We start from the raw sequence: 45,152 nt of genomic DNA on the forward strand, positions 1-45,152 counted from the left end.
GAGATCAAGAAGGCTCGGATCGAGGCCGGCATGACGATCGATGACGTGGCCGAGGCAACCGAGTGGTCGGTTGGCAAGATCAGCAACATCGAGACCGGCGTCCGTCTCCGGCCGACCGTCATGGAGATCAAGGGGCTGCTCGATGTCTACGGTGTCACCGACGAGCCCAAGCGACAGGCCCTGCTCTCGCTGACGCGCCAGGCCCGGGAGAAGGGCTGGTGGTCGAAGTACTCCGACATCTTCGTCAGCGAGTACCCCGCCTTCGAGTCAGAAGCTCGGGTCATCCACACCTACGAGCTGGCGATGATCCCTGGACTCCTCCAGACACCGGGGTATGTCGAGCTCCTTCAGCGCGCCACCCTGCGCAGGAACCCGCTTGACATCGACCGAGTCATCGAGACCCGCAAGCAGCGACAAGCCATCCTCGATGCGGCCGATGCGCCTGAGTACTGGGCAGTGATCGACGAAGGTGCACTGCGGCGCTTCGAGAGCGACGTGCCCGTGTTCCGCGAGCAGGTTCAGCGCCTGATCGAACTCGCCGAGGACGACAACACCGTGACGATTCAGGTTCTGCCGTTCAGCAGCGGCATGCACGCTGGCCTGAAGGGGAGCTTCGTCCTCCTCGACTTCGTCGAAGGGGTGAACCCCATCGTCTACACGGAGACCGACACCGATGGCCTGTACTTGGAGGACTCGGAGGAGATAGATAGGTATCGGCGCCTGTTCGACCACGTCAGGACATCGGCGCGCTATCCTGACGCGTCACTTCAGATCCTGAAAGACATGCTCAAGGACCACCGATGAACAAGCCATCAGACTTCACGCTCGCTTTCCGGAAGTCCAGCTACTCCGATCGCGACAACTGCGTCGAAGTCGCCAACGATCACAGCGCCACCGCCGTGCGCGACTCGCAGCACCCGGAGAGAGGCCACCTGCTCTTCAGCTCCGCCGAGTGGCACGCCTTCCTCCATCAGGCCAAGCATGACCGACTCTAGAAGCTTCCGAAAGTCGAGCTACACACAACAGCAGAACTGCGTCGAGGTCGCCGACTCCCCTTGCCACTCCGCCGTACGCGACACCAAGCACCGGTCGCACGCCACGCTCCACTTCCCCTCCGGGGAGTGGGCCGCCTTCGTCCGGTCGCTGCGCGCATCTCGGCCCAGGTAGCCCGACGGCCCCCGGCTCTCGCCGGGGGCCGCCAGCGGGGCACCGCGTTGATCTCGACGAAAGTGCTGTCAAATCCGCCGGAATGACAGCACTTTCGTCGAGATCAACGCGGGTCCGGCCGCCTCACGCCTCCTTGGCGGCCTCCACGGCCTTCTGGATGCGCTTCTCCGACACCGGGTACGCCGTCCCGAGCTGCTGCGCGAACAGGCTCACCCGGAACTCCTCCAGCATCCACCGCAGCTCGCGCACGTCCGGATCGTCCTCCCGACCCTCCGGCAGGACCGCCACGCCCTTCTCCACGGCCTGGCGCATCTGCTCCGCCTTCGCCATGCTCACCTGGTCCCGGCGCGGGTTCTCCGGCAGCTTCTCCAGCCGGTACTCGATCCCCTTCAGGTACGTCACCAGCCGCGGCAGCCGCGCGCGCCCCGCCTCGGTCACGAACCCCGGCCGGATCAGCCCCGCCAGCTGCCCCTGCGCGTCGTTCAACGACGGCAGCACGGCCATGCTGGTCGACCCCTTCAGCTTCTTCTGCAGCCGGTGCGACGCCGCCAATACCTGCGCCGTCGCGCGCACGACCTCGTCCAGCACGTCCCCTAGCTCGGCCCGCACGAACTCCTTCAACTCCTTGAACGAGTCCGGGTCCCACACACCGATCCAGCGCTCCCCCGCCGGCGCGTGCTTCGCCCCCCACTCGCCCATCAGCGCGTCCACCGACGCCGACATGCAGTCGTCCAGCAGCTTGTCGACACCGCCGTGCGGGTTGTGCCCCAGCGCCAGCTTCTGCTGGTTGTCCAGCCCCCGCCGGATCACCGCCGCCGGGGAGGGGACGCTGAGGAGGAGAAGTCGACGCAGCCCCTTCCAATGGGCCGCCCGCTGCTCGGCCCGGGTGTCGAAGATCTTCACCCCGGCCGTCCCGCCCTCGTCGACCAGCGCCGGGTACCCCTTCACCACCGGCCCCGCCGACTTGCGCTCGAACACCTGCTGCAGCGGCCCGAAGCCCCACTCCGTCAGCCCCGAGCGCTCGATGCCCTTGGCCTCCGCCGAGATCGCCTTCTGCAGCTTGGGCTTCAGCTTGCCCCGCAGCGCCGACAGGTCCTTGCCCTCGGCCAGCTTCCCGCCGGACTTGTCCACGGCCCGGTAGGTGATCCGCAAGTGGTCGGGCACCTTCGACAGGTCGAAGTCCTCCGGGGTGATGCGCTCCCCGCACATCCGCCCCAGCTCGTGCGCCAGCAGCTCCACCAGCGGCGTCTCATCGTCCTTCGGCAGCCGCCCCATCACCTGCTCGGCGTTGTCGGGCACCGGCACGAAGTTGCGCCGCAGCGGCTTAGGCAGCGACCGGATGAGCGCCGTCACCAGGTCCCGACGCAGCCCGGGGATCTGCCGGTCGAACCCCTCGTCGCCGACCTGGTTCAGCACCTCCAGCGGGATGTGCACGGTGACGCCGTCGGCGTCGCTGCCCGGCTCGAACTGGTAGGTCAGCGGGAAGGCGAACTGCCCGTGCGTCCAGGAGTCGGGGTAGTCCTCCTCGCTGACCTTCTCCGCGCCGTCGTTGATCAGCATCGACTTCTCGAAGTCGAGCAGGTTCGGGTCCTTGCGGCGCGCCTTCTTCCACCAGGTGTCGAAGTGCGCCGCCGACACCGCCTCGGCGCCCACGCGCTCGTCGTAGAAGGCGAACAGCGCCTCGTCGTCGACGAGGATGTCCCGTCGGCGCGCGCGGTGCTCCAGGTCCTCGACCTCTTCGAGGAGCTTGCGGTTGGAGTGGAAGAACTTGTGGTTGGTGTCCCAGTCGCCCTCGACCAGCGCGTGCCGGATGAACAGCTCCCGCGACACCACCGGGTCGACCTTGGCGTAGCCCGTCTTGCGCTCGGCCACCAGCGGAACCCCGTACAGGGTCACCCGCTCGTACGCCATGACGGCGCCGCGCTTCTTCTCCCAGTGCGGCTCGCTGTAGGTGCGCTTGACGACGTGCCCGGCCAGCTCCTCGGCCCACTCGGGCTCGATGCGCGCGCACATGCGCCCCCACAGGCGCGAGGTCTCCACCAGCTCGGCGGCCATGACGTACCGGGGCTGCTTCTTGAACAGCGACGAGCCGGGGAACACCCCGAAGCGCGCTCCGCGCCCGCCCAGGTACTCCTTCTTGTCCGGGTCCCTGAGGCCGACGTGCGACAGCAGGCCGGACAGCAGCGCGGTGTGCACCTGCTGCGGGTCGGGGTCGGACGAATTGAGCGTGACCCCCATGCCCTTCACGACCTGCTTGAGCTGGCTGTAGATGTCCTGCCACTCGCGCACCCGCAGGTAGTTCAGGAATTCGCTGCGGCACTGCTTGCGGAACTGGTTGCCCGACAGCGCGCGCTGCTGCTCCTTCAGGTACTTCCACAGGTTCAGGAACGCCAGGAAGTCCGAGTCCTTGTCGGCGAAGCGCGCGTGCTGCTCCTGGGCGGCCTGCTGGTGCTCGGCGGGGCGCTCGCGCGGGTCCTGGATGGACAGCGCGGCGGCGATGATCATCACCTCGCGCACGCACCCGCGCTTCTCCGCCTCCAGCACCATGCGGCCCAGGCGCGGGTCGACGGGGAGCTGGGCGAGGCTGCGGCCCATGCCGGTCAGGCGCTTGCGCTGGTCCTCGGCCTGCGGGTCCAGCGCCCCCAGCTCCTGCAGCAGGTGGACGCCGTCCTTGACCTGGCGGTGGTCGGGGCCCTCGACGAAGGGGAACGCGGAGATGTCGCCCAGCCCCAGCGACTCCATCTGGAGGATGACCGAGGCCAGGTTGGTGCGCAGGATCTCGGGGTCGGTGAACTCCGGGCGGGACAGGAAGTCCTCTTCGGAGTACAGCCGGATGCAGATGCCCTCGGCGACGCGGCCGCAGCGGCCCTTGCGCTGGTTGGCCGAGGCCTGGGACACCGGCTCGATGGGCAGCCGCTGCACCTTCGTGCGGTGGCTGTAGCGGGAGATCCGGGCGGTGCCCGGGTCGATGACGTAGCGGATGCCGGGGACGGTCAAGGACGTCTCGGCGACGTTGGTCGCCAGCACGATGCGGCGGCCGCGGTGGGGCTGGAACACCCGGTGCTGCTCGGCCGACGACAGCCGCGCGTACAGCGGCAGGACCTCGGTCTCGGGGAGCCGCCGCTTCTCCAGGGCGTCGGCGGTGTCGCGGATCTCCCGCTCGCCGGAGAGGAAGACGAGGATGTCGCCTGGCCCCTCGCGGCGCAGCTCGTCGACGGCGTCGCAGATGGCCTGCACCTGGTCGCGCTCGTCGGAGCCGCCCCGGCCGCCGTTCCCGCCGCCGCTGCCGCCGTTCCCGCCCGCGGAGTTCGCGGTGCCCGCGCCGCCGCCCGCGCCGTCCTCGTCGTCGATGGGCCGGTAGCGCACCTCCACGGGGTAGGTGCGCCCGGAGACCTCGACGATGGGGGCGTCGCCGAAGTGCCGCGAGAAGCGCTCGGGGTCGATGGTGGCCGAGGTGATGACCACCTTCAGCTCGGGGCGCTTGGGCAGCAGGCGTTTGAGGTAGCCGAGCAGGAAGTCGATGTTGAGGCTGCGCTCGTGGGCCTCGTCGATGATGATCGTGTCGTAGGCGCGCAGCATCCGGTCCTGCTGGATCTCGGCCAGCAGGATGCCGTCGGTCATGACCTTGACCAGGGTGTCGTCCGACGACTGGTCGGTGAAGCGGACCTTGTAGCCCACCGTGGCGCCCAGGTCGGTGCCGACCTCCTGGGCGATGCGCTCGGCCACGGTGCGCGCGGCGATGCGGCGCGGCTGGGTGTGGCCGACGGTGCCGTGGACGCCGCGGCCCAGCTCCATGCAGATCTTGGGGAGCTGGGTGGTCTTCCCGGACCCGGTCTCGCCGGCCACGATCACGACCTGGTTGTCGCGGATCGCCTCAGCGATGTCGTCCTTCTTGCGGCTGACCGGCAGCTCGTCGGGGTAGCTCGGCTCGGGCAGGGCGGAGCGGCGCTGCTCGACGCGCAGCTCGGCCAGGTCGATGTCGTCGGCGATCTTCCCGGCGACGTTCTCGCGCTTGCGGCGGTCACGGATCTTCTGCAGGCCGTCGATGCGGCGGCGCAACCGGTGGCGGTCGGCGAAGGTGAGGCCGGAGAGGCGGTCGCGGAGGGAGGTTCGCTCCGGGTCCGCGGACGTCGGTGTGTCCGAGGGCGAGGTCAACATATCGGACTCAAGGATAGAAGGCTGCGGCAACGGGTTTTCGCGGGTGGGCGGGGCGCTGGGCCCGCGGGGGCGGGCCGGGGCGGCCCGGCAGGCGGCCCCGGGCGGCCTCAGGGCACAACGCGGCGGGGGTACGGAGCATTCCCGGGCCGGGCGGGCGCGGCGGGCGCCGCGGGCCCGGCGGACGCCCGGAAGGTCCGGGAGGTCCGCCTTGTGATTTTCCTCCGTATTCGTAGGCCTTCGCCTGGCATTCGCCGGTGCGCCATTCACCGCCCCTCCCGAACCCCGCGCCCCGGCAAAGGTCCGGCGTTCATCCCCGGATCATCGGACGCTTGACTCCGATTCCGAACGGACGCCATCCGAAATTCGGGTTCGAAAAACCCCACGGGGGCATGTCGGAATTCACGAAACACGCCATCGACGTGTACAGTCCCGGAACCGCCCATAGGGCATCGCCGCGGCCGGAACGGAAGCGCAGCGAACCGCTCCGGGCCGTCGGCGGAATACGGGTGCACGCGATCGTGGGGGTTCCATGCTGGACAAGGTGAGCGACCGGTTGGGGCTGCGGACCGACCCGGTCATCTTCTGGGTGTCCACGGCGCTGGTCGCCGTTTTCGTGCTCGGCACGATCACCTTCACCGGCGCGGTCGACGCCATGTTCGGCGCCGCGTCCGACTGGGTGCTCACCCACCTCGGCTGGCTCTACATCTTCGGCGTCACCGTGTTCCTCGTCTTCCTCATCGTCATCGCGGTCAGCCGCTACGGACGGCTGAAACTGGGCGGTCCGGACTCCGAGCCCGATTACAGCAACTGGACCTGGTTCGCGATGCTGTTCGCGGCGGGGATCGGCACCATCCTGATGTTCTGGGGCGTGGCCGAGCCGATCAGCCACTTCGCGAATCCGCCGCGCGAGGACGTCCCGCCCGAGTCGGTGGCGGCCGCCAACGAGGCCATGGGCTTCACGCTGTACCACTTCGGCCTGCACACCTGGACGATCTTCACGCTCCCGGCGCTGGCCTTCGCCTACTTCGTCTACCGCCGCGGCCTGCCGTTCCGGGTCAGCTCCATCTTCCAGCCGTTCCTCGGCGACCGCATCCACGGCCCCATCGGCCGCACCATCGACATCGTCGCGGTGCTGGGCACCCTGTTCGGCGTGGCGGTCTCCATCGGCCTGGGCACGATGCAGATCAACAGCGGCCTGAACACCCTCTTCGGGATCGAGGAGGGGCGCCTGACGCAGGTCGTGCTGATCGCGGTGGTGACCGCCATCGCCGTCACCTCGGTGGCGCTGGGGCTGGACAAGGGCGTCAAGCGGCTCTCGACGCTCAACATCGCCATGGCGATCGGGCTGCTGCTGTTCATCTTCGTGTTCGGCGCGCCGGTGTTCCTCTCCCGCGGCATCATCGAGACGACCGGGACCTACCTGAGCTGGCTGGTGCCCCTGGCGTTCTGGAACGACACCTTCAACAACTCCGGGTGGCAGAAGAACTGGACGACCTTCTACTGGGCCTGGACCATCACCTGGTCGCCGTTCGTCGGAATCTTCATCGCCCGGATCTCCAAGGGCCGCAGCGTCCGCGAATTCATCGTCGGCGTGCTGGGGCTGCCCACCGCGTTCAGCGTCATCTGGTTCGCGGTGTTCGGCCTGTCGGCCATCGACATCGAGATGAACCGCGGCGGCGGGCTGGTGAACGAGGTCGTCGACCAAAAGGACATCCCCGGCGCGCTGTTCGTGTTCCTGGAGCACTTCCCGGCCACGGAGCTGGTGTCGGGGCTGGCGATCCTGATCGTGGTCATCTTCTTCACCACCTCCTCGGACTCGGCGTCCCTGGTGGTGGACATGCTGTGCACCGGGCACGCGGACGGCTCCCCCACCCGGCAGCGGGTGTTCTGGGGCGTGACCGAGGGCGTGGTGGCCGCGACGCTGCTCGCCGCCACGGGCAAGGGCGGGCTGGACGCCCTGCAACAGGTGATCACCGTGGTCGGGCTGCCGTTCTTCCTGATCGGCTTCCTGATGATGATCGCCCTGGTGCGCGCCATGCACGCCGACATGTCGGCGGGCGCGGGGCAGGTGGCCCAGCGCTCGGCCGATATCGCGGCGCGCGGACGCCGGATGAGGCGCAAGCGGCGCCGGGCCCACCCGCGTTGATCTCGACAGAAGTGCTGCCAAAACCGCTGAAATGGCAGCACTTTCGTCGAGATCATCGCCAGAGGGTGGGGCTACTCCTGGATCTTGCGGGCCGTGTAGGCGTCGCGCGCGGCCGCCACGACGGCGTCCAGGGACGCGCCGGTCGACGCCAGCACCCCGGCGGCCACGGCGCCCTCCACGAAGGGGGCGTCGACGACGACGGCGTCGTCGCGCGGCTCGTCCTCGAAGACCAGCCGGGCCGTCATCACCGCACTGCCGATGTCGGGCAGGACCATGACGCCCGCCCCCTGATCGACCCCGGCGACCGCCTCGGCGATGCGCTCATAGGAGGTGCCGATGCCCCCGTCGGGGTCGCCCCCGGCGGCCGCGACCGTCTCCGGCCGCGCCCCGAGCTGCTCCAGCAGTTCCTTCACTCCTGCGGCCAGTCTCTCGCTGTGCGACACGAGGACGATGCCGACCGTTGCACCCATGGGGGATTAGGGTACTTGACCGAGCGTCCGCGCTTCAGGATCGACACCGCCACCCCCCGGCGAACACTAGGGAGCCGCACCGTGAAGAAGTTCCTGAACACCCCGGAAAGCTATCTGTCCGACGCGCTCGCCGGCCTCGCCGCGGCCCATCCCGAGCTGCGGGTGGACGCCGAGAACGGCGTGGTGGCGCGGGCCCCGGGGCCCGTGGAGGGCAAGGTCGGCCTGGTCTCCGGCGGCGGCTCCGGGCACGAGCCCCTGCACAGCGGTTTCGTCGGCGAGGGGATGCTGGACGCCGCCTGCCCCGGCGAGGTGTTCACCTCACCGGTGCCCGACGGGTTCCTGGCGGGGGCCAAGGCGGCCGACTCCGGGCGCGGCACGGTCCTGATCGTCAAGAACTACACCGGCGACGTGATGAACGCGCAGATGGCCGCCGAGCTGGCCGAGGACGAGGGGCTGCGCGTCGAGCAGGTCCTGGTCAACGACGACGTCGCGGTGGAGGACTCCACGTTCACCGCCGGGCGGCGCGGCACCGGCGCCACCGTGTTCGTGGAGAAGATCTGCGGTGCGGCCGCCGCGCGCGGGGACGACGTGGAGGCCGTCGCCGAGCTGGGCCGCCGGGTGAACGCGGCGTCGCGCTCCTTCGCCGTGGCGCTGACCGCCTGCACGGTCCCCACGGCGGGGCGGCCCGGGTTCGACCTGCCGGAAGAGGAGATCGAGGTCGGCGTCGGCATCCACGGTGAGCCGGGGCGGCGCCGGGAGAAGCTGCGCAGCGCGCGCGACATCGTCGGAGAGATGATGGAGGCGATCCTCCAGGACTCGCCGCTGGAGTCGGGCGACGAGGCCGTCGTGATGGTCAACGGCATGGGCGGCACCCCGCTCAGCGAGCTGTACCTGGTGTTCGGCGAGGTCGCGCGGGTGTGCGGGGACAAGGGCATCACCATCGCCCGCAACCTGGTCGGCGACTACGTGACCAGTCTCGACATGGAGGGCTGCTCGATCACGCTGTGCCGGGTCGAAGAGGGCTTCCTGCCGCTGTGGGACGCCCCGGTGAACACCCCGGCCCTGCGCTGGGGCGTGTGAGCCGGGGACGAGAAGGAGTGGGGAACGTGCACGCCATGGACACCGCACTGGCCAAGGCCTGGGTGGCGGCGGCCGCCGACGCCGTCTCGGACGAGGCCGAGGGGCTGAGCAGACTCGACGCCGCCATCGGCGACGGCGACCACGGGACCAACATGGACCGGGGGCTGACGGCGGCGCGGGCCGCCGTGGACGGCCTGGAGGCCGACGGGCCGGGGCCGGTGCTGGTCAAGACCGGGATGACGATGATCTCGCGGGTCGGCGGGGCGTCGGGGCCGCTCTACGGGACACTGCTGCGCACGGCGGGCAAGCGCCTGGAGGGGCCCGAGGCGGGGGTGGCCGACCTGGCCGCCGCGCTGCGGGCGGGCCTGGAGGCGGTGCAGAAGATGGGCGCCGCCAAGCCGGGCGACAAGACGCTGGTGGACGCGCTGGCCCCGGCGGTCGAGGAGCTGGAGAAGGCGGCGGGGCAGGGCGCTCCGCTGTCCGAGGCCGCGGAGGCGGCGGCCACCGCGGCCGAGCAGGGCGCACAGGCGACCGTGCCGCTGCAGGCCCGCAAGGGACGGGCGTCCTACCTGGGCGAGCGGAGCATCGGCCACGAGGACCCCGGCGCGGCGTCGTCGGCCCTCCTGATGCGCGCCCTGGCCGGGGTGGCCCGGGCCTGAGGACCCGGCCTGCACGTCCTGGGACCCGTCCTGCGGACCGGGTCCCAGGACGTGAGGCCGACTCCCGGAGGGTCAGACGGGCCAGAGCGCGGTGGCGCCGTCGGCCGGCGGCTCGGTCACCCTCTGGTCCCCCTCCCTCCGGGTGCCCCCGATGGCGCGGGAGTTTCCCGGCGCGTCCGGGACGTAGACGGGCCAGCCGGGATCACCGGTGGCGGCGAAGGAGGCCCAGGCTCCTACGAGGGTGTCCCGCACGGCGAGGTGCTCGGGTGCGGCGGCGTCTGATCCTGCAGACCCGCGGCCGGATCTGCCATGTGGAACCCGCCGCGCGGCGGGTGGCCATGCCTGCTCGCCCTCGGCAAGGCGTACCGCCGCGCCGGGGTCGAGCCGCAGACCGAACACGTCCCATAGCGCTTCGGGGACCTCGTCGCGGCCGAGTTCGCGGCTGTCGGTAGTGCCATCGGGGCGTTCGGCGGACAGTGTCGTGTTCGTCAGCCGGTGGCCGACCCCGTCGCCGAGGCGCTGGGCCATGAGGCGCGCCCGGAACGGCGACCGGGGGTGCGTGCACAGGTAGTGATTGAAGATCGCGTAGTCGCTCCGGAAGCAGAGGGCGTCGGTGAAGGAGTAGAGGTCGGTCCACCGGCCGCCGGTGCGCGTGGTGAGGACCCTGGTCCTGGTCTCGCCGTCATCGCCCGGGGCGGTCACGGAGGCGGCGTCGGGGCCCAGATGAACGCCCTGTCGGACCGGGCCCTGCGCGGTTTCACGGAGGAGGAGCGGGAGTCCTTCAGAAGGATGCTGGACACGATGGCGGCCAACCTGCGCACGCCGGACGGGGGGACCGCCACTGACGACCAGGGGTGGCCCGCCCCGGGAGGCGGGTGTCGACCACGTGCCCCGAGCGGCGGCCGGTCCCCGTCGACCGGCTACATGTCGTGCTCCCCGACGAGGTCGTCCTTCGGGATTCGGCTCAAGACCCCGAAGACCAGCACGGCCGTGACGGCCAGGATGAGGGCTCCGCTCAAGGCGGCCGATTGCATCCCTTCGGTGAAGGCTCTGAAGGCGACCTCCCGCACTTGTTCACCGGCCTCTGCGGGAAGGTGCTCGGAAATCGCGACCGCGCCGGGCAGAGTCTCCTGAATCGCTTCCGCGACCTCGGGCGGCGCGTCCTCGGGGGCTTCCGCGCTCACCCCGCTCCGGTAGACCGCCATACCGATGCTGCCCAGGATCGCGATGCCGAGTGCGCCGCCGAGCTCGCCGGCCGCTTCCGACAGTGAGGCCGCGGACCCTGCACTCCGACGCGGGGCGCTCGCCACGACGAGATCCGTGCAGATCGAGGCGATCGCACCCATCCCGGCCCCCACCATTCCCATACCGACCAAGAGCAGTGCGATGCCCGTATCCGGGCCGACCCGGGTCAGCGTCAACATGCCGCCTGTCCCCAGCACCAGCGCGAGACCGACGACCCTGCCCGGGTGGATGCGCATCGACAGGGCAACGGACAACGCGGCCCCCGTCGCCGACATGGCCACCATCGGCAGCATCCACAGCCCTGCTGTGATCGGCCGCAGGCCCAGGACCAGCTGCAGGTACTGAGAAACGAAGTACATGAACCCGACCAGGGAGAACACCCCGAGCATCACGGTGAGCGCCCCGACGCTGAACGCAGGGTTGCGGAACAGCCGAACGTCGATCAGCGGATCCGACAGCCGGAGCTGGCGGAACACCAGCCACGCCCCGACAACGAGCCCGAGTACCACGGATCCGGCGGCCGTCCAGGTGAGACCGTTCTCAGAGAACTGCTTGATCCCGTAGACGACCGGAATGACCGCGGCCACGGAGAGCACCGCGCTCAGGAAGTCGAGCCGCCCCTTCTGGTCGCCCTTGGACTCCGGGAGCAGGAATGGTGCGGTGAGCAGGAGCACCACCATTACAGGGACGTTGACGAGGAACAGCGAGCCCCACCAGAAGAACTCCAGCAGGATGCCCCCGCCCAACGGGCCGATGGCCGTCCCGCCGATGAATCCTCCGGTCCACAGCCCGATGGCCATCTTCCGCTGGGCGGGATCGTCGAACAGGGTCCGGATCAAGGCCAATGTCGCCGGCATGAGCGTGGCACCGGCGACCCCGAGCACCGCGCGGGCCGCGATGAGCATGGCGGGAGAGGTCGCGAACGCCGAAGCGGCCGATGCGGCGCCGAACGCGGCGGCGCCCATGAGCAGCAGTCGGCGCCGACCGATGCGGTCACCGAGGCTTCCCATGGTCAGGAGCATCCCGGCCAGGAGGAACGTGTAGATGTCGATGATCCACAGCAGCTCGGTCCCACTCGGCTGGAGGTCGGCTCCAAGATGCGGGACCGCGAAGTTCATCACGGTGACGCTCATGGAGATCAGTAGCACGGGAAGGATCAGCACGGCGAGGCCGACCCATTCCCGCCGCCCCGCCCGTGTGGGAGGCGGAGCCGAAGGTTCCGTCGTATCCATGCCCCCACCCTGTTCCTTGCCGCTGACCGCGCACGCACCGTGCGCTGACCGGCCCGGCCCTGCTTTCCGGGACCGGTGCCAGGGGTGGCCCCAGAGGCCCTTCCGCCGCGACATCGGCCGGCTCGGGAACGGGTGCATCCACGTACGCATTCATTTCAGGACGGGGAACAGCACCCCTGCTGAGAAGTATGCGGTTCAGCAGGGGATGCGGACCGACCGCATTCCATCGAGAATTGAGCCGCGAAAGAGGAGCCGACTTCCGACCGGCCGCGCCGACCCCCACCGATCAGCAATACTGGTGCCATGCGTTTCGGAATCCTCGGGTCGACCGAAGTGCGCGATGACGACGGCGCGCTGTTGGCGATCGGCGGCGCCCGCAGGAAGGCGGTGCTCATCGTGCTGGCGCTGGAGGCCGGCCGCCTGGTCACGAGGGAGCGGCTCATCGACGACGTCTACGGACGGCGGCCCCCGGCCGGGGCGGCCAACGCCCTGCAGTCCCAGATCTCCCGGCTGCGCGGCGCATTACGCGGTGCCGGCCACGACATCGTGGAGTTCCGATCGACCGGCTACCGGCTCGCGGTCGATCCTCTCGATGTCGACGCGCACAGGTTCGAACGCCTCACCAGGTACGGGCGCGACGCTCTGGGGGCGGGAAGGCTCGACGAGGGCGCCGCACGGCTGGACGAAGCCCTGACGCTGTGGCGGGGACCGGCTCTGGCCGACGTGGCGGAGGCCGACTTCGCCCGGCCCGCGGCGCAGCGGCTGGCCGAACTCCGCTTGACGGCATTGGAGGACCGGCTGGCCATCGGGCTGGCACAGGGGGAAGGCACCGCTCTCGTCAGTGAGCTCTATGGGCTGATCAGCGCCCATCCACTGCGCGAACGGCCACGGGGCCTGCTCATGCGCGCGCTGCACGCCGCAGGCCGTCGAGCGGAAGCGCTCGCCGTGTTCGCGGACGGTCGGTCCCTCATGGCAGAGGAGCTGGGCACCGATCCCTCACCGGAGCTGGGCCGCATCCACACCGCCATCCTGCGCGGAGTCCCCCTTGAGGACATGGGGGACCGTTCCGCCGCAGACCGTCCCTCCACGATTACCCCGGAATCCGAACAATCGCCGGTCCCGGCCCGCGCGGCCTCGGCCGGAGTGCCGGCCCAGATCACCGGTTTCGTCGGGAGCGCCGATCGACCGCGCCGTGTCAGCGCGTTGCTGGAGCGGTCCCGCCTGGTCACCCTCACCGGGCCGGGCGGTGTCGGCAAGACCAGGCTCGCGATCGAGACGGCCCGCCGTACCAAGGACGCGTGCTTCGTGGACCTGTCCCTCACCGACCCCGGTGCCTCGGTGGCCCAAGCCGTCCTCTACACGCTCGGGATGCGTGATCCGGGGTGGATGAACTCCCCGACACACGTCCATGGCGAGCCCGTGGATCGGATCGTCGAGGCGCTGGACGACCGCGCCCTGCTGCTCGTCCTGGACAACTGCGAGCACGTGCTGCCGGCGGCGGCCGCCTTGGCGGGCCGACTGCTCGGCGGCTGTCCGAGGCTGCGCATCCTGGCGACGACCCAGGAGGCACTGGGCATCACCGGCGAGGCACTGCTGCCGGTCGCGCCGCTGCCGCTGCCCCCGAGCGGCGCCGACCCCGCCACGGCCTCGGACTACCCGTCCGTCCAGTTGCTCGCCGAGCGCGCGACGGCGGCCCGCCCCGACTTCGTCGTGGACGAGTCCAACGCGGCCGCGGTCACCTTCATCTGCCGGGCCCTGGACGGTCTTCCGCTGGCCATCGAACTCGCCGCCGCGCGCCTGAAGGCGCTGCCGCCCGAGGAGGTCGCCGACCGGCTCGACGACCGGTTCTCCCTGCTCTCCCGAGGCAGCCGTACTGCAGCGCCCAAGCACCGGACTTTGCGGGCCGTGGTCGCGTGGAGCTGGAGCCTCCTGGACGAACGCCAACAGCGTCTGGCCCGGCGGTTCACGGTCTTCAGCGGCTGCGCCGGCCTGGACGCCGTCCACGACGTCTGCGGACTGGGCGAGACGACCCCCGACGTCATCGCCGGCCTCGTCGAGAAGTCCTTCATCGAGGCGGTCGACGGGGCCCGGCGCTACCGGATGCTGTCCACCATCCGGGTGTTCGCCGCCGAGCACCTCGCCGAGGCCGGTGAGCAGCACGGCACCCGGCGCTCGCACGCGGCCCACTTCCTGGGCCTGGCCCGCACCGCAGAGCCTCATCTGCGGGGCGCCGCTCAGCGGGAGTGGCTGGACCGGCTCCTCACCGACCACGATAACCTGCACACCGCCCTGCGCTGGGCCGTGGAACACGACACCGGAACCGCCCTGGAACTGGTGGCCGCGCTCTCGACCTACTGGTGGCAGCGTGGCCGACACACGGAAAGCGCCCCTCTGGCGGTCACGCTGATCCAGCGCATCGGGGACTCGGTGCCCGCAGACCTGGCCGAGGAATATGTGCTCTGCCTGATCAACGCCGTCGCCCTCGAGCCCGACGCCGTGGACGAGGCCGCCTGGGACAGGGCCGGATCACTGGTCGGCGCACTCGGTCCCCGCCTTCGGTGGCCGCTTCTGGCGATGCTCTGGCCGACCGCCGCGGGCCGGTCCGGCCGCGGAGACGGCGGAATCCGGCCGTTCGTGGAACGCTTTGGAGGAGCGACCGATCCCTGGGTGCGGGCCGCCTGCGATGTCGTCTCCGGCTACATGCGGTTCTTCCGCAGCGCCACGGGCCAGGCGGAGGAGGCCTTCACCACCGGCCTGTCCGCATTCCGTGCCCTGGGCGACCGATGGGGCGCGGTCCAAGCGCTCGCCGGACTGGCGACCATCAGCTCCTGGCGGGGGGACCTCCCCCGCACTCTCGCCCTCACCGACGAGGCACTGGAGGACACCGACCTGCTCGGGGCCGCCGAGGACAGTGCCGACCTGGTCCGGTTGCGCGCCGAGGGGCTGCTGAACGGAGGCGATCCCGACGGCGCGCAGGAGGCGTTCGAGCGGGCCGTCGAGCTCGCCCGACGCTGCGCGGCGCGCGGAGTCCTGCTCACCGCCAGGTGCGGGCTCAGCGAGATCGCGCGCCTGCGCGGCGACCTGGACGAGGCGCGCCGGCTCGTGCGGACCGGATGGGAGCCGAACGGGGCGGGCAAGGCCGGAGAGCAGGCCGTGATCGCGCGGCGTGTGCTGGCCCAACAGGGCCACCTGGCCATCGCCGACGGCGACATCGAGTCGGCCTGCGACAGGTTCGAACAGGCGCTGGTCGGAGACCCGGCGCATTGGTACCCGACCCAGGCCACGCTCGCGGCCGAGGTCCTCGCCGCCGCCTCACTGCTCTGCGGCGACGCCGAGCGGGCCGTTGTGCTACTGGGCGCGAGCGCGTCCCTCCGTGGTGGGCGTGAAACGTCCGCTCCTGGTGCGATCCGGACGGCGGATGCGGCATGGGCGGCACTCGGAGAGGACGCCCATCGCGATGCCTACGCTCGGGGGCTGGCCCTGTCCCGCACCGAGCTGCTGGAGGTGATCGACGGGTCCCGCAGAGACTGCTTCGCATGACCCGCGAGCGAACCGTACGTTCGCCTTCGTGGCGGTCAGGGCGCCACCTTCGCCGGGGTCCCGTAGGTCATGCGGCGGAGGAGCCATTCGGCTGGGCCCTGTTTGAAGCCTGCTCGGCGCATCAGGTCGGCCAGGAGCACCGTGGCCAGCCACACCCCCGCGCCGGTGCCGACGGCGGCCGCGTCGCCCAGGTCGGCGGCCAGGCCCAGGGTGTAGGCGGGCATCAGCACCAGCCAGGCCACCGACTGGAGCAGGTAGCAGGTCATCGAGCGCTGTCCGGTGGCCGCCAGGGCCCTCACGACCGGGCCCCAACGGTCGCCGGTGTGCAGGGCGACCAGTGCGATCAGCGCGGCGTACCCGAACCCGCCCGCGTAGCCGACCAGCAGGTGCAGCCAGAACGCCCCGGTGACGACGGGGGCGGCGGGCTGCCAGGCCTCGATGGCGATGAGCATGTGCGGGGCCCCGCCGACGACGGCCGCCGGGATGCCGATCGCGGCCAGGCGGGTGAGGAACGCGCGGTGCCGCTCGGGCTCCTCCAGCAGGCGGCGCCGGGCCGCCCAGACGCCCGCCATGAACGGGAACACGGAGATGATGATCAGCAGGGGCAGGAAGAACGGCAGCATCACCACTCGCATGACCAGGTCGTCCAGGGGCGAGGAGACGGTTCCGCCCTCCGCCGCCGCGCCCATCGCCAGGCCGTTGACCGCCGCGTAGACGAGCGTGCCCGCCGACCCCCAGGCGAAGGCGTGGGCGAGCAGGCGGCGGTCGGTCCAGCGCATGACGCCCGCGAAGAGCAGGGCGATCAGGCCGTAGACGGCGATGACGTCGCCGAAGAAGATCAGGATGCCGTGGGCCAGGCCGATGGCGACCAGCCAGCGGCCGCGGCGGCGCAGCAGGCGGCGCACCCAGGGCCACTCCCGCCCCTCGGCGGTGCGGCGCAGGGCGATCTGCGCCAGCCCGTAGCCGAAGAGGGCCGCGAACATGGGGTAGCCGCGGTTCTCGGCGAAGAGCGCCACGGCGGCCGTGGCGGCGGTGTCGAGTGGGCCGTCGAGGGAGTATCCGGCGTTCCCGCCGACGGCGATGCGGAACATGTGGGCGTGGACGGTGGCGATCACCAGCAGCATGAGGCCGCGTGCGAGGTCGGGCGCCAGAGAGCGCCGCGCGGCCGGGACGGCGGCCGGCGCAAGGGAGGATGGCGTGGACATGAGGGGTCCCCCGTTGACGGTTTTAGCTACGGAATCGTATCCAACATGACCCCACTAAGATACGCAAGCGTTTTCTTTATTGGACGGAAAGCGGTCGAACCGGGTGGAGAACGGGATGGACGAGACGCGGGGGGCCGACGGGACGGCCGAGGCGCCTGAGACCCGCCCGAAGGGCACGCGCAGGCGCGGGGCAGCGCTGGTCGGGGCGATCCACGCCGCGGCCGTGGAGGAGACGGCGGCGCGCGGGCTCGAAGGGGCGACCATGGAGGGCATCGCCCGGCGCGCGGGGACCGCGAAGACCTCGCTGTACCGGCGGTGGGAGGCGCCCGAGGACATCGTGCTGGAGGCGCTGCACGCGGCCTACCCGATGGAGGAGCCGACGCCGGCCGCCGACGACCTGCGCGGGGACCTCGTCCGCGCGCTCCGGCTGATGCGGGACTCCTTCGACACGCGCCCGAAGTACGCGCAGGCGCTGATGGCCGTGCTGGTGGCGTCGTGGGCCCGCCCGGACCTCCACGAGCGGCTGTACCGGGAGGTGTTCGACCCTCGCGGCGAGAGGTTCACGAAGCGGGCCCTGCTGCACTACGCCGACAAGGGCGTCGTGGACCGCGAGCGCGTGACGGACGTGGTGGCGGACATCGGCGAGGCGATGGTCTTCAAGCACATGCTCGACACGATGCAGCCGCCGGACGACGCCTACCTGGACATGATCGTGGACCAGGCGATCCTGCCCGCCGTGGGGATCGATCCGCGCACGCTCTCCTGAGCCGACGGCGGGCCGTGAAGGAGAGGCCGGGGGCGGACGAACCCCCGGCCTCCAATGGCGTCACGGCCCTCCGGGCGGAGGGTCAGCGGCCGATGGTCCAGGCGCCGTCGGCCCGGACGTAGAGGTAGACGACCGCTTCGGACCCGTCGACCATGGGCAGGTCGCCGAATCGGGAGCTGCCTTCATAGACGCCGATCTCGTTCACGAGGCTCGCGTAGCGGTCCCCGTCCTCGCCGTAGGTCTCGATGATGAAGTTCTTGCTGCCGGAGTGGGTGAGCTCGACGGTCGTGTCGTCCGTCGGCGTCCACTCCAACCGGTAGAGGCCCTCACCGGTGCCCTGGAGCCAGTAGCTGTCGCTCGCCCAGGTCGTCGCCTGGGAGGCGTCCACGGGGAGCCCGTCGTTCGGGTTCTCCACGTCGGTGCCCGTCTCCCCTCCGTCCTGCGCGTCCGCGTCCTGCGCGTCCGCGTCGTCGGCGCTCGCCTCGCCGTCGCCCTCGTCGATGTCGTACCCCTCTTCGTCGGCGGAGCCCTCCTGCTCCTCACCGACCGGCTGCGGGTCACCGATGGAAAAGCTGCAGCCGCTCAGCCCCGCGGCGAGGGACACGGAGGCGACCACCGCGGCCGCCCGTGCGAGGACGGCCCCGGCCGGGGGGTGAAGGGTGGGGATACGGAACATCGTCGGCACCTTCCGGTGATGGGGATGGAACGGTCGCACCGCTGCGGGGGTCATGTGAGCGGCGATGGCTGGGGGGCAGTCGTTACCTCTGATGCGGCGAATCCGGATTCAGTTGTATAAATCTGAAATATCACTGCTGGCGCACGGGCGACCTCACGGAGTGAAGGAAAAGCGCAGGTGAGACGGCTGAGAGCGCCAGCATTCCCAAACAATTCACCCACAACGCCTGGCCGGTGAAACGCGCCCGGATGTGCGCGGCGGCGGCACGGAGGAAGTAGGCGATGACACTCGCCGCATGGGCGGCCGCCGCGATTCCGGGGCTCCAGACGCCGGTGACGAGGCCGGCCGCCGCCAGGGTCTCGGCGGCGATGAGCGTCCACCACCGTTCACGCGGGACTCCCACCCGTCGAGGCGGTCCCGGATGAACGCCGGCGGGCGGAGGGATATCGCGGCCTCCCCGAGGAGGAGGGCGAGGAGCGCCGTCGGCCACCACGGGCCGGGAAGAAGGGTCGCCTCGGCCACCCCCGGCGATCGCAGATCCGGAGACGGCCCGGCCCCGCACGGGGCCGGGCCGGGCAGAGGGGTCAGGAGACGCGCACCAGCATCTTCCCGGTGTTGGCTCCCTGCATCATGTCCAGGAACGCCTGCAGCGTGTTGTCCACGCCGTCCACGACCGTTTCGTCGTAGACCAGGCTCCCCTCGGCCAGCCACTGGCCCGCCTCGGCGATGAAGTCCTTCATCCGGTCGGCGTAGAACCCGACCGTGAAGCCCTTGAGCGTCAGGCCCTTCTTGAGCAACTCGGACAGGTTGCGCGGCGCCGCCGGGGGCTCCTCGGTGTTGTAGGCCGAGATCATCCCGCACACCGCCGCGCGGCCGCCCCGGTTGAACGCGGCCAGCGCCGCCTCCAGGTGGTCGCCGCCCACGTTGTCGAAGTAGACGTCGATCCCGTCCGGCGCGGCGTCCCGCAGCAGCGCGCCCACGTCGCCGCTCTTGTAGTTGAACGCCGCGTCGTAGCCGTACTTGGAGGTCAGCAGGTCGACCTTGGCGTCGCTCCCGGCCGAGCCGACCACCCGGGACGCCCCCTTCAGGCGGGCGATCTGCCCGGCGACGCTCCCCACGGCCCCGGCCGCGCCGGAGATGAACACGGTGTCGCCCGGCTCCATCCGCGCCACGTCCAGCAGGCCCACGTAGGCGGTCAGCCCGGTCATGCCCAGCACGTGCAGGTAGGCCGACTCGGGCACGCCCGGCACCGGGTCGATACGGCGGAAGGAGGCCGCCGCACCCTGGGCGACGTCGCGCCAGCCCAGGGTGTGCAGGACGAGGTCGCCCTCGGCCAGGTCGTCGGAGCGCGAGGCCTCCACCCGGCCGACCGCGCCGCCCTCCATCGCCTTGTCCAGCTCATACGGCGGCACGTAGGAGGGCTTGTCGTCCATGCGGCCGCGCATGTACGGGTCGACCGACAGGTAGGCGTTGCGCACCCGCACCTCGCCGGGCCCCAGCGGCGGCAGGTCCCGCTCGACGAACCGGAAGTCGTCGGTGGTGGGCCAGCCCTGCGGGCGGGCGGCGAGCCGCCATTCGCGACTGGTCGCGGTCGGCGCTTCGGTGGTGGACATGGTTCTCCTCGGTGGTCGCACGGATGGTGGACGGAAGTCGGGAAGGGCGGCGCGGCGAACGCGGGCGCACCCGCCCGAGCAGGGGCAACCGGCGCGGGGCCCACGCTCTTCCCTTCTGCGGACCGGTGTGACGGACGAGTCGGACCCCTGATCCGCAGGCCACACGGCGCGCAGGGCCGGGCGGGCGCTCAGTACTCGGGGCTCTGGACCTCCAGGCTCTCCGCCTCGTGCTCCAGGCCCTCCTCGGCGATGTACTCCATGAGCTTTCCGTCGCGGACGCGCTCGAATACCCCCGCGGCGGTCTCCTCGTCCAGGTAGATCACGTTCTGCTCGCCCTCCCAGCCGGTGGACTCGGCGGGCAGGCTGAGGAAGACGGCCCCCTCGGGGCCGATGCCGACCAGGCGCATCATCAGGCCCCGCATCATGCCCATGGTGGTGTCCTCGTCCACGGCCACCGACTCGCTGGCGGCGGTGAGGAAGGCGTCCAGGCGGCGGGGGTCGGTGCGGACCTCCTCGCTGACCGCCTTCTCGGCCATCGCCCGCAGGAACACCTGCTGGCGCTTGATCCGGTCCTGGTCGCTGCCGGAGAGCCCCTTGCGCTCGCGGACGAAGCGCAGCGCCTCCTCGCCGTCCATGTGGTTCTCCCCCGCCTCCCAGTACCACCCGTTGGTCGGGTCGTACACCTCGCGGGGCAGGTCGATCACCACGCCGCCCAGGGCGTCGGTCATCGCCTCGAACCCGGCGAAGTCCAGCGCGGCGAAGTGGTCCACCCGCACGTCGCCCAGGGCCTCCACGGTGGAGGTGAGGAGCCGGGGGCCGCCCAGGGAGTAGGCGTCGGCGATCTTGCCCTCGCCGTGGCCGGGGATCTCCACCCAGGAGTCCCGGGAGATCGCGATGACGTAGGCGCGGGCCTCCCCCTCGGGCACGTGCAGGAGCATGACCACGTCGGCGTCGGCCTCGCCCTCGCGCCACTTGCGTGCGGTCGACTCCCCGCGCATGTCGGAGCCGATGAGCAGCCAGTTCTCCCCGGGGTCGTCGACCGGGCGGCCCTCCTCGTCGGGCACGGCGCCGGTGATCCGCTCGATGTTGCGGTCGTAGACGTCGGCGCGCCAGGCCACGGCGATCGCCAGCGCGAGGGCGACCGCGAGGCAGCACAGCAGGGTCGGGAGGAGTCCCCCTCGGCGTCTGCGTTCCGGTCTGGCCATGTCGGTTCCCCGGTCGGTCCCGTCGTCCGTCAATAACGGCCTTCCCTCCGCCCCCGCCCCCGGCACCCCGAAGTTGCAATCACGGTATGCAGCACACCGGATACGAATCGTAACTATATGGGGTCAGGTCCGTACGATCCGCTCCGACATCCCCGATGGCGCGGGACGCGTGCGGCCGGATCCCGGCACGGAGGGCGGCGCGACCGGACCCGGCCACCCGTTTGGAAACGTTGCGTTCCCTACTCGGCCGGGTCTACATTGAGAACGGAACGTTCATTAAACGGTTCCGCCCCGTTCCCGCCGCCGTGGCGAGGAGGACCCCGATGGAGAGCACCCGCCGGCCGACGCCCCCGCAGGTGCGCCGCGCCCTGCCCGGCCTGCTGCTGGGGATGCTGCTCGGCGCGGTCGACCAGACCGCCATCGCGCCCGCCCTCCCGGCCGTCGCGAGCGACCTGGGCGGCTTCGGACTGATGCCGTTCGTGATCACCGTCTACCTGGTGGCGGCCACCGCGCTCATGCCCCTCTACGGCCGCCTCGGCGACCGGTTCGGCCGCACCCGCCCCCTCCAGGCCGCGATCGCCCTGTTCACCGCGGGCGCCCTGGCGGCCGGGCAGGCCGACTCGATGGCGGCGCTGCTCATCGCCCGCGCGGTGCAGGGGGCGGGCGGCGGCGGGGTGATGGTCGGCGTCCAGTCCGCCCTGGGCGAGCTGGTCAGCCCGCGCGAGCGCGGCCGCTACCTGGGACTGTTCGGCGCGGTGTTCGCCCTGGCGGCGGTGGGCGGGCCGCTGCTGGGCGGCGCGGTCACCGACGCCCTGGGGTGGCGGTGGCTGTTCCACCTCTACCCGCCGCTGGGGCTGGCGGCGCTGGTCGCCGTGACCGCCACGCTGCGGCTGCCCCGGCCCACCGCCCACCGCCCGGTCGACACCGCGGGCGCGCTGTCCCTGGCCGCGGCCGTGGTCGGGCTGGTGGTGCTGGGCTCGGCGCCCGGCTGGCCCGGCCGCCCCGACTGGGCGGTCCCGGCGGCCGCCGCGCTGCTCATCGGCGGGGCCGCGGCCTGGGCGGTGACCGCACGCCGCGCCGCCGACCCGGTGCTGCCGCCGCGGCTGCTGCGCGACCGCTCGGTGGGCACCGCCGTCGCGGTCGCCTTCCTGGTCGGCTCCGCCCTGTTCGGCATCGCCGCCTACGTACCCGCCTACGTACAGATCGCGCTGGGCGCGTCGGCCTCCCAGGCGGGCGCGGTGATGATCGCGCTCATGGCGGGGGTGCTGGTCACCACGGTGGCCTCCGGGCGGATGATCACCCGCACCGGCCGGTACCGCGCCTACCCCGTGGTCGGCACGGCGGTGGCGGCCGCGGCGATGACCGCCATGGGCGCGCTCGGGCCGGACAGCACCCCGGCGCAGGTCGCCGGGCTGCTGGCGCTGCTCGGCCTCGGGCTGGGGCTGGTCATGCAGGTCATGACGCTAGTGGCGCAGAACGCCGCGCCCCGCGCCGACCTGGGCGCGGCCACCGCCGCCGTCGTCTTCTGGCGCCAGGTCGGCGCCTCGGCCGGGGCCGCGCTCACCGGCGCCCTGGTCAACCTGCGCTTCGCGGCGCTGCTGCCCGCCGAGACGGCGGCGCGGGTGGGCGGTGCCTCGGCGCTGTCGCCCGAGGCCGCCGCCGCGCTCCCGCCCGCCGACCGTGCGGCGGTCGCCACCGCGTTCGGCGAGGCCCTGCCGCCGCTGTTCGCCTGGGCCGCCCCGCTGATGGGGCTGGCCGTCCTGCTCTGCGCCGCGCTGCCCGCCCTCCCGCTGAGGGAGACCGCGCACGCGTCCGACACCTCCCCCGGCACGGGGAACACCGGTAATGAGACCGAGGAGTCGCCATGACCCGAACGCACACCACCCGCACCGGCAGCACCGGAAACACCGGCAGCGCCGACGTCACCGACGGCGCCGGGGCGCTGGTCGCCCCGCTGTCGGCGTTCGGGCGATCGGACCTGGACACCGCCGGAGGCAAGGCCGCCAACCTCGGGGAGATGGTCCGGCTGGGCCTGCCCGTCCCGGACGGGTTCGCCGTCACCACGCTGGCCTACGCTCACGCCGCCGCCGAGGGCGCGCCCGCCGCGGCCCTGCGCGCGCTGGAGCAGCGCCCCGCCGACGGGGACGCCGACGGGGACGCCGACGAGGGCGCGGCCGTGCGCGCCGCGTTCGAGGCCGCCGACCTGCCGGACGGCCTGCGCACCGCGATCCTCGAGGCCTACCGGCGGATGGGCGGCGGCCCGGTGGCCGTGCGCTCCAGTGCCACCGCCGAGGACCTGCCCGGGGCGGCGTTCGCCGGGCAGCAGGACACCTACCTCAACGTCGTCGGCGAGGAGGAGCTGCTGGACGCCGTGCGGCGCTGCTGGGCATCGCTGTGGAGCGGCCGCGCCATCGCCTACCGCCGCCGCATCGGCATGGACGGCCCCGACGTGCGCATCGCGGTCGCCGTGCAGAAGATGGTGCCCGCCGCCTGGGCCGGGGTGGCCTTCACCGCCGACCCGGTCACCGGGCGCCGCGACCGGGTCGTCGTGGATGCCGGGCGGGGCCTGGGCGAGTCGGTCGTCTCAGGCCTGGTCACGCCCGAGCACTACCTGCTGGACCCGCACGGCGCGGTGGTCGAGCACCGTGCGGGCCGCGGCGAGGTGGTGGTGCGCGCGGCCGAGGGCGGCGGCGTCGTCCACGAGGAGGGCTCCCCCTCCACGGCCCCAGGAGAGTCCCCTGAGGGGATGGACCGGTCGTCCCTCAAGGAGCTCTCGCGGCTGTGCCGCAGGGTCGCCGGGCACTGGGGCCGCCCCATGGACATCGAATGGGCGGTGGCCGACGGGCGCGTGCTGCTCCTGCAGGCGCGGCCGATGACCGCCGTGCCGCCCGAGCCGGTTCGGCTGAACCCGGTGCAGAAGCGCATCGGGCCGATCCTGCTCGACATGTTCCAGACGCGCCCCTACCCGCTCGACATGACGACCTGGACGGGCGAACTGCTGGAGGGCATGGTCGCCGGAATGATGAAGGGGCTCATCGGAGCGCGCCTGCCCTCGCTCGACCGGCTCTTTCCCGAAGAGGACGGCGTCGTGGTGCGCTTCATTCCGCCCACGCCCCGCCCGACCCTGCACACCCTGGCCGCGCCGTTCCGGCTCGCCTCCAAGGCGCGCCGCTTCCCCATCGAGCGGTGGACGAAGGACGCGCGCTTCACCCGCTACGAGAAGGCGCTCGACGCGCTGGCCGCCCGGCCGGCCGCCGACCTGCCCTGGGACGAGCTGCGCAAGCGGCCCCGAGAGGCCCTGGGGCTCGTGCCCCTGATGACCGAGCTTCGCACGGACTACCTGCCGAACCTCGTCGTGCCGTTCGTCCGCACGCACCTGATGCTGGCGCGTCTGGGGCACCCGGTCTCCGCGAGCGACCTGGCGTTCGGGGCGCTCACCTGCACCGAGCAGGCCAACCGCGCCCTAGAGGAGCTGGCGGAGCTCGTCCGGGAGGACCCCGCCATGGCGGAGGCGTTCGCGGACCGCACCCCCGAAGAGCTGGCGCAGGCGGTGGGCACCGACCCGGTCCTCGCGCCGCTGGCCCCCAGGTTCGACGCGTTCATGGCCGCCTATGGGAACCGGGAGACCGCGAGCGCCGTCTACGCCTCCTCCCCCACGTGGAGCGAGGTTCCCGAGACCGTGCTGGGGATGGTGAAGCTCCTCGCCTCCGAGCCGCCCAAGCGCGACACCGACAGCGCGCGCAAGGCGCTGGCGCGTCTGAACGCCCACCCGAGGCTGCGCCGCAACCCGGCGGCCCGGCAGCGGGCGGCCCGCCTGGTGGAGCGGTTCCGCGCCGGGGTCGCCTTCCGCGAGGACAGCCACTTCCACTTCACGCGCGCGCTCCCGCACCTGCGGAGCGCGCTGCTGGAGATGGGGCGCCGCCTTGCGGACGAGGGCGTGCTGGACTCCACGGACGAGGTCTTCCACCTGCGTTTGGAAGAACTGGAGGGCATCGCCGACCTGCCGGGGCTGCCCGAGGAGCAGATTGCGCGGCTGCGGGCGGCCGTGCGCCGCCGGGCCGCCAAGCGCGCTTCCCTGACGAGCGTGCCGATGCTGGTGATGCCGCGCGACGAGCCCTCCCGAGGTTCGTCGAAGGGCGCGGACGCGCCGGTACTGGCCAGCGGCACCCCGGCGGGCGGCGGCGCGGTGACCGGGCCCGCGCGCGTCATCCGCGACCCCTCGGAGTTCGGGCGCATGCGCGCCGGGGACGTGCTGGTATGCCCCTACACCAACCCGTCGTGGACGCCCCTGTTCCAGCGCGCGTCCGCCGTGGTGGTCGACTCGGGCGGCCTGGGATCGCACGCGGCGATCGTCGCCCGCGAGTACGGCATCCCGGCGGTGATGGGCACCGGCGACGGCACGTCGGCGCTCGACGACGGGGCGGAAGTGCGGGTCGACGGCGACGCCGGGCACGTGACGGCGGCCGCACCGCGCCCGTCCGTAGGATCCGAGGGGACCGGGGGCGCGTGATGGGGCCCGGCGAGGCGGGCGGCCGCCGACGGGCCGGCGGAGCCCTGGGCCCCCACCAGTCGGAAAGGCGGAGCGACCCCGTGGGCACCCCTGACGGGTCCGGCCCGGATGCGGCCGAGGAGGACCCGCGCAAGCGGCCGCGCAGGCGCGGCGACGCCCTCAACGCGGCGATCTTCGAAGCGGTCCTGGCCGAGCTGAAGGAGACCGGATACGCGAGGCTCACCATGGAGCGCGTGGCCGAGCGGGCCCGGACCGGCAAGGCGTCGCTGTACCGGCGCTGGCCGAACCGGGCGCGCCTGGTGATGGAGGCGGTCTACCACGTGGTGCCGCGGTACATGGACGCACCCGACACCGGGAGCCTGCGGGGGGACCTGCTGGAGCTGTTCCGGGGCGTCGCCCTCCTGCTGGAGGGGCCGACGGGCGAAGCGATGCGCGGGGTGCTCGGGGAGGTGCTGCACGACCCGGAGGTCGCCGAGCAGATCCGGTCGGCCTCCCGCGGCGAGAGCCTGGCCCAGATCCGCCGCGTGGCCGACCGGGCGGTGGCCAGGGGCGAGGTCCGGGCCGAGGCACTGACTCCGCGGCGCCTGGAGGCGGGGCACGCGGTGATGCGGCACCACTTCCTGTTCCAGGGCACTCCGATCACGGACCGCGTGATCGAAGAGGTGGTGGACGAGGTGGTCCTCCCGTTGTTCACCGCACCGCCGCCGGGCTGAAGGGCGGGTCCGGAGGCGGGGCGTCGGGCCCGAACAGGTCGCGCAGCGTCCGCTTCCACGGGTTGCCGCGCGTACCGGGGTAGAGGCACGCCACCGCCAGGCAGTACTTGCTCACCGGGCGCGGGCGCACGCCCAGGCGGCGGAGTTCGCGGTCGGCCGGGGTGTCGGTCCCCGGCGACTTGGTCTCCGCCAGCACCCACCCGTCGGGCACGGTGACGCGGTCGCCGCCGACCGAGAACACCAGGCGCTCGTCGAGGGTGAGCCGGGCCTGCCCCGACCCCTGCACGAGGGTGCGGCGCCGATAAGAGGTCACGGCCGACGGCACCAGCGCGCGCGGCGGCGCCTGCCCGTACCCCTCGCCGAGCGCCTCGGCGGCGAAGTCCCGCGCCTCCGGGGTGAGTTCGTCGCGGCGGTCGAAGGGGTGGGCAATGCGCTCCTTGAGCGTGGCGCGGCGGCTCCCCTGGAGCTTGACCTCGAAGTGCGCGGTTCCGGTGTCGAGGTAGGCGCGCGTGCGCAGCTTGAACCTGCGGCGGCGCCCCTGCCGGTGCTGCCGGAACGTGAGCAGGTCGGGGGTGTCGAAGTAGGTGGAGGAGTAGGCGCCTCCACGGCGCCCGGCGATCTCCAGCTCCCGCCAGTCCTCCTGATCGGCCAGGCGGCGCTCGAACTCGGCGAACGCCCCACGGGGGATGAGGTACTTGCGGTCGACGCGCGCCTGCAGCCCGGCGCGCTCGACGGCCTCCTCCAGCGTGATCGGCGGGAACGCCGCCGCAAGGGCGGGGCTCACCGGCCGCTCCCGGCCATGGCGGCCTGCCTCCGGGGCGCCTTGCGGCCGCCGCTCCCCCGGTCCGCGCGGGCGGACGCGCCCCGGAAGCGGACGTCGACCACCGTCACGTCGCGGACGTAGTCGACCTCGTTGACGATGGCGGCCAGCACGGGCCGCCCCACGCGGCGCTCGATGTCGGCGCGCAGGGCGTCGTCGTCGCGGTGGACGGTGTCGAGCACCAGCACCCTCCGTTCGGCCCGAGCCGCCTGGCGGGGGTGGTCGGCGACGGCGATGACGGTGATCAGCAGGGCGCTGAGGAGCGCGGCCGCGGCGGGAGAGCCTGCGGCGCCGATGCCGTTGACCAGGCCCAGGGCCAGGGAGATGAAGTAGTAGCCCACCTCGCGCTGGGTGATCTCGCCGGACCGCAGGCGGATGATGGACAGCACGCCGAACAGGCCGAAGCCGACCGCCAGCTCCACCCGCTGGTTCATCAGCAGGACGCAGACCGCGAAGACGCCGATGTTCAGAGCCGTGTAGGCGAAGAGCAGGTCCGAACGGCGGTGGCGGCGGAAGTAGACCGCACCGGCCAGGACGGTGACGGCCGCCAGGTCGGCGGCGAGGGCGAGCGCGATGTTCGCGTTCACAGAGGTCCTCCGAGCGCGGCACCGGGGTCGGGGGAACCGGCGCCGATTCAAGGTTCGGAGGTGTTCATGACGCGTTCATGACCGCGCCATGAGGAGGTCCTCATGAGGGCACCCGCAGGGGCGTGGGGGCGCTCTACGGTGCCTCGCCCTCCGCGGCGTCCACCGGGTGGTCGGAGTGGTCCAAGTGGTTCGGGTGGCTCGCGTGGTCGAGAAGGTAGGAGCGCAGCAGTTCCCGGCACTCGGTGATCAGGTCCGGGTCGCCGCCGGGATCGGTCCGGAAGGCCAGGGACAGCACCGCGTCGGCCGCCTCGACCGCCACGCGGACCCTGCGCTCGGTCTCCGGGTCCGGGGGGCTTCCGGTGGCCGTCAGCCCCATGGCGAGCAGCGTCCCGGACACCCGGTCGTCGCGGCGCCCGGGACCCGACCTCCCCGACGGCGGCCGGGGGGCGCACGCCTCGGGGTCGTATCCGGTGTCGGGGTCGGCGTCCAGCACCCCGAATCCGGGCACGGTACGGCGCAGGTCGACGTAGGTGTCCACGGCCGTCAGGGCCGCCCCCGCCCAGTCGGCGCCCTCGGCGGCGCCCAGGCGCTCGGTCAGGCGGTCGGTGTACAGCTCCATGTTCCGCGCGGCCAGCGCGCGGATCAGGCCGTCCTTGTCGTAGAAGAACTGGTACACCGTGCCGATGGGGATCTCCGCGCGGCGCGCCACTTCGGTCGTGGTCACCGCGGCCGCCCCTTCCTCTTCCAGGAGCGCGGCGCACGCGCGCAACAGCCGCTCGACCCGCTCCATGCTGCGGCGTTGTGCAGGTCGGCGGCGCAACGCGGTGGCGGTCCAGGTCGGCGCGGGGTTCGGGCGCGGGGGAACGTGCCGATCGGTGCGGGACATGTCCCCATTGTGCCCGCAGAAGGGCTCGGGCGCGCTCGCTCCGGGTACACATCGGGAGCTTGTACTGCTACGTTGATACAAGAGCAATACAAGGAGATTCCATGGCCAGCTGGATCGCGCTCGCGGTCGTCTTCCTCAGCGTCTCGCAAACCATCTCGTCCGGCCTGAAACCGCCGGCCGTCAAACCCGTCCGCCGGTTCGCCGCGCGGGCCGGGCTGCCGCCCTCCTACGCCGACGCAGCACTGGCCCGGCGCCTGTACGGCGACGAATCCACCGCCGCCGGGGCCTCGGCCTTCCTCATCCTGGCCACCCTCGCCGTGGGGCTCACCGTCCCCGCGCTGCGTGAGAACGACCAGTGGGCCGTCACCCTCGTCGCCGCCTACCTGCTCGGACGCACCGTGGGCGCCGTGGTCCCCGTGGTGAGGGCCACCGTCGCCCGCGCCGACGACGCCCCTCGTGTCGCCCGCCCCTTCATGCCCTCGGTCACCGACTACGTCTCCCCGCTCGCGCGCTGGGCGGCCCTGGCCTCCGGCCTCCTGCCCGCCGCCTGCGTCGGACTGATCGCGCTCTTCCTGGGCACCGACCTCGTCGACGCCTCACAGGCCAACTGGCCCCTGATGGCCGCCGGTGCCGTGGTCGGCCCGGTGGTGACCGGCGGCGCCGCCGTCCTGGCCGCGCGCTTCACCGCAGCCCCCCGCCGGGCGGCGGCCCCGCACGAGCTCGCCGCCGACGACGCCGTGCGCGCCTACCGGGTCCGCGCCCTGCTGTCCGCCGCGACGGGCGTGAGCGCCATGGCCGCCACGACCGTCATGGGCGCGGCGACGGCGATGCCCACCGGGACCACCGCGCAGAACCCCGCCGGCGTGCTGTTCATGGGCGCCATGTTCGCCGCCGCCCTGGTGTACGCGGCCGCCTCCATCGCCGTCGACCTGGTCGGCAGCGGGCGGCGCTACCGCGCGCGGCTGTGGCCCCAAGGGCTGCCGCAGGGTCCGGCCCCTGAGGGCGGTGCCGACGGCGCGGACCGTGCGGACGGCGCTGACGGCGGTGCCCGGTGATCATCACCGTCGACCCCCGCTCCCACGTCCCCCCGTACGAGCAGGTGCGCGAACAGATCCGCGGGCTCATCGGCTCCGGGGCGCTCCCGGCCGGGCACCGCCTGCCGCCGGTGCGGCGCCTGGCCGCCGACCTGGGGCTGGCCGCCAACACGGTCGCACGCGCCTACCGGGAGCTGGAGCAGGAGGGCCTCCTGGACGGGCGGGGCACGCGCGGGACCTTCGTCGCCGCCACCGCCCCCGCCGACCCGCTGAGCGCGGCCGCCGACGACCTCGTCCGGCGCGCCCGCACCGCGGGCCTCAACCGCGACGACCTGGTCGGGCTCCTCCTCGCCCGCTGGGACGACGAGCGTCCCCGCCCGGGGTGACCTTCTTCCCGGAGACGCCGCACCGTCCGCCCTCTGGAACGGCGCCCCGGCCGGGCCTAATGTCGAGTCCCCTTTCGCTCCCGGGCCGGAGGGGGCGCGGACGCCCCGCGCTCCCCTGGCCGGAGGGCGAGCTCCCCACGGCCCTCTGGAGGGGACATGGCCCTTCCCGCCACGCCGCGGACGTCGCTCGGCACCCCGGTCTACGAGCAGGCGCTCCGTTCGATCGCCGCACTCCCCCTACAGGATTCGGCGCCGGTGCGCCTGGCCAACCTCGACCTGGTGCGGCACCTGGCCGCCCCGGGCCCCGTACTGCGCCTGCTGCGCGAGGTCCTCGACACCCCGCCGCTCCTGGCGCGCATCGCGGGACGCTCGTACCACCACACGAACCACTTCGACAAGATCGTGCTCGCCGACTCGGGGGCGCGCCGCTGCTACCGGCTGACGCTGCACCTGTGGCGGCCGCCGTACAGCACCGAAGAGGCCCTGGACGAGCAGATCCACGACCACCGGTTCAGCTTCTGGTCCTCGGTCCTGACCGGGCGGCTGGACTCGCAGAACTTCGTCCGCGACGCCTCCGGGGACGACTACGGCGAGTACCAGTACATCCCTGAGAAGCGCGGGGAGGCGACGGTCGGCAACTTCTACCGCTCCATGGGGCGCACCCCGCTGCGGGAGACCGCACCGTCCTGCGAGGAGGCCGGGGGCTCCTACCGTCTCGGCTACCACCGCATCCACCGGGTCGTCCTGCCACGCGATGAGATGACCTGCACGCTGGTCCTGCGCGGGCCCCGGCAGAAGAACTTCGCCAGCGTCTTCAGCAACACCGCCACCTATGATCCGACCGCCAACGACATGTTCCCGCCGCATGTCCTGGCCGAGAAATTGGAGGCACTGTGCGCGGAGATCACTCGCACGCGGAAGGCGGACCGGTGAGCGCGCGCGGGGAGGACGGCCCCGGCCTGCGCCTGCCCGAGGACGAGCCCGTCTACGCCCGTACAGGCGGCTTCGCGGTCTTCAACCAGCTCGGCGTGAAGCTCGACTTCCCGGCGTCCATCCCCGACGCCGAGTACTACGACTGGCTCGACGCCGCCAAGGAGGCCATCGGCTCCCTGGTCGAGGGCGCCGAGATCGCCGAGAAGAGCTACGCGCGCACCGAGCCCCGGACCAACACCGGTGTCTACTACGACACCGAGGACCACCGGCTGCTCCGCGACGACATGGTGCTGCGCACCACGTGCAACATCAAGACGCACGCGTTCTGCGCCTTCAAGCTCGGCGCCGACGCCAACGGGGTGCGGCGCGACCACCGCTACTCCTTCGGCGGGGAGGACAAGCGGACCATCCAGCTCCGCCCCGACTCGCCCGAGGCGGTGAACGCGGTCAAGCGGCTGCTGGCGCGCGAGGACATCGACCACCCGGGCGTGCACCTGCGCAAGGCCACCGGCCTTACCGGGGACGACCTGTCCCCGGCAATCCGCCTGCGCCAGGTCCGGCACCCGTTCTTCGTCTGGCTGGACGGGCGCGACGCGCTGCGCTGCACCATGGACCGCGTGCGCGTGGTGGACCTGCGCGCACCGGATCCGGAGGCCACCGAGGCATCCTTCGGCGAGGTGGAGTTCCCCCTGTTCCCGCGCCTCGCGCCGGAGACGGCTCGCGACCCCAGGGTGCCCCGGCTGATGAGCGTCCTCTCCGACCTGCTGCGTGAGCGCTTCGGCGTCGACTACGTCGCCGACTCCAAGTACAGGAGGGCCGCCAAGGCGCTCGGCCTGCACTGGACGTGAGCGGCGCGCGGATCCTGCTGGCCCGGCACGGGCAGTCGCTGTGGCAGCTCACTCCCGGATGCGGCGGCGACAGCGCGCTGTCGTTCCTGGGCCACCGGCAGGCCCTGCTACTGGGGCGCTGGCTCGCCGCCGCTCCGAGGGTCGACGGCGTGCGCAGGCTGCACATCGCCGCCGTCCACACGAGTCCGCTCCAGCGCGCGCGGCAGACGGCCGCCTACCCTGCCGCGCTGCTGGCGCTCGCCCCGACCGTGCAGGAGGACCTGCGCGAGGCCGCGTTCCACGTGGCCGCGCACCTGCCGCCGGGGCCCAGACCGCCCCCGGTCGGGCTGCGCTCCGCCCCGATCGGGGGCGGCACGGCGGGCGAGGACGAGCGCCGCGCGGCCTACGACGGCTTCAAGGAGCAGGCCTGGTCCGCTCTCACCGGGCTGGCCGCGTCCGCAGAGCGCGCGCGGCGCTGCGAGGAGGGCGGGGCGGTGCTGGCGGTCAGCCACGCCGGACTGATCAAGACCCTGCTGCGCCTGGCCGCAGGGAGCGACGCGATCTGCTTCCGCATCTACAACACCGGGCTGTGCGCCCTTGAGTGGCGACGGGACCGCTGGCACCTGGTCCACCTGAACCTATGGGACCACCTGCCGCCGGACCTGCGCACCCGGTGAGGTGCGGGAGGGCCGAAGAGATCGGCACAGGGTCCGCGAGGACCGAACACGGAGAGGACGAGTGATCATGCTGCACGAGATGAACGACCTGGTCACGGTCGCGGAGCGGGCGATCGGCGAGAGCAAGGCCCAGCTCGACTCCGAACAGTCGCGCGCGCTGGCGGCCCAGGTGACCGCCGAGATCGTCGCCGAGGTCTCGGCCGAGCAGTCCGCCAAGGCCATCGAGCAAGGGTTGCTGCGGCGGTGAGCACACCGCAGCGGGGCGGGGGCCGGTCCGGCCTCCGCCCTCCCCCTCACCTCGCCCCTCCCGTGGACGACCCCGCGCTCATGCCCCTCCAGGTGCGCGACCGCCTGGCGCGGATGGGCCGTGTCGACCCCGGCGGCCTGGCCCGCCTGTTCTCCCTCTCCTCACTGGAGGGCGAACTCCCCGCGCGCCTCCTCGACGCCCTGCAGGCGGCCCTCGCCCACCGGACCGTCGCGCATGCCCGCGCCAACGTGCCCTGGTACCGGGACCACCCCGAATACGCCCGGTGGGCGCTGCCCGAGGGCGCGCTGGGACCGGCCATCGAGCTGATGTCCGGGCTCCCCGTCCTGGACCGGGCGGTGGTGGCCGCCACACCCGCGCGCTTCGTCGCCGAGGACGTCACCCTGGGCGCGCTCGGGCACACCTCCGGCAGCACGGGCACCCCGCTCCAGGTGCGCCGGTCGGTGGAGGAGGCCGAGTTCACCTCCGCCTATTTCGCGAGCCTGTCGGAGCCCTTGGCGCGCGGCCACCGGCGCCCCATCTCGCTGAACCTTCCGAACGCCTACCACGGCACGCCGCTGCGGCTCCCGGCGCCGGGGCTGTCCCTGTCCTCGGGCGTCACCGACGACCTCCTGCTGGCCGAGACCGCCCGCGCCCTCACCGCCCGCTACGACCTGCCCGGCTACGGCACGCACGTGGAGTATCTGAGCGGCCTGGTCAACCACGTGCTGCTGCTGACCGGCCACCTGATGGAGCAGGGCACCGATCCGCGCTCGCTGGGGCTGCGCGGGGTGTCGGTCGCCGGAGGGGCGGCGGCGCCGCACTGGCGGCACTTCCTGCACAGGGCCTGGGGGTGCCGGGTGACCGACCGCTTCAGCCTGACCGAGGTCCTCGGCGGCGCCTCGCGCTGCCCCGGGTGCGACCTGTTCCACCTGGACCCGCACGTGTACGGCGAGGTGCTGGAACCGGGGTCGGACGCGCCGGTGACCGAGGGCCCCGGGCGGCTGGTGCTGACCGCCTTCCACCCGTTCGTGCAGATGCAGCCGATGATCCGGTACGACGCCGGGGACCTGGTGATGCGGAGCAAGAACGGGTGCGGGCCCACGCCGGCCTTCGAGTTCCTGGGCAAGCACGGGCGCGCGGTCACCTTGGAGCACCAGGGCCGTCGGCGCTGGCTGCTGTTCCCGGCGGAGCTCAACGCGGTGCTGGCCGAACTGCCCGACGTGCGCGCCGTGGAGTGGGCGTCCCATGTCCGCAGCGTGCGCGACCGGACGCTGGGCGGGCTGCCGTATGCACGCGCCCGGCTCGACGCGTCGTGTCGGCCCCCGGAACTGCGTGTGGAGGTCGAGCTGCGCTACGGACCGCACTTCCACCCCGAACGGGCCGAGGAGGTGGGGTCGCGGGTCGCGGCCCGGCTCCGGGGCTCTGCCGGGACCGCACTGGCCGAGCTGGAGGCCGAGGGCGCGGTGCGGCTGCGGGTCGTCTGCGTGCCGCCGGGGTCGCTGCCCGAGCCCGCCCTGAAGCTCTGAACGCCCGCCGCCCGGCTCCCCTCTTCAGGCGCTCTGATGTATATTCAATTTTCTGAATAGCAACATTGCGACTGAGCTCCGCGCGGGAGCCGACCCAGGAGGCGGCCCATGACCGACTACCCCCACCTCTTCTCCCCCGTCCGGCTGGGCCCCCTGGACCTGCCCAACCGGATGGTCATGGGCTCCATGCACGTGGGGCTGGAGGAGGCCCCCGGCGGCTTCGAGCGGATGGCCGCCTTCTACGCCGAGCGCGCCCGCGGCGGCGTCGGCCTGATCATCACCGGCGGCATCGCCCCCAACGCCGAGGCCCGCCCCTATGAGGGCGGCGCCACCATGACCACCGACGAGGATGCCGAGCGGCACCGCACCGTCACCGACGCCGTGCACGCCGAGGGCGGCCGGATCGCCATGCAGATCCTCCACTTCGGCCGGTACGCCTACCACCCCGAGCTGGTCGCTCCCAGCGCCCTCAAGGCCCCCATCAGCCCCTACACGCCGCGCGCGCTCACCGACGAGGAGGTCGAGCGCACCGTCGACGACTTCGCCCGCGCCGCCGAGCTCGCCCAGCGCGCGGGGTACGACGGCGTGGAGATCATGGGCTCGGAGGGCTACCTCATCAACGAGTTCACCTGCGCCGCGACGAACCGGCGGGAGGACCGGTGGGGCGGTTCGTTCGAGAACCGCACGCGCTTCCCCCTGGAGATCGTGCGGCGGGTGCGGGACCGGGTCGGCGACGGCTTCGCGATCATCTACCGGCTGTCCATGCTCGACCTGGTCCCCGGCGGCTCCACCCTGCCCGAGGTCACCGCGCTGGCCAAGGAGGTCGAGGCCGCCGGGGCCGACATGGTCAACACCGGCATCGGCTGGCACGAGGCGCGCATCCCCACCATCGCCGCCTCGGTCCCGCGCGGCGCCTTCTCCTGGGTCACCAAGGAGCTGATGGGGACCGTCGGGGTGCCGCTGGCCACCGCCAACCGGATCAACACCCCCGAGACCGCCGAGCGCATCCTCGCCGACGGCGAGGCCGACATGGTGTCCCTGGCCCGGCCGCTGCTGGCCGACCCGCACTTCCTCGCCAAGGCCGAGCAGGGCCGCCCGGAGGCCATCAACACCTGCATCGGCTGCAACCAGGCCTGCCTGGACCACACCTTCAGCCTGAAGATCACCTCGTGCCTGGTGAACCCCCGGGCCTGCCACGAGACCGAGCTGGTGCTCGCCCCGACCGCGGCCCCCAAGCGCGTCGCGGTGGTCGGCGCCGGGCCGGCCGGGCTGGCCTTCGCCACCTCGGCCGCCGAGCGCGGGCACCGGGTGGTGCTGTTCGAGGCCTCCGACCGCATCGGCGGCCAGCTCGACGTCGCCCGCCGGGTGCCCGGCAAGGAGGAGTTCGACGAGACCCTCCGGTACTTCCGGGTGCGGCTGGAGGAGCTGGGCGTGGAGGTGCGGCTCGGCGCCGCAGCCACCGCGGACGGGCTCGCCGCCGAGGGGTTCGACGCGGTCGCCGTGGCGACCGGCGTGCTGCCCCGCGTGCCGGAGCTGCCCGGCACGGACCACCCCAGCGTGGTCGGGTATCTGGACGTGCTCCGCGGCACCGCCGAGGTCGGTGAGAAGGTCGCGATCATGGGCGCCGGGGGCATCGGGTTCGACGTCGCCGAGTACCTCACCGACGAGGGCGACGGGGCCGCCCTGGACCCGCAGGCCTTCTTCGGCCGGTGGGGCGTGGACACCGGCTACTCCGGCCGCGGGGCGCTCGGCGAGCCCCACCGCGCCGCACCGCCGCGCAAGGTGCACCTGCTGCAGCGCAAGACCACCAAGGTCGGCAAGGGCCTGGGCACCACCACCGGGTGGATCCACCGCACCGAGCTGCGCGCCCGCGGCGTGGAGATGGTGCCGGGCGTGGCCTACCGGCGCATCGACGACGAGGGCCTGCACATCACCGTGGAGGGGCGCGACGAGGTGCTGGACGTGGACACCGTGGTGCTGTGCACCGGGCAGGAGCCGAACCGGGGCCTGTACGAGGAGCTGCGCGCGGCCGGGAGGGAGCCGCTGCTGCTCGGCGGCGCCGACGTGGCCGCCGAGCTGGACGCCAAGCGCGCCATCGACCAGGGAACGCGCCTGGCGGCCGCGCTGTGAGCGCCCCGGATCGGCCCCTCGCCCCGCTGGTAGGTTGACCGAATGGCTCTGCGAAACGCGGTGATGGCGGCGCTCCTCGAAGGCGAGGCCTCCGGCTACGACCTGGCCAAGCGCTTCGACACCGCGACCGCCGACTTCTGGACCTCCACCCCCCAGCAGCTGTACCGGGAACTGGAGCGCATGGAGGGCGAAGGGCTGATCCGGGCGCGCGTGGTCGAACAGGAGCGGCGCCCCAACAAGCGCGTGTTCTCCCTGACCGAGGAGGGCCGGAGCGCGCTGCACGCGTTCACCCGCCGCCCTGCCAAGCCGACGGCGATCCGCGACGAGATGCTGGTGAAGCTGCAGGCGGTGGACGCCGGGGACGCCGAGGCGGTGCGCACCACGATCATGGAGCGGATGGAGCGCGCGCGGGCCAAGCTGGCGCGCTACGAGCGCATACGCGATCGGCTGCTGGAGGGCCGCTCCGAGGAGGAGTACCTCCGGGAGACCGACCATGTGGGCCCGTACCTGACGCTGATGCGCGGGCGGTACTTCGAGGAGGAGAACCTGCGCTGGGGCGGGGAGGTCCTGGCGATCCTCGACGCGCGCGCGGCCCGGCGCACCTCGCGTTGATCTCGGGAGAAAGGACGCCAAAACCGCGGTTTTAGGGGCGCTTTTCCCGAGATCAACGACAAGGGGGCGGGCTCAGCCCAGGAAGTTCATCTGGTCGGGGTCCGGGCCCAGGCGGGCGCCGGTGTCCAGACCGTCGACGCGCCGCACCTCGTCCTCGGAGAGCTCGAAGTCGAAGACGTCGATGTTCTCCTTGATCCGGGCCGGCGTCACCGACTTGGGGATGACGACGTTGCCCGACTGCAGGTGCCACCGCAGCACCACCTGCGCCGGGGACTTGCCGTGCGCCGCGCCGATCTCGGCGAGGACGGGCTCCTGGAGCAGGTCCTTGCCCTGCCCCAGGGGGCTCCAGGCCTCGGTCCTGATCCCGTGCTCGGCGTCCAGCCCGCGCATCCGCTTCTGGGCCAGGCGCGGGTGCAGCTCGATCTGGTTGACCGCGGGGACGACGTCGGCCTCGGACAGCAGGCGGCCCAGGGTCTTCTCACTGAAGTTGGAGACGCCGATGGCCTTGGCCCGCCCCTCGGCGTGCAGCCGCTCCATCGCCTTCCAGGACTCGACGTACTTGTCCTGCTCGGGTACCGGCCAGTGGATCAGGTACAGGTCCACGTACTCCAGGCCCAGCCGATCCAGGCTGGCGTCGAACGCGCGCAGCGCCTCGTCGAAGCCCTGGTCGGAGTTCCACAGCTTGGTGGTGACGAACAGCTCCGAGCGCGCGATGCCCGACTCGCGCAGCGCGCGGCCGGTGCCGGTCTCGTTCTCGTACACGCGCGCGGTGTCGATGCTCCGGTAGCCCGCGTCCAGGGCCGCGGCCACGGCGGTGGTCGCGTCCTCGTCGGGCACCTGCCAGACGCCGAATCCGAGCTGCGGCATGGCCGCACCGGTGTTGAGCGTCACGTCGATCATTCGCTGACCTGCTCTCTGACTGGTCTCGCGGTTTGCTTGCCTCTTCCGGTCCGCTCCGGACGGTTCCGGGACAGCGCTTCCCTGCGGCGGGAGGACCGTTCCGGTCAGTCCGAGGCGAGACGGATGAGCATCTTGCCGGTATTGGCGCCCTTGAGCATCCCGATGAAGGCGTCCACGGCGTTGTCGATGCCCTCGACCACCGTCTCCTCATAGGGAAGGGTGCCTTCGGACAACCAGCGCGCGGCCAGCCCCGCGTATTCCCGGCCCAGGTTCATGTGGTCGGTCACGATGAACCCGCGCAGGGTGAGGCGCTTGCCGATGGCCAGCACCAGGTTGTCCGGGCCCGGGACCGGCTCGGTGGCGTTGTACTGGGAGATCGCCCCGCACATCGCGACCCGGCCGCCGACGCGCAGCTGCGCCAGGGCGGCGCGCAGGTGGTCCCCGCCGACGTTGTCGAAGTAGACGTCGATGCCCTTGGGCGCGGCCTCCTTCAGGTCCTCTTCGAGGCGGCCCGCCTTGTAGTCCACGGCGGCGTCGTAGCCGAACTCCTCGGTCAGGCGCCGCGCCTTCTCCGGGCCCCCGGCCGAGCCGATGACGCGGGAGGCACCGTGGTGCTTGGCGATGCGGGCGGCGACCGAGCCGACCGCCCCGGCGGCGCCGGACACGAACACCACGTCGCCCTCGCGCACCGGGGCGACCTCGGTCAGTCCCGCATAGGCGGTCAGCCCGGTCATGCCGAGCGCACCGAGGTAGGCCTGGGCGGGCGCCAGGGAGGTGTCGACCGCGTCGGCCCCGGCGGCGTCCAGCACCGCGTACTCCCGCCAGCCGAGGCCGTGGCGGACCACGGTGCCCTCGGGGACCTCGGGCGCGTTCGAAACCACGACCGTGCCGACGGCGGCGCCGTCCATGGGCGCGTCGAGCGCGAACGGCGGAACGTAGCTCTTCACGTCGTTCATGCGGCCGCGCATGTACGGATCGACGCTGAACCAGTCGTTGCGGACGAGGACCTGGCCGGGGCCCGGGTCGGGCACCTCGGTCTCCACCAGGGAGAAGTCGGCCGGGGCGGGCTCCCCGACGGGACGCTTCACGAGGCGGACTTCGCGGCCTTCGGTCGGCATGGGGCTCCTTCTTCTTCAGGGACGGGATCGGTCGGTGGGGGGCGGTCGGTGGGAGCGGTCGGCGGGGGGCGGTCGGCGGGGGGGCGGCCCTCAGCCGAGCCGGGACAGCACCTCGCGGGCGAGGGGCTCGGAGGAGGCGGGGTTCTGGCCGGTCACCAGGTTCCGGTCGGCCACCACGTTGGGCCGCCACGGCTCGCCCTCGACGAACTCCGCGCCCAGGGCGGTCAGCCGGTCCTGGAGCAACCAGCGGGCCTTGTCGGCGAGCCCGGCCTGGCCCTCCTCGGTGTTGGTGAAGCCGGTGAGCCGGTACCCGGCGAACGGGGAGCCGCCGTCGGCGCCCTCGGTGGCCAGCAGCGCGGCCGGGGCATGGCAGACGACCGCCAGCGGGCGGCCCGAGGCCAGCGCGTCGGTCAGGACGCGGGCGGAGTCGGCGCTTTCCGCCAGGTCCTCCATCGGTCCGTGGCCGCCGGGGTAGAACACGGCGTCGTAGTCGGCGGCGGAGACGTCCTCCAGCGCGACCGGCGCGTGCAGCTCGGAAGCGGCCTCCAGCGCCGACGCGGCCGCGTCGGCGCCCTCCTGGCCGCCGTTGGCCTCCGGGGCGAGGCTGCCCTTGTCGACCGGCGGCACGACGCCGCCGGGCGTGGCCACCGTGACCGCGTGCCCGGCGGCGGTGAACGCCTTGTAGGGCGCCAGGAACTCCTCGGCCCAGAAGCCGGTCGGGTGCAGGGTGCCGTCGGCCAGCGTCCAGTGGTCGGACCCGGTCATGACGAAGAGAATGCGGGCCATCGGTGTCGTCCCCCTCAGTGCGCACGGCGCCGCCACGCCGTCATGGCGGCGGCGCCTACGACCGTAGTCCTGCGGCGTCATGGCGGACCAATAGGAAAACCACTGGCAGGTATCGGCTTTCCAATGGGTTCCGGGACGCTGCGGACGGCGCGGCGAAGGGTGTGTCGGGGCCCACTCCCCCGCCCTTCATACGCTGGGGAGGCGGGCCGGCACAAGGACCCGCGGCAGACCGGCGGGCGACGGCGGGGAGGGGACCATGGCGGCGTCGGACGGACCGCGCTCGGTGGAGCGGGCCCTGGACCTCCTCGACGCCGTGGCCGAGGGCGCCGGGCCCGTGTCGGCCAAGGCGCTGGCCCGCCGGGTGGACTGCTCGCTGTCCACCGTCTACCACCTGCTCGGTCCGCTGACCGAGCGCGGCCACGTGGTCCGCACCGCGCGCGGATACGCGCTCGGGCACCGCGTCCCCCACCTGCACCGGGCCTACGGGCGCCAGGTGCGCACCGCCGCCGCCATGCGCGAGGTGCTCCCGGCCGTGCGCCGCGCCACCGGCGCCGAGGCCTACTTCACCGTGTTCCGGGGCGGGGAGATCTCCGTCGTCGACAGCACCGCACCGCCCGGGGACGGAGGCGACCCGTTCGTCGTGGAGTGCGAGCGCCGGGCGCACGCCACCGCGCACGGCAAAGCGCTGCTGGCCGCCGTGCCCCGCGCGGCGCGCACCCGCTATCTGGACCGGCACGGGCTGCCACGCCTGACCGCGCGCACCATCACGGCGCGGAAGGAGTTCGAGGCCGAACTGGCGCGGGTGCGGCGCACCGGGCTGGCGGTGTCGGTGGGGGAGGCCGACGACGCGCTGTCCTGCCTGGCCGTGCCGCTGGGCGCGCCCCTCGGCGGGGCGGACGGCGCGGGCGCCGAGGCGCAGGCGCTGTCGGTCTCCCTGCCCACGCGGGAGTACGGGGACCGGCACCCGCGCGTCGCGGAGGTCCTGCAGCGGGCGGCGGAGCGCTTCGCCGATTGAGCTTCGCCGCCTGAACTTCGCCGCCGGTGTGCGGAGATTCCGGCACCGCTGGAATCCGGGACGGCGGTGGTCGCGCCGGCCGGGCCGCCACGGGCACGATGGCCGCGACCGATCCCGTCACACCAGGAGGCAGCCATGATCTTCATCGCGGTGAAGTTCCCCGTCCGCCCCGAGCTGGTGGAGGAGTGGCCCGAGCGCGTCGCCGCGTTCACCGAGGCCACCCGCGCCGAGCCGGGCAACGTCTTCTTCGAGTGGTCCCGCAGCCTGGACGAGCCGGACACCTACGTCCTGCTGGAGGGCTTCGCCGACGCCGAGGCGGGCAAGGCGCACGTGGAGTCCGACCATTTCAAGGCCGGGCTGGAGGCGATGTCCGGGGCGATCGCGGCCACGCCGAGCATCATCAACGTGGACGCGCCCGTCGACGGCTGGGGCGAGATGGCCGAGCTGTCCCCGCAGGGCTGAGGCGCCCCGTCCCTTTCCGGGGCCGGGCTCAGCCGCCGAGGCCCTGGTGGTCCGCGGTCTGCGCGAACTCCACCAGGCCCTCGGGCATGCTGCGCGCACAGACGCGGCGCAGCTCCCCGCGCGCACGGTGGAGCGCGGGCCGCCTGGCTTCGGGGACGTGCGCCTCGATGTCGTCCAGCGCCGCGGCGAGCCGCCGGGTGACCTGCGGCTGGCCGCTGCTGAACAGGACCAGTTCGGTGAAGGCGAGCTCCACCAGCGGTTCCCACTGCGGGAGCGGGACGACCGCGCGCACGCGGCCCCCGCGGTCGCGCACCACCCGCTCCCCTTGGGGCACCTGTGCGAACTCCTCGACGAGGAGTTGCAGGCGGTCGATGCACTGGACGGCCGTGGTGGGGTCGTTCACGCCCGGGGACAGCGCGCGGACGCCGATGTCGACGAGCTGGCGGACGCCGAAGGCCGGGTCCTGGAAGGTGGACCGCTCGGCGCCGGTGCGCACGGCCTTGGCGACCCGGTCCAGGCGCTCCGGAGGCCGCGGGGAGCGGACTTCGAGCACGGGGCTGCCCGTGGCCACGTAGTCCCCGGCCTCCCGCAGCACGCGGACGAAGGCGTCGTTCTTCACGGCCCAGCGCAGCAGGCGCGCGGTGTCCACACGGACCAGGACGCCCGAGTCGGAACGCGAGCGCACGGTGCGGACGTGCCCGTCCCCGCCGCCTTCTCCGAGCGGGGCCACCGCGGCCTTCCTGGGCGGAGGGACCGTGTCGCGGGGCAGCGCGCGGATCTGCCGGAGTGTCTCCCGGCCCACGCGGTCCAGCACCGTCGTCGGCCGCATCATCTTGACGGTGCCGTCGACGAAGTACACGAACGCCACCAGGCTCGCCCCGACGAGCAGCATCGCCACGGCCGTGGAGGACACCGGGACGAAGGGCGTTCCGGTGTCGTCATCGGCCAGTAGGCCCCCGGCGTAGCGGACCACCAGCGTGAAGACGAACGTGCCCAGGAAGACCGCCAGGGTCAGCTTGGCCAGCCACCCGCGGGTGAACATGTAGAGCACGCGCGGGGTGAGCTGGCCGGTGGCCATCTGCAGGGCCACCAGGGTGATGCTGAAGACCACGCCCAGGACGGTGAGGGTGGCCGGGCCCGCGGTGCCGAGCACCGCGTTGGCGCTGTCGGTCAGCGTCTGCAGGGTGGTGCTCAGCTCGTCCTGGGCGCCGGACTCGGCGACCAGCCACGACAGCGCCATGTCGAGCAGGATGGTGAAGACGGCCAGGGCCACGGCCGCCGCCATGCCCAGCAGCGGCACGACCACGAAGGACTCGCGGATCCGTTCGGCGCGCTCGCGCCGCGCCGGGTCGCGGGCGCCCCCGCCCGCGTCCCCGTCGGGCTCGCCCCATGGGACCCCCTCGGCCACCGCAGCCTCCTCGCGCGCCTGTCCGGTGGCCTCCTTCGCCTTTCCGGTGGCCTCCTCACGCTAGCGGCCCGACCTGGTCGGACTCCGCATCCCCGGCGGCGCGGGCGTGCCGCCCGGCCGCCCGCTCGGCCCTGCGCCCGGCCAGGTGGGCGCGGACCGACCAGGCGACCGCCGCCGCCCACACCGCCCAGACGAGTCCGTAGACGGCCGCCTCCCCGGCGCCGCCGAGGGCGGGCACCGCGCCGGTGCCGAGCAGGGTGCGGGTGTTGGTGAGGACGATCAGGCCGCCGACCGCCGAGCCGAGGACCCGCGGCGGGACGTGCCGCACGATCCAGGCGGCGAGCGGCGCGGCGAGCACGCCACCGGCGAGCAGGACGGCCGCCCAGGCGAGGTCGACCCCCGCGGTGCCCAGGCCGAGCAGGAACCCGGCGCTCGCGGCGACGGTCACCAGGAACTCGGCGGTGTCGACGGAGCCGATGACCTTGCGCGGCTCGATGCGGCCCGAGGCCAGCAGGGCGGGGGTGCCCACCGGCCCCCACCCGCCGCCCCCGGTCGCGTCGACGAAGCCGCCGACCAGCCCGAGCGGGGCCAGGAAGCGGGTGCGCAGCGGGGCGGCCGGGCGCGGCCGGGCACCGCGCAGGGTGAAACGGACCAGGACGTAGGTGCCCAGCGCGAGCAGGATGCCCGCCATGACGGGGGCGGCGGCCTCGGTGGACAGGCGGCTCAGGAAGGTCGCCCCGGCGAAGGCGCCGACCGCGCCGGGCAGCGCGATGCGCCGCACCACCGGCCAGTCGACGTTGCCGAGCCGCCAGTGGGCGGCGCCGGAGGCCAGCGTCGTGCCGATCTCGGCCAGGTGCACGGTGGCCGAGGCGGAGGCCGGATTGGCCCCCACGACGAGCAGCAGCGTGGTGGAGGTGACGCCATAGGCCATGCCGAGGGCGCCGTCGACGAGTTGGGCCAGGAATCCGACGATCCCGAGGAGGACGAGCGTGCGCATGGGGCCTTCCGGGCGGGAGGGCGTGGAGGAAGGGGGCGGTGGGCCCGCACCCCCACCGCCCCTCGTCCGGGCTCCGCGCGGCCCGGCCGTGGTCCAACGGTGCGCCCGCTAACCGTTTTTGTCAACCGGAAAAGTAGGAAATAGGCGATGACCTGCGGATCCATACAGAAGGCCTCGAGCGGCACCCCTCTCGCCCCCCGGGCGCCGTCTCACCTGCGCCCTGGTGGTGTGCGCACCCACCCCGCTGACGGCCCCCGGTCGGGCGCCGGGTCGCCGGGGTGCCGGGGTGGAGGGCGGCGACGACGAAGGCGGGTGGGCCTACCTGGTGCGTTGCCCGCCGCCCGGCGCGCGGATGGTCACCGTATTTGGCGGCGACGGCGAGAGCGGGGCGACTCCCCGGGCCTGCCTGCCGGGCGCCGGGTTCCTCGCGGTCCGGGTGGTCGGCGGCTCGGCTGGTTCCCCACTGACGGACCCTGCCCGGGCGGCGGGTCGCCGGAGTGCCAGGTAGATGGCGGCAACGACGAAGGGCAGCGGCCCTACCTGCAACGTTGTCGGCCGCCGGGTGTGTGCGTGGTCACCGTATTTGGCGGCGACGGCGAGAGCGGGGCGGCTCCCCGGGCCTGCTTGCCGGGCGCCGGGTTCCTCGCGGTGCAGGTGGGAAGGGCGGCTCGGCCGGTGCCCCGCTGACGGACCCTGGCCGGGCACCGGGTTCCTCGCGCCCCGGGAAGGCGGCGCCGTGGTGGGCGGGGGCTCGCCCGCCTGCGGCGGGGCGAACGGGCGCCGTATTCCGGGCATTCCGGGCGCGGGGCGGGTTGTCGGGCATCGAGTGTGCACAAGAGTGCACTCCGGGCGCGTGGGAGTGGTCGAAAGCGCACACTCGTTGCCCCGGGGCGCGTTGAACGCGCGATAGGGGAACCTCGATGCCGGACACTCCGGGCATACCGGGCGTGGCAGGGAGGGTTCGGCGATCCCGCGTGGCGGATTCGCCGCGCGACCACGCTGAAAGCGTCTCTTTCGCCGCGCGGGAGGGCCCCGGGCCGCGCGCGGCGTCCGGAAGGCGGCTTCCGGTCGAGCCGCTACCTGTCAAGTGTCCGGTTTGCCCGGCCCTCGGGGCATGGAGGCCCCTCCCTCGCCCTGTTCGACGCCCGGGGCGGACACGCGGGCGTCGGGGGTGCGCGGTCATCGTGATTCCAGAACACGTTCTGCCTCCAGGAGGGCCCCAATCGGCACGGTGGTGCCGTTTGCCACCCACGTTGTCACTACGGGTAGCCGATATCGGCCCGGAGCGGCCCCCGAGCGCCCGGCGGGAGCGACCAGGTGCCCCCGGGCCCGCCCCGACGCCTGAGGTGGATACCCCAAAGGGACATGAACCGGGCATTCCGTTTCCAGAACGTGTTCTGGAATCGCCGACTTCGC

38 protein-coding genes (1 of these 38 cut by a window edge) are annotated in these 45,152 nt (G+C 72.7%); 22 read left to right on the forward strand and 16 right to left on the reverse strand.

Going from position 1 to position 45,152, the window contains the following annotated elements; all coding sequences use genetic code 11:
- The 3 genes in view from O4U47_RS03790 to O4U47_RS03800 are tightly spaced (each overlapping or abutting the next) and all read left to right on the forward strand, a layout consistent with a single transcriptional unit that may run on beyond the window.
- On the forward strand, positions 1-804 hold the 3' portion of the coding sequence (locus O4U47_RS03790) for a helix-turn-helix domain-containing protein (protein ID WP_270676111.1). Its footprint begins 48 nt before the window's first position; 804 of the gene's 852 nt are visible here — the last part of the coding sequence; the start codon falls outside the window, past its left edge; it ends in the stop codon at positions 802-804.
- On the forward strand, positions 801-995 hold the full coding sequence (locus O4U47_RS03795) for a DUF397 domain-containing protein (protein WP_270676112.1): 195 nt from the start codon (positions 801-803) through the stop codon (positions 993-995). The genes O4U47_RS03790 and O4U47_RS03795 overlap by 4 nt, the downstream gene beginning before the upstream one ends.
- Positions 982-1,167 (forward strand): DUF397 domain-containing protein, encoded by a 186-nt coding sequence (locus O4U47_RS03800; protein ID WP_270676113.1) that lies wholly within the window; start codon positions 982-984, stop codon positions 1,165-1,167. The genes O4U47_RS03795 and O4U47_RS03800 overlap by 14 nt, the downstream gene beginning before the upstream one ends.
- Positions 1,168-1,290: 123 nt before the next feature.
- Here the strand turns inward: O4U47_RS03800 and hrpA are convergent, their stop codons facing one another.
- Complete coding sequence (gene hrpA, locus O4U47_RS03805) at positions 1,291-5,325, reverse strand: ATP-dependent RNA helicase HrpA (RefSeq protein ID WP_270676114.1); 4,035 nt, start codon at positions 5,323-5,325, stop codon at positions 1,291-1,293.
- 529 nt (positions 5,326-5,854) lie between these two features.
- Here hrpA and O4U47_RS03810 point away from each other — a divergent pair.
- Positions 5,855-7,471, forward strand: coding sequence for a BCCT family transporter (locus O4U47_RS03810; RefSeq protein WP_270676115.1), 1,617 nt, complete (start codon positions 5,855-5,857; stop codon positions 7,469-7,471).
- A 71-nt stretch (positions 7,472-7,542) separates the two neighbouring features.
- Here the strand turns inward: O4U47_RS03810 and dhaM are convergent, their stop codons facing one another.
- On the reverse strand, positions 7,543-7,941 hold the full coding sequence (gene dhaM / locus O4U47_RS03815; RefSeq protein ID WP_270676116.1) for a dihydroxyacetone kinase phosphoryl donor subunit DhaM: 399 nt from the start codon (positions 7,939-7,941) through the stop codon (positions 7,543-7,545).
- Positions 7,942-8,022: 81 nt separating this feature from the next.
- On the opposite strand from dhaM, the gene dhaK reads away from it, so the two are divergent.
- Both dhaK and dhaL read left to right on the forward strand, forming a co-directional pair.
- The gene (gene dhaK / locus O4U47_RS03820) at positions 8,023-9,021 is read left to right on the forward strand and encodes a dihydroxyacetone kinase subunit DhaK (protein WP_270676117.1); all 999 of its coding nucleotides are present in this window, start codon (positions 8,023-8,025) and stop codon (positions 9,019-9,021) included.
- Positions 9,022-9,056: 35 nt separating this feature from the next.
- A complete protein-coding gene (gene dhaL, locus O4U47_RS03825) occupies positions 9,057-9,680 on the forward strand; it encodes a dihydroxyacetone kinase subunit DhaL (RefSeq protein WP_270676149.1) in 624 nt (207 codons plus the stop codon).
- A 72-nt stretch (positions 9,681-9,752) separates the two neighbouring features.
- On the opposite strand, the gene O4U47_RS03830 is transcribed toward dhaL, so the two are convergent.
- Both O4U47_RS03830 and O4U47_RS03835 read right to left on the reverse strand, forming a co-directional pair.
- The gene (locus O4U47_RS03830; protein ID WP_270676118.1) at positions 9,753-10,382 is read right to left on the reverse strand and encodes an arylamine N-acetyltransferase; all 630 of its coding nucleotides are present in this window, start codon (positions 10,380-10,382) and stop codon (positions 9,753-9,755) included.
- A 218-nt stretch (positions 10,383-10,600) separates the two neighbouring features.
- Positions 10,601-12,157 (reverse strand): MFS transporter, encoded by a 1,557-nt coding sequence (locus O4U47_RS03835; RefSeq protein WP_270676119.1) that lies wholly within the window; start codon positions 12,155-12,157, stop codon positions 10,601-10,603.
- Between the two features lie 303 nt (positions 12,158-12,460).
- Between O4U47_RS03835 and O4U47_RS03840 the strand changes: the two genes are divergently transcribed.
- Positions 12,461-15,697, forward strand: coding sequence for a BTAD domain-containing putative transcriptional regulator (locus O4U47_RS03840; RefSeq protein WP_270676120.1), 3,237 nt, complete (start codon positions 12,461-12,463; stop codon positions 15,695-15,697).
- A 35-nt stretch (positions 15,698-15,732) separates the two neighbouring features.
- On the opposite strand, the gene O4U47_RS03845 is transcribed toward O4U47_RS03840, so the two are convergent.
- Positions 15,733-16,902, reverse strand: a complete 1,170-nt coding sequence (locus O4U47_RS03845; protein ID WP_270676121.1) for a DUF418 domain-containing protein — start codon at positions 16,900-16,902, stop codon at positions 15,733-15,735.
- 115 nt (positions 16,903-17,017) lie between these two features.
- Here O4U47_RS03845 and O4U47_RS03850 point away from each other — a divergent pair, with 115 nt between their 5' ends.
- Positions 17,018-17,668 carry a TetR/AcrR family transcriptional regulator gene (locus O4U47_RS03850; protein ID WP_270676122.1) on the forward strand — a complete coding sequence of 217 codons (651 nt, stop codon included), beginning with the start codon at positions 17,018-17,020 and terminating at the stop codon, positions 17,666-17,668.
- Positions 17,669-17,750: 82 nt separating this feature from the next.
- Here the strand turns inward: O4U47_RS03850 and O4U47_RS03855 are convergent, their stop codons facing one another.
- The 3 genes from O4U47_RS03855 to O4U47_RS03865 form a co-directional block, all read right to left on the reverse strand.
- Positions 17,751-18,344: a hypothetical protein gene (locus O4U47_RS03855; protein ID WP_270676123.1), complete on the reverse strand. Its 594-nt coding sequence runs from the start codon at positions 18,342-18,344 to the stop codon at positions 17,751-17,753.
- 584 nt (positions 18,345-18,928) lie between these two features.
- Positions 18,929-19,957 (reverse strand): NADP-dependent oxidoreductase, encoded by a 1,029-nt coding sequence (locus O4U47_RS03860; protein WP_270676124.1) that lies wholly within the window; start codon positions 19,955-19,957, stop codon positions 18,929-18,931.
- Between the two features lie 188 nt (positions 19,958-20,145).
- Entirely contained in the window at positions 20,146-21,162 is a 1,017-nt protein-coding gene (locus tag O4U47_RS03865) for an LCP family protein (protein ID WP_270676125.1), read from the reverse strand.
- A 323-nt stretch (positions 21,163-21,485) separates the two neighbouring features.
- Between O4U47_RS03865 and O4U47_RS03870 the strand changes: the two genes are divergently transcribed.
- From O4U47_RS03870 to O4U47_RS03880, 3 genes are all read left to right on the forward strand, one after another.
- Positions 21,486-23,030 (forward strand): MFS transporter, encoded by a 1,545-nt coding sequence (locus O4U47_RS03870; RefSeq protein ID WP_270676126.1) that lies wholly within the window; start codon positions 21,486-21,488, stop codon positions 23,028-23,030.
- Positions 23,027-25,672 carry a PEP/pyruvate-binding domain-containing protein gene (locus tag O4U47_RS03875; RefSeq protein WP_270676127.1) on the forward strand — a complete coding sequence of 882 codons (2,646 nt, stop codon included), beginning with the start codon at positions 23,027-23,029 and terminating at the stop codon, positions 25,670-25,672. Before O4U47_RS03870 ends, O4U47_RS03875 begins: the two co-directional genes overlap by 4 nt.
- Positions 25,673-25,752: 80 nt before the next feature.
- Positions 25,753-26,385, forward strand: a complete 633-nt coding sequence (locus tag O4U47_RS03880) for a TetR/AcrR family transcriptional regulator (RefSeq protein WP_408638919.1) — start codon at positions 25,753-25,755, stop codon at positions 26,383-26,385.
- Here O4U47_RS03880 and O4U47_RS03885 read toward each other — a convergent pair.
- The 3 genes from O4U47_RS03885 to O4U47_RS03895 all read right to left on the reverse strand — a co-directional run bounded on the left by O4U47_RS03885 (position 26,363) and on the right by O4U47_RS03895 (position 28,678).
- Positions 26,363-27,169, reverse strand: coding sequence for a polyphosphate polymerase domain-containing protein (locus O4U47_RS03885; RefSeq protein ID WP_270676129.1), 807 nt, complete (start codon positions 27,167-27,169; stop codon positions 26,363-26,365). The genes O4U47_RS03880 and O4U47_RS03885 overlap by 23 nt on opposite strands.
- Positions 27,166-27,792 (reverse strand): DUF4956 domain-containing protein, encoded by a 627-nt coding sequence (locus O4U47_RS03890; protein WP_270676130.1) that lies wholly within the window; start codon positions 27,790-27,792, stop codon positions 27,166-27,168. The genes O4U47_RS03885 and O4U47_RS03890 overlap by 4 nt, the downstream gene beginning before the upstream one ends.
- Positions 27,793-27,925: 133 nt before the next feature.
- A complete protein-coding gene (locus O4U47_RS03895) occupies positions 27,926-28,678 on the reverse strand; it encodes a TetR family transcriptional regulator (RefSeq protein WP_270676131.1) in 753 nt (250 codons plus the stop codon).
- A gap of 101 nt (positions 28,679-28,779) precedes the next feature.
- On the opposite strand from O4U47_RS03895, the gene O4U47_RS03900 reads away from it, so the two are divergent.
- The 9 genes from O4U47_RS03900 to O4U47_RS03940 all read left to right on the forward strand — a co-directional run bounded on the left by O4U47_RS03900 (position 28,780) and on the right by O4U47_RS03940 (position 37,050).
- Complete coding sequence (locus tag O4U47_RS03900) at positions 28,780-29,733, forward strand: hypothetical protein (protein WP_270676132.1); 954 nt, start codon at positions 28,780-28,782, stop codon at positions 29,731-29,733.
- The gene (locus tag O4U47_RS03905) at positions 29,730-30,098 is read left to right on the forward strand and encodes a GntR family transcriptional regulator (RefSeq protein ID WP_408638920.1); all 369 of its coding nucleotides are present in this window, start codon (positions 29,730-29,732) and stop codon (positions 30,096-30,098) included. Before O4U47_RS03900 ends, O4U47_RS03905 begins: the two co-directional genes overlap by 4 nt.
- Positions 30,099-30,254: 156 nt before the next feature.
- Complete coding sequence (locus tag O4U47_RS03910) at positions 30,255-31,031, forward strand: hypothetical protein (RefSeq protein WP_270676133.1); 777 nt, start codon at positions 30,255-30,257, stop codon at positions 31,029-31,031.
- Positions 31,028-31,879, forward strand: coding sequence for a hypothetical protein (locus tag O4U47_RS03915; RefSeq protein WP_270676134.1), 852 nt, complete (start codon positions 31,028-31,030; stop codon positions 31,877-31,879). The genes O4U47_RS03910 and O4U47_RS03915 overlap by 4 nt, the downstream gene beginning before the upstream one ends.
- Positions 31,876-32,535 carry a histidine phosphatase family protein gene (locus O4U47_RS03920; RefSeq protein WP_270676135.1) on the forward strand — a complete coding sequence of 220 codons (660 nt, stop codon included), beginning with the start codon at positions 31,876-31,878 and terminating at the stop codon, positions 32,533-32,535. Before O4U47_RS03915 ends, O4U47_RS03920 begins: the two co-directional genes overlap by 4 nt.
- Positions 32,536-32,602: 67 nt before the next feature.
- Positions 32,603-32,782: a hypothetical protein gene (locus O4U47_RS03925; protein WP_270676136.1), complete on the forward strand. Its 180-nt coding sequence runs from the start codon at positions 32,603-32,605 to the stop codon at positions 32,780-32,782.
- A 62-nt stretch (positions 32,783-32,844) separates the two neighbouring features.
- On the forward strand, positions 32,845-34,308 hold the full coding sequence (locus tag O4U47_RS03930; protein WP_270676137.1) for a phenylacetate--CoA ligase family protein: 1,464 nt from the start codon (positions 32,845-32,847) through the stop codon (positions 34,306-34,308).
- A 108-nt stretch (positions 34,309-34,416) separates the two neighbouring features.
- Complete coding sequence (locus O4U47_RS03935; RefSeq protein ID WP_270676138.1) at positions 34,417-36,438, forward strand: NADPH-dependent 2,4-dienoyl-CoA reductase; 2,022 nt, start codon at positions 34,417-34,419, stop codon at positions 36,436-36,438.
- Positions 36,439-36,480: 42 nt separating this feature from the next.
- Entirely contained in the window at positions 36,481-37,050 is a 570-nt protein-coding gene (locus O4U47_RS03940) for a PadR family transcriptional regulator (RefSeq protein ID WP_270676139.1), read from the forward strand.
- A gap of 72 nt (positions 37,051-37,122) precedes the next feature.
- On the opposite strand, the gene O4U47_RS03945 is transcribed toward O4U47_RS03940, so the two are convergent.
- From O4U47_RS03945 to O4U47_RS03955, 3 genes are all read right to left on the reverse strand, one after another.
- Positions 37,123-37,950, reverse strand: coding sequence for an aldo/keto reductase (locus O4U47_RS03945; protein WP_270676140.1), 828 nt, complete (start codon positions 37,948-37,950; stop codon positions 37,123-37,125).
- Between the two features lie 104 nt (positions 37,951-38,054).
- The gene (locus O4U47_RS03950) at positions 38,055-39,068 is read right to left on the reverse strand and encodes an NADP-dependent oxidoreductase (protein WP_270676141.1); all 1,014 of its coding nucleotides are present in this window, start codon (positions 39,066-39,068) and stop codon (positions 38,055-38,057) included.
- Between the two features lie 90 nt (positions 39,069-39,158).
- Positions 39,159-39,854, reverse strand: a complete 696-nt coding sequence (locus O4U47_RS03955; RefSeq protein WP_270676142.1) for a type 1 glutamine amidotransferase domain-containing protein — start codon at positions 39,852-39,854, stop codon at positions 39,159-39,161.
- 256 nt (positions 39,855-40,110) lie between these two features.
- Here O4U47_RS03955 and O4U47_RS03960 point away from each other — a divergent pair, with 256 nt between their 5' ends.
- On the forward strand, positions 40,111-40,869 hold the full coding sequence (locus O4U47_RS03960) for an IclR family transcriptional regulator (protein WP_270676143.1): 759 nt from the start codon (positions 40,111-40,113) through the stop codon (positions 40,867-40,869).
- A gap of 135 nt (positions 40,870-41,004) precedes the next feature.
- Positions 41,005-41,331 (forward strand): putative quinol monooxygenase, encoded by a 327-nt coding sequence (locus O4U47_RS03965; protein WP_270676144.1) that lies wholly within the window; start codon positions 41,005-41,007, stop codon positions 41,329-41,331.
- 28 nt (positions 41,332-41,359) lie between these two features.
- Here the strand turns inward: O4U47_RS03965 and O4U47_RS03970 are convergent, their stop codons facing one another.
- A complete protein-coding gene (locus O4U47_RS03970; protein ID WP_270676145.1) occupies positions 41,360-42,739 on the reverse strand; it encodes a DUF2254 domain-containing protein in 1,380 nt (459 codons plus the stop codon).
- Between the two features lie 55 nt (positions 42,740-42,794).
- Positions 42,795-43,736, reverse strand: coding sequence for a sulfite exporter TauE/SafE family protein (locus O4U47_RS03975; RefSeq protein WP_270676146.1), 942 nt, complete (start codon positions 43,734-43,736; stop codon positions 42,795-42,797).
- Between the last annotated feature and the right edge of the window lie 1,416 nt (positions 43,737-45,152).

The organism is Nocardiopsis suaedae, assembly GCF_027706745.1.
In the GTDB taxonomy this organism is placed as follows: Bacteria; Actinomycetota; Actinomycetes; order Streptosporangiales; family Streptosporangiaceae; genus Nocardiopsis_A; species Nocardiopsis_A suaedae.

What these genes read in the sequence shown, in the direction of transcription:
- O4U47_RS03795 (WP_270676112.1), top strand. Translation starts at nt 801, where the DNA reads ATGAACAAGCCATCAGACTTCACGCTCGCTTTCCGGAAGTCCAGCTAC.
- O4U47_RS03800 (WP_270676113.1), top strand. Translation starts at nt 982, where the DNA reads ATGACCGACTCTAGAAGCTTCCGAAAGTCGAGCTACACACAACAGCAG.
- hrpA (WP_270676114.1), bottom strand. Translation starts at nt 5,325, where the DNA reads ATGTTGACCTCGCCCTCGGACACACCGACGTCCGCGGACCCGGAGCGA.
- O4U47_RS03810 (WP_270676115.1), top strand. Translation starts at nt 5,855, where the DNA reads ATGCTGGACAAGGTGAGCGACCGGTTGGGGCTGCGGACCGACCCGGTC.
- dhaM (WP_270676116.1), bottom strand. Translation starts at nt 7,941, where the DNA reads ATGGGTGCAACGGTCGGCATCGTCCTCGTGTCGCACAGCGAGAGACTG.
- dhaL (WP_270676149.1), top strand. Translation starts at nt 9,057, where the DNA reads ATGGACACCGCACTGGCCAAGGCCTGGGTGGCGGCGGCCGCCGACGCC.
- O4U47_RS03835 (WP_270676119.1), bottom strand. Translation starts at nt 12,157, where the DNA reads ATGGATACGACGGAACCTTCGGCTCCGCCTCCCACACGGGCGGGGCGG.
- O4U47_RS03840 (WP_270676120.1), top strand. Translation starts at nt 12,461, where the DNA reads ATGCGTTTCGGAATCCTCGGGTCGACCGAAGTGCGCGATGACGACGGC.
- O4U47_RS03845 (WP_270676121.1), bottom strand. Translation starts at nt 16,902, where the DNA reads ATGTCCACGCCATCCTCCCTTGCGCCGGCCGCCGTCCCGGCCGCGCGG.
- O4U47_RS03850 (WP_270676122.1), top strand. Translation starts at nt 17,018, where the DNA reads ATGGACGAGACGCGGGGGGCCGACGGGACGGCCGAGGCGCCTGAGACC.
- O4U47_RS03855 (WP_270676123.1), bottom strand. Translation starts at nt 18,344, where the DNA reads ATGTTCCGTATCCCCACCCTTCACCCCCCGGCCGGGGCCGTCCTCGCA.
- O4U47_RS03860 (WP_270676124.1), bottom strand. Translation starts at nt 19,957, where the DNA reads ATGTCCACCACCGAAGCGCCGACCGCGACCAGTCGCGAATGGCGGCTC.
- O4U47_RS03865 (WP_270676125.1), bottom strand. Translation starts at nt 21,162, where the DNA reads ATGGCCAGACCGGAACGCAGACGCCGAGGGGGACTCCTCCCGACCCTG.
- O4U47_RS03870 (WP_270676126.1), top strand. Translation starts at nt 21,486, where the DNA reads ATGGAGAGCACCCGCCGGCCGACGCCCCCGCAGGTGCGCCGCGCCCTG.
- O4U47_RS03875 (WP_270676127.1), top strand. Translation starts at nt 23,027, where the DNA reads ATGACCCGAACGCACACCACCCGCACCGGCAGCACCGGAAACACCGGC.
- O4U47_RS03895 (WP_270676131.1), bottom strand. Translation starts at nt 28,678, where the DNA reads ATGTCCCGCACCGATCGGCACGTTCCCCCGCGCCCGAACCCCGCGCCG.
- O4U47_RS03900 (WP_270676132.1), top strand. Translation starts at nt 28,780, where the DNA reads ATGGCCAGCTGGATCGCGCTCGCGGTCGTCTTCCTCAGCGTCTCGCAA.
- O4U47_RS03910 (WP_270676133.1), top strand. Translation starts at nt 30,255, where the DNA reads ATGGCCCTTCCCGCCACGCCGCGGACGTCGCTCGGCACCCCGGTCTAC.
- O4U47_RS03925 (WP_270676136.1), top strand. Translation starts at nt 32,603, where the DNA reads ATGCTGCACGAGATGAACGACCTGGTCACGGTCGCGGAGCGGGCGATC.
- O4U47_RS03935 (WP_270676138.1), top strand. Translation starts at nt 34,417, where the DNA reads ATGACCGACTACCCCCACCTCTTCTCCCCCGTCCGGCTGGGCCCCCTG.
- O4U47_RS03940 (WP_270676139.1), top strand. Translation starts at nt 36,481, where the DNA reads ATGGCTCTGCGAAACGCGGTGATGGCGGCGCTCCTCGAAGGCGAGGCC.
- O4U47_RS03945 (WP_270676140.1), bottom strand. Translation starts at nt 37,950, where the DNA reads ATGATCGACGTGACGCTCAACACCGGTGCGGCCATGCCGCAGCTCGGA.
- O4U47_RS03950 (WP_270676141.1), bottom strand. Translation starts at nt 39,068, where the DNA reads ATGCCGACCGAAGGCCGCGAAGTCCGCCTCGTGAAGCGTCCCGTCGGG.
- O4U47_RS03955 (WP_270676142.1), bottom strand. Translation starts at nt 39,854, where the DNA reads ATGGCCCGCATTCTCTTCGTCATGACCGGGTCCGACCACTGGACGCTG.
- O4U47_RS03960 (WP_270676143.1), top strand. Translation starts at nt 40,111, where the DNA reads ATGGCGGCGTCGGACGGACCGCGCTCGGTGGAGCGGGCCCTGGACCTC.
- O4U47_RS03965 (WP_270676144.1), top strand. Translation starts at nt 41,005, where the DNA reads ATGATCTTCATCGCGGTGAAGTTCCCCGTCCGCCCCGAGCTGGTGGAG.
- O4U47_RS03975 (WP_270676146.1), bottom strand. Translation starts at nt 43,736, where the DNA reads ATGCGCACGCTCGTCCTCCTCGGGATCGTCGGATTCCTGGCCCAACTC.